At 75.5% G+C, this 57671-nt stretch carries 26 protein-coding genes (2 of these 26 only partly in view); 13 read left to right on the top strand and 13 right to left on the bottom strand.

Annotated features, from left to right (window positions below):
- On the top strand, positions 1 to 4374 hold the final stretch of the coding sequence (locus tag ACGF13_RS08975) for a toxin glutamine deamidase domain-containing protein (protein ID WP_392870718.1). Its footprint begins 15279 nt before the window's first position; only the last 4374 of its 19653 coding nucleotides appear in the window; its start codon lies beyond the left edge, outside the window; the stop codon is at positions 4372 to 4374.
- A gap of 61 nt (positions 4375 to 4435) precedes the next feature.
- Here the strand turns inward: ACGF13_RS08975 and ACGF13_RS08980 are convergent, their stop codons facing one another.
- The gene (locus tag ACGF13_RS08980; protein WP_392870721.1) at positions 4436 to 6394 is read right to left on the bottom strand and encodes a hypothetical protein; all 1959 of its coding nucleotides are present in this window, start codon (positions 6392 to 6394) and stop codon (positions 4436 to 4438) included.
- 236 nt (positions 6395 to 6630) lie between these two features.
- Between ACGF13_RS08980 and ACGF13_RS08985 the strand changes: the two genes are divergently transcribed.
- The 5 genes from ACGF13_RS08985 to ACGF13_RS09005 all read left to right on the top strand — a co-directional run bounded on the left by ACGF13_RS08985 (position 6631) and on the right by ACGF13_RS09005 (position 14602).
- Positions 6631 to 8439, top strand: coding sequence for a hypothetical protein (locus ACGF13_RS08985; RefSeq protein ID WP_392870724.1), 1809 nt, complete (start codon positions 6631 to 6633; stop codon positions 8437 to 8439).
- Positions 8440 to 8564: 125 nt separating this feature from the next.
- Complete coding sequence (locus ACGF13_RS08990) at positions 8565 to 11921, top strand: right-handed parallel beta-helix repeat-containing protein (protein ID WP_392870727.1); 3357 nt, start codon at positions 8565 to 8567, stop codon at positions 11919 to 11921.
- Complete coding sequence (locus ACGF13_RS08995; protein ID WP_392870730.1) at positions 11918 to 13168, top strand: S8 family serine peptidase; 1251 nt, start codon at positions 11918 to 11920, stop codon at positions 13166 to 13168. The genes ACGF13_RS08990 and ACGF13_RS08995 overlap by 4 nt, the downstream gene beginning before the upstream one ends.
- Before the next feature lie 200 nt (positions 13169 to 13368).
- The gene (locus ACGF13_RS09000; RefSeq protein ID WP_392870733.1) at positions 13369 to 13815 is read left to right on the top strand and encodes a hypothetical protein; all 447 of its coding nucleotides are present in this window, start codon (positions 13369 to 13371) and stop codon (positions 13813 to 13815) included.
- Positions 13816 to 14011: 196 nt separating this feature from the next.
- A complete protein-coding gene (locus ACGF13_RS09005) occupies positions 14012 to 14602 on the top strand; it encodes a sigma-70 family RNA polymerase sigma factor (RefSeq protein WP_392870736.1) in 591 nt (196 codons plus the stop codon).
- Here the strand turns inward: ACGF13_RS09005 and ACGF13_RS09010 are convergent.
- Positions 14539 to 17589 carry a BTAD domain-containing putative transcriptional regulator gene (locus ACGF13_RS09010; protein ID WP_392870739.1) on the bottom strand — a complete coding sequence of 1017 codons (3051 nt, stop codon included), beginning with the start codon at positions 17587 to 17589 and terminating at the stop codon, positions 14539 to 14541. The two genes, ACGF13_RS09005 and ACGF13_RS09010, sit on opposite strands and share 64 nt — an antisense overlap.
- A 354-nt stretch (positions 17590 to 17943) precedes the next feature.
- Here ACGF13_RS09010 and ACGF13_RS09015 point away from each other — a divergent pair, with 354 nt between their 5' ends.
- Together ACGF13_RS09015 and ACGF13_RS09020 are read left to right on the top strand one after the other, a co-directional pair.
- Positions 17944 to 20337 carry a BTAD domain-containing putative transcriptional regulator gene (locus ACGF13_RS09015; protein WP_392870742.1) on the top strand — a complete coding sequence of 798 codons (2394 nt, stop codon included), beginning with the start codon at positions 17944 to 17946 and terminating at the stop codon, positions 20335 to 20337.
- A 310-nt stretch (positions 20338 to 20647) separates the two neighbouring features.
- Complete coding sequence (locus ACGF13_RS09020) at positions 20648 to 22549, top strand: hypothetical protein (RefSeq protein WP_392870745.1); 1902 nt, start codon at positions 20648 to 20650, stop codon at positions 22547 to 22549.
- A gap of 76 nt (positions 22550 to 22625) precedes the next feature.
- Here ACGF13_RS09020 and ACGF13_RS09025 read toward each other — a convergent pair whose 3' ends face one another.
- The 4 genes from ACGF13_RS09025 to ACGF13_RS09040 form a co-directional block, all read right to left on the bottom strand.
- Positions 22626 to 23024 carry a hypothetical protein gene (locus ACGF13_RS09025; protein WP_392870748.1) on the bottom strand — a complete coding sequence of 133 codons (399 nt, stop codon included), beginning with the start codon at positions 23022 to 23024 and terminating at the stop codon, positions 22626 to 22628.
- 160 nt (positions 23025 to 23184) lie between these two features.
- On the bottom strand, positions 23185 to 23583 hold the full coding sequence (locus ACGF13_RS09030) for a VOC family protein (protein WP_392870751.1): 399 nt from the start codon (positions 23581 to 23583) through the stop codon (positions 23185 to 23187).
- A 136-nt stretch (positions 23584 to 23719) separates the two neighbouring features.
- Entirely contained in the window at positions 23720 to 23935 is a 216-nt protein-coding gene (locus tag ACGF13_RS09035) for a hypothetical protein (RefSeq protein ID WP_392870754.1), read from the bottom strand.
- On the bottom strand, positions 23932 to 24285 hold the full coding sequence (locus ACGF13_RS09040) for a hypothetical protein (protein ID WP_392870757.1): 354 nt from the start codon (positions 24283 to 24285) through the stop codon (positions 23932 to 23934). Before ACGF13_RS09040 ends, ACGF13_RS09035 begins: the two co-directional genes overlap by 4 nt.
- A gap of 102 nt (positions 24286 to 24387) precedes the next feature.
- On the opposite strand from ACGF13_RS09040, the gene ACGF13_RS09045 reads away from it, so the two are divergent.
- Positions 24388 to 25215, top strand: coding sequence for a Scr1 family TA system antitoxin-like transcriptional regulator (locus ACGF13_RS09045; RefSeq protein ID WP_392870760.1), 828 nt, complete (start codon positions 24388 to 24390; stop codon positions 25213 to 25215).
- Positions 25212 to 25418 (top strand): DUF397 domain-containing protein, encoded by a 207-nt coding sequence (locus ACGF13_RS09050; protein ID WP_392870763.1) that lies wholly within the window; start codon positions 25212 to 25214, stop codon positions 25416 to 25418. The genes ACGF13_RS09045 and ACGF13_RS09050 overlap by 4 nt, the downstream gene beginning before the upstream one ends.
- Positions 25419 to 25466: 48 nt before the next feature.
- On the opposite strand, the gene ACGF13_RS09055 is transcribed toward ACGF13_RS09050, so the two are convergent.
- Positions 25467 to 26630 carry a hypothetical protein gene (locus ACGF13_RS09055; RefSeq protein ID WP_392870766.1) on the bottom strand — a complete coding sequence of 388 codons (1164 nt, stop codon included), beginning with the start codon at positions 26628 to 26630 and terminating at the stop codon, positions 25467 to 25469.
- On the bottom strand, positions 26627 to 26899 hold the full coding sequence (locus ACGF13_RS09060; RefSeq protein ID WP_392870769.1) for a hypothetical protein: 273 nt from the start codon (positions 26897 to 26899) through the stop codon (positions 26627 to 26629). Before ACGF13_RS09060 ends, ACGF13_RS09055 begins: the two co-directional genes overlap by 4 nt.
- Before the next feature lie 199 nt (positions 26900 to 27098).
- Here ACGF13_RS09060 and ACGF13_RS09065 point away from each other — a divergent pair, with 199 nt between their 5' ends.
- On the top strand, positions 27099 to 27692 hold the full coding sequence (locus ACGF13_RS09065; protein ID WP_392870771.1) for a hypothetical protein: 594 nt from the start codon (positions 27099 to 27101) through the stop codon (positions 27690 to 27692).
- Between the two features lie 16 nt (positions 27693 to 27708).
- On the opposite strand, the gene ACGF13_RS09070 is transcribed toward ACGF13_RS09065, so the two are convergent.
- Together ACGF13_RS09070 and ACGF13_RS09075 are read right to left on the bottom strand one after the other, a co-directional pair.
- Positions 27709 to 30471, bottom strand: coding sequence for a BTAD domain-containing putative transcriptional regulator (locus tag ACGF13_RS09070; RefSeq protein ID WP_392870774.1), 2763 nt, complete (start codon positions 30469 to 30471; stop codon positions 27709 to 27711).
- A gap of 137 nt (positions 30472 to 30608) precedes the next feature.
- Complete coding sequence (locus ACGF13_RS09075) at positions 30609 to 31850, bottom strand: glycosyl hydrolase family 8 (protein ID WP_392870777.1); 1242 nt, start codon at positions 31848 to 31850, stop codon at positions 30609 to 30611.
- 235 nt (positions 31851 to 32085) lie between these two features.
- On the opposite strand from ACGF13_RS09075, the gene ACGF13_RS09080 reads away from it, so the two are divergent.
- A complete protein-coding gene (locus ACGF13_RS09080; RefSeq protein WP_392870780.1) occupies positions 32086 to 33117 on the top strand; it encodes a chitinase in 1032 nt (343 codons plus the stop codon).
- A gap of 105 nt (positions 33118 to 33222) precedes the next feature.
- Entirely contained in the window at positions 33223 to 34656 is a 1434-nt protein-coding gene (locus ACGF13_RS09085) for an APC family permease (protein ID WP_392870783.1), read from the top strand.
- A 79-nt stretch (positions 34657 to 34735) separates the two neighbouring features.
- Here ACGF13_RS09085 and ACGF13_RS09090 read toward each other — a convergent pair whose 3' ends face one another.
- The 3 genes in view from ACGF13_RS09090 to ACGF13_RS09100 are tightly spaced (at most 53 nt apart) and all read right to left on the bottom strand, a layout consistent with a single transcriptional unit that may run on beyond the window.
- Positions 34736 to 34951, bottom strand: coding sequence for an MbtH family protein (locus ACGF13_RS09090; protein ID WP_392870786.1), 216 nt, complete (start codon positions 34949 to 34951; stop codon positions 34736 to 34738).
- A gap of 53 nt (positions 34952 to 35004) precedes the next feature.
- Entirely contained in the window at positions 35005 to 51291 is a 16287-nt protein-coding gene (locus ACGF13_RS09095) for an amino acid adenylation domain-containing protein (protein ID WP_392870789.1), read from the bottom strand.
- Between the two features lie 5 nt (positions 51292 to 51296).
- Positions 51297 to 57671, bottom strand: partial view of a non-ribosomal peptide synthase/polyketide synthase gene (locus ACGF13_RS09100; RefSeq protein ID WP_392870792.1) — the 3' end only. 12300 nt of this gene lie beyond the right edge of the window; 6375 of the gene's 18675 nt are visible here — the last part of the coding sequence; its start codon lies beyond the right edge, outside the window; it ends in the stop codon at positions 51297 to 51299.

Below are 57671 nucleotides of genomic sequence, written 5' to 3' on the forward strand. Positions count from 1 at the left end.
GCGCACACCGACACCGTCGACAAGTTCGAGTTCGAACTGGGCAGCCAGACCCGGGTGTCGACCGGCACCAGCAAGGACCGGCGGGTCCGCGACGTCTTCTCGGCCCCCTTCCGCTTCAAGCTCCCGCACGTCGACCTCGGACTCAACCTCTCCCGCCGCAACGACTTCGCGCACGGCTCGACCGTGGACACCACCGGTGCCACCGTCAGCAAGGGCAAGACCGTCGAACCGGCCGGCCTGTTCAGCGGCACCGCCGAGTTCACCGTCCACATCGAGGCGAAGCGGCTCGGCCAGAAGGTCACCGCCCCCGACCTCACCGTCCCCGTCCACACCACCGTCGCCGTGCCTTTGCGTGACGCCCCGCTGCACGGCAGCACCGAGACGGCGCCGCTGAAGAAGCCGCTCGACCCGCCCGCCCGCGTCGAGAAGACCCACCGCCTCGGCTCCTCCGACGTCGTCACCGACGTCTACCCGCTGCGCCCGCGCGACGGCGGCGGCACCGAGGATCGCCGCTCCGTCGGTGACAGCGCGGTCGAGCGGATCAGCGGGCGGGGTGCCAAGGCGCTCGGTTCGGACTGGGGCGGGATGCGGGAGAAGCTCCTCGCCGAGCTCGATGTCACCAAGTTGCAGCCGCAGTTGAAGTCGATGATGTCCGGGCACGAGATCGTGGTGAAGCACGGTCGCAGCACGGTGCGGATCACGGCGGGTGTCTCCCGGCTGGAGCACACGGGGGAGACCTCGCAGACCGAGTTCAACACCGGCACCCAGGTGCAGAAGTCCATGGCCAGCTCGGACGGTGTCACCAGCTACGGCGCGGGCCGGGGCAACAGCGTCACCGTCTCCGTCCAGGGGACGAGCAATCCGCTTCCGGTGGGCCCGGCGGTGACCGCCGGTGGTTCCGTGACTCACTCCTGGGGCCATGACCAGCTGGATGTCCAGGCGCAGCGCACCACGGCGGGTGCGGCGACCAAGGCCAAGCTGCCCGGCAGTGTCTACACGGGTGAGGCGACGCTCTTCTTCCGGATGGAGCGGCGTCCGCTGGTCTCCCTCGGGGATCCGAACCGGCTGGTCGAGCCGGGCGGGAACCACGTGCCCGGGACGGCCTTCGAGCACGTCAAGTCGGCCGCCGGGCAGGCCTGGCGGGAGGTGCGCAAGCTCGGCACGACCGTCCACAGCGTCGACACGGCGAAGATCGGCTTCGAGACGGCGATCGAGGCGGGCGAGGGCCGACCCTCCACCGGGCCGAGTCCCAAGCCCTTCGAGGCGCCCGAGCACCGCACCGCACCGGCTCCCCATTCCGCGCCTACCGAGCCGCCGGTGGAGAAGGTGGTCAAGGCGCCGCCGGCCCGGGTGTGGAGCGAGGGTCTGCGTGACATCGACGTGATGCGCTGGCTCGGCGATTCGTCCGGTGTGCAGGACATCCTGCGGCTGCGTGGCCGTGAGTTCTTCGGGTCGCGTACGTGGGACCGGATGGAGAGTCTGGCCCGTAACACCACCGATCACGCGCAGTTGTCCAGCCACTTCGGTACGGCGACCCGGGGTGAGGAGATCACCACGCCTTCGCCGGGGCGGCGGTTGCTGGTGTCGGACGGCGGGGTGAAGGTGAACCTGAAGGTCCTGCAGCTGGAGTACGACCGTACGGACGGCAAGGTCGAACTCAGCCCCTCCAATGCCACCTCGACCAGCGCCACCAAGACCAGGCTCGACTGGTCGATGTGGGGTGGGCAGGTCCAGGGCGGGGTAAAGACCGAACTGGGTCCCGTCGAGGGGACGTTCCAGGGGATCGTCGGCGGATCGCACCGCAGTCGTGAGGGTCTGTCGGTCGGCAATGCGGGGCAGGTGGTCTCGCACGCGAAGTTCAACACGCCGATGGCGCGTTACGACGGGTTCGCGGAGGTCGAGGTCGTCTTCTTCAAGGGTGACAAGGAGGTGGTGGAGAAGGGTGTCATCCCGATCACCATCGACATCCCCGAGCGGGAGACCGCTGACGCGAAGGTGATGAGCGACCACGTCCTGACGTTCAGCGAGGACAGCCCGAACGGTCTCTCCACGCCGAAGCACCCGGCCCCGAAGCCCGCCGCCGCCACTCCGGACACGGACACGAGCACGAAGCCGGAGGCGGCTCCTGAGCCCAAGCCGGAGAAGACCCCCGCCTCGAAGCCGGAGCCCGCGCCGGAGCCGAAGCCCGTGCCCGAGCCGAAGCCGGACGCCACCGGCAAGCCGGCCGAGGAGGTGTCCGACTCCCTCCACGCCGAGCCGAAGCCGGACGCCACCGGCAAGCCGGCCGAGGAGGTGTCCGACTCCCTCCACGCCGAGCCGAACTCCGAGCCGAACTCCGAGCCGAACTCCGAGCCGAACTCCGAGCCGAACTCCGAGCCGAGTCCCGCACCCGATCCGGCCCCCGCCGGCCCGAAGCTGTCCGACTTCATGCCCGAGTCCTCCTGGTGGCGGCTGTTCACCGATGCCAACGTCCACGGGGAGGCGCTGACCGAATCGGGCGGTGACGCCGCGAGCCACCTGGACCGGACCAAGTACCCGGGCTTCCGCCAGGGCATGACGGAGCTCTTCCGCGAGGTGCTGGACGGCCGGTCCGGTACCCGTGACTGGTCGCGGATCGACAAGCGCTCCTACGAGCAGCTGCACGACCTCGCGACCCGTCACCTGGTCGAGGGCTCCGGCAAGAACGTCGCCACCATCTGGTCCGGCACCAAGGACGGAACGTTCACCACCATGCGCGGCACCGGCCGCACCACCCTGGCCTCCGACCTCGCCGACGAGCGCTTCGGCGGCCACAAGCTGGTGGCCGACTTCACGAGCGGCGTCCCCGCGTACGAGGAGAAGGTGCCGCTGGTGCTGTTCACCCGGGGGAAGGCCCGCGAAGGCATGATCTCGATCAACTACCCGCACGGCACCGCGCCCGACCACGTCCAGTCCGTACTGGACCACTACTACGCCGAGGTCGCGGCGGCCGGCGACGACCACGGCAAGCTGGTCGCGATCGGCCGGGTGACCCGTGCGCTGCAGATGGTCCAGCCGTTCTCCGACGCCAACAGCCGGGTGAACGTCAGCGTCCTGATGCAGAAGTTCCTGATCGAGCAGGGCTTCAAGCCCGCCGTGCTGACCAACTCCTTCGAGCTGTTCCTCGGCGGCTACACCGCCCACGAGATCGCCGACCACCTGGTCGAGGGCATGGCGAGGTTCGACCGGCTCGTCGCCGGAGCGGACGGGGACCTCTTCAACACCCCCGCCGGCCCGGGCGACCAGGTGATCGCCCAGTTCGCGGACGCCCTCGGCCTGACGTCGGGCGACCTGCCCGGGGACGCCGCCGTGCTGCACCACAAGGTGCTCGACGTGGTCCGGCTGGACCGCTCCATCCACGGCTCCGGCGCCCCCACCCTGGACGCGCCCGGCGTGCGGCAGCTCCACGCGGTCCGGCAGCTGGCCGACCTCGCGAACGGGATGTTCCCCGGACTGCCGACGGTCACGGCGGTCACGAACTACGCCGACCACCTGTACGGCGGCGTCGACCTCGTGACGACCGAGCACCTGAAGTCGGTGGCCGACGCCGTCGGGGACGTCCTCAAGGAGGGGCTGCCGCTCACCGAGGAGAACCTCGCGTCCAAGCTCCGCCCGGTCGAGTCGTCCCTCCTCAGCGACGCGCAGCTGCGGGACTTCTACGGGATCGACTCCGACAAGTCGGCTCCCGCGCGCACCCCGGCCGACGGCGACGGGAACACGGTGCCCTGGGACTCGGTGCGCTACGAGGCTCCCGGGGACGGGCGTGACCCGCAGCGGTTCGACGTTCGTGAGTTGTCCGATGGCGGGCCGCTGACGTCGGACGACTTGCTGCAGAAGCTGGCGCCGAAGTTGTCGGAGCTTGACCCGAGGTCGCTGCGGGTGGTGCTTCGGGCGGAGCACGGCTCGCTCGGGGACGATCCGGTCTGGGTCGCCCAGCAGACGGCGGACATGCTGATGGCGCCGGTCGACCTGCTGCTGGCCGATCGGGACGGGACGGTACGGCTGGAGAGCTTCGACGACTACGGGCGGCACACCGGCACCAAGCAGCTGGAGACGGACCGCCAGAACACCGGGACGCAGCCAGCGGCGAAGCCCTCGGCGACGGACGAGCCCGCCGACGCCCGGCCGGAGCCGCAGCCCGCGCCGGAACCTGAGCCTGAGCCGCAGCCGCAGCCGCAGCCGGAACCTGAGCGTGAGCCGGAGCCGGGACCTGAGCCCGCGCCGCAGCCGCAGCCCGCGCCGGAACCTGAGCCGCAGCCGCAGCCGCAGCCCGAGCCCGAGCCGCAACCCCCGCTCGTCGACGCCCGACCCGGGGGCGGGCTGGCCGACCTGATCTTCCAGGAGCTGACGAAATGAGAACGGCCCCCGGCCGGTGGGGATCCACCGCCCGGGGGCCGTCGGCCGTGCCGTGCCGGGGTCAGCCGGTGTGCCGGCCGCGGCGGCGCTCGCGGGCCATGCCGACCGCGAGGCCGCCCGCGAGCAGCGCGCCGCCGGCGACGGTCAGCGCGGTGGAGAGGTCGCCGGAGCCGGTCGCGGCCAGGCTGCTGCCGGGCGGCTGGGCGGCGGCCACGACGGCGGCCGCCGAGGTGCTGCTGCCGCCGGCGGACGGCGTGGCGGTGCCGCCGGGGGTGGTCGCCGGGGCGGTGGTCGGGCCGGGGGTGGTGCCGGAGGTCGGCCTGGCCGTCGGGCTGCCGCTCGGGGCCGCCGCCGGGGTGGTGGCCGGGGCCGAGGTCGGCGCCGGCTTGGGGGCGGGGGCCGCGCCGCCGCGCTCCGCGAGCTGCTGGGCGTACAGGCTCTCGGGCTGCACCGGGGTGCCGGTGGAGACCAGGACGCCGCTCTGCCGGCCCTCCACCGGGGTGCCGCGGGTGCCGAACGCCCAGTTGTGCGCCGTGGGCGGGTTCTCCACGCCGTAGTAGCCGACGTTGGCGTTCCACATGACCTGGTTGGCGCCGGCCCAGCCCTGCCCGGAGCCCGCGTTGCCGCGGTTGGTCAGGGCGAGGTCGTCGTTGGGGCCCCGCGAGTGGAGCATGGTGATGTTGTCGTACAGGGTGCCGGTGGCCCAGCGCTGGTGCGGGCCGGCGTCCAGGCGGAAGCCGCCGACGTTGTCCGAGGTGCAGTGCGAGAACACGTTCGGCCCGGCCACCCGGGGGCCGGTCAGCCAGGCGTGCAGATTGCTGCCGCTCACCTTGCAGTTGACCACCAGGCTCTGCTGCCCGTCGATGCTGTAGGCGCCGGGCTGGGCGAAGGGCGCGCGCTGGGGGATCGCCTTCTCCATGCCCGTCGCGGAGGTGTCGGTGACGGTGACCCGGGAGGCGGTGGAACCGATCGAGCCGATGCCCGCGCCGAAGCGGTCGGCGGCGATGTCCCGGGCCCAGGCGTCCTGGACGGCCGCGAAGTGGACGAACCGGGAGGCGGAGTAGCCGTGTTCGTCGTACCCCGGGGTCTGGACGAAGGCCGAACCGTCGGCGCTGAAGCCCTCGACGCCGACCTGGCCGATCCGGCCGGGGAAGTCGTATGCCCACACCTTGGCGTGGGTGTACTCCTTCTCCAGGGCGTTGGTCAGCGGGATGTCCAGGGTGATCCGGTTGCCGTCGACCGCGGTGACGGTGCGCTGGAACTGCAGGCCGTCGTTGGGGGTCCAGGGCTTCGAGGCGGTGCCGTTGTCTCGGTCGGGGATGCGGTCCATGCCGATCGCCTTGATCCAGGCGTCCTCCTGCGGCCGCTGGACCACGATGCTCTGCCCGACCTTCAGCCCGGCGGCCGAGTCGAGGGTCAGCGTGGTCGCGCCCACCGGGACGTAGGCGTCGGTGACGGCGTGCTCGGCGCCGCTCTTCTGCGGCGCGCCCTCGCCGGACAGCTCCACCAGCGGGCGCGGCTGGCCGGAGGCCACCAGCCTGGTGCCGCCCGTGCCGCTGCCCGCGCCGCGCAGCACCACCCCGGAGGCCTTGATCCGCAGCGGCTTGCCCACCCGGTACGTCCCGGCGGTCAGCAGGACGGCCCCGCGCAGCCCGTCCTGGCCCTGCGGCAGGGCGGCGACCTTGTCGAGGGCCTGCTGGATGCGGTCGCTGTCGTCGCCGTTCGGGGCCGGGTCCAGGGTGACGGCGACCTTGGCGGTCGGCAGCGGCTGGGTGCCGTTGCGGTAGCCGGCGTAGCTGAAGTCGGGGATCCGGTTGCCCTGGGCGTCCTGGCCGTAGACCAGGCGCCCGCCGGCGAGCTTCAGCCAGTCCGTCGCGTCGGGGGCGGCCTTGCCGGGGTTGGGCCGCGGGTCGGCGGCGAGGGCCGCCGGTGCCGCCCAGGCGGCGCCGAGTCCGGCCAGCGCGGACACGGCGACGGCGGCTCGCAGGGCGGTGCGCCGACGGGCGCGGTGTTGGGGCATGGGCTCTCCTCGGTCGGGACCTGAAAAAGGTCGACAGTGTGAACGCCCCGGCCCGGCCCGGCGGTTCACCTCCGAGGAGCCCGGGAGCACGGTGGCGGGTGCCCGCCGTCCGAAGGAATCGGCCGGGGCGGTGAACCCTGGGCGCGTGGTGTCCGTGCTGTGTGCGGGTGGATTCGGTGGAGTCCCGTCGGACACCCGGTGGAAGCGGAAACCTCAACGGAACCCAGGGAGCTGTGGTGGGCACGGGCCAGAACGTGAACGGCGGCGGATCGGCCGGGTACCAGCTGCCGGCGGTCGCCTGGCTGATGGAGGACGGCGATGAGGCGGCCACTGCGGCGCCCGTTGCGGCCGCGGCGCCTGCTGCCGTGCCCGGGCCGGCGGGGCGCAGCCGCTTCCCGTCCGCGCCGTCCGCGGTCGGGGCCGCCGAGGGCGCCGAGCCCGAGCCCGCCGGTGCTGCCCCCGCCGCTCCCGCTGCGCCCACGACGCCCGCCGCCTCCGCCGCGGTCGGCGGGGCCGCCGGGTTCGGCGCGGCGGGATTCGGTCCGGCGCCCACCGCCGCATCCGCCGCCCCGGCGGGCGGCCCCGCCGCCACGGCGCGGCCGCGTTTCGCGCAGTCCACCGCCGCACCGCAGCCCGCTGCCGCACCCCGGCCCCCCGCCGCACCCCGGCCCCCCGCCGCACCCCAGTCCCCCGCTGCGCCCCGGCCCGCCGCCGGGGCGGCGTCCCGGCCCGGCACCCCCAAGCCCGAGGACGCGCCCAAGCCCGAGCCGTCGCCCGCCCCGTCGTCCGCGCCCGGTGCCCCCGAGGCCACGGCGGAGACCGAGCAGCCGGCGGGCCGCACCGGGGCCGTCGGCGCCGCCCGGCTGAACGCCCTGCGGCGGGCCTTCGTCCAGGCCCCCGCCCGTGCGGCGCGCACCCTGGCCTCGGCCGTCCCCGTCGGCGCCGCCGCCGCGCCCGGTCCCGAGGCCGTCGACACGGCCGGGCCGGCCGAGCCCGCCGCCGAGGAGCGCGGCGGCCGCCTGCGCGGTCTGCCCCGTCCGGCGGTCGCGGCCGCCGCCGTGGGCGTGGTGCTGATGAGCCTGCCGCTGGTGCTCGGCCGGGGAGACGGCGGGGCCGATCCGGTCGAGTCGCTCGGCGCCCCCGGGACGAGCCGACCCGACGCGGGGGTGCCGGAGCCGGACGCCGCCGTCCCGTCGGCCGAGAGCCCCGCCGGGACGCCGTCGGCCGGTGCCGCCCCCACCGAGGTTCCCGCCGGTGCGCCGGCCGACCCGGCCGCCGCCGGTCTTCCGGCCGCGGGCGCGCCCGCCCCCGGCACGCCCGACCAGCCGCTCGCGGCGCCCGCCCAGGCCGGTGCGGCGCCCGCCGCCCAGCCCGCCGGCCAGGCGCCCGTCGCCCGTTCCGGTGCGGGGGCGGCCGCCGCCCTGCCCGCCGCCGGCGGCGCGCCGCAGGCCCCGGCGCAGCCCGGTGCCCCTGCCCCGGCGCCCGCCCCGGCCCAGCCGGGGGCTCCCCAGCCGAAGCCGCCCGCGGTGGTGGCCCCGCCGGCCCCGCCGTCCTACTCCGCGGTCGCCGGCCCCGGCTGCTCCTCGGCCGGTACGGGCTACGCGGAGAAGGGCCGGTCCTCCGGCTCCAAGGACTGGGTCACCCGTTCCGACGGCGGCGGTGGCTGCGGCGGCCAGTTCACCTCGGTGCCGATGTCCGGGGACCGCAACAAGGACGACGAGAACTCGGTGGTGTGGACGTTCAGCACCGGCCAGGTCTCCGCCGGCAGCTGTCGGCTGTCCGTCTACATCCCGAACAACGGCGACCTGAAGGCGGTCGGCGGCGTCCCCGCCTACTACACCGTGCAGCAGGGCGACGGCGGCGCCACCCTCGGCTCGTTCTCGGTCAACCAGCCGCAGAACCTCGGCCGGTGGGTGAGCGCAGGCACCTTCCCGGTGAGCGGCGGCCGGATCGCGGTCGTGCTCCACACCCGGGGCATCGACTGGGGCAGCACGGCCGGTGCCCACCTGGCCGCCTCGACCGTCAAGGCCGACTGCACCGGATGACCCGCCCCCCCCCGGCGGACGGGCCCCGAACGCACCGCTCAGAGCGGACGCCCGGGGCGGACCGCCGCCGAGCGGACCGGGCACCGAGTGACAGACCAGCAGAACGAAAGGGAAGAACCCGAGCCATGTCGCGCCACGTGTTGACGGTGTGTCAGGACCAGCGGGTGGGCGGCAGCTACCGCACCATCGGCGAGGCCCTGGAGGCGGCCCGCGCCGGGGCGGTGATCTCCGTGCGCCCCGGGCGGTACGAGGAGAACCTGGTGATCACCAAGATGGTCACCATCGCCGCCGAGGAGGCCCGTGGCACGGTGAAGATCACCCCGCGGCGCGGCTGCGTGGTCCAGGTGGTCGCGGAGGCCGTCCAGCTCACCGGCCTGGTCCTGCACGGACAGGACGAGGAGCTGCCCGCCGTGGACGTCCCCCGCGGCCAGGCCGCCCTGCAGGACTGCGAGGTGGTCGGCAACTCCTGGACGGCCGTGCTGACCCGCCAGCAGGGGGCGCTGGCGATGCGCGGCTGCCGCGTCGTCAACTCCGCCGGCGCCGGCATCGTGGAGACCTCCACCGGCGCCAGCGTCATCGAGGACTGCGTCATCGAGCACCTCGGCACCTCCGCCCTGGTGATCGGCGAGAGCGCCAACCCGGTCGTGCGCAACTGCGTGATGCGCGACGCCCGGGGCAACGGCGTGTGCGCCAACGGCGAGGCCAGGGGCACCGTCGAGGGCTGCGAGATCTCCACCACCGACAAGCCCGCGATCGCCCTGGAGGAGCACAGCACCACCCGGGTGCTGCGCACCGCCGTCCGGGACGCCCCCGTCGGTGCCTACATCAGCTCCGCCTCCCGGGTCACGCTGGAGGACTGCACCTTCACCGCCACCGCCGGCCACGGCATCGTGCTGGGCGGCGGCACCGACCCGCTGCTGCGCCGCTGCCGCACCGTCCGTACCCGCGGCCACGGCATCCACGTCACCGCGCGCTCGCGCGGCACCTTCGAGGAGTGCGAGGTCAGCGGCGCCGAGACGGTCGGCGTGCGGGTCGAGGACTCCGCCGGCCCGGTGATGACCAGGCTGGCCGTGCGCGACTGCGGCGACACCGGGGTCGAGCTGACGGGGGAGGCCACCCCCGAGCTCGACCGGCTGGAGGTCCGCGACGTCGGCGGCGCCGGGGTGCGGATCGGCGAGGGCGCCAACCCGCTGCTGCGCCGGGCCGTCGTCACCGACGCCCGGGGCAACGGCGTGGAGGTGGTCCGGGACGGCCGGGGGAGACTGGAGAACTCCGAGGTGCTGGCCGCGGGCCGGGCCGGCGTCCTGATCGCGGACGGCGCCAACACCTTCGTCGGCGGCACCACCGTACGGGACGCCCAGGGCTCCGGCATCCACGTCGCCGAGGCCGGGGTGGCCGTACTGCGGGACTGCGAGGTGGTCGACTCCGCCGCGGACGGCGTGGCCATCGACGACGGCGGCGACCTGACCTGCACCCGGGTGCGGGCGCGCGGCAACCGCCGGCACGGGGCCCGGATCGGCGCCGGCGCCCGCGCCGTCCTGACCCAGCTGGAGGCGCTGGACAACACCGGCGACGGGATCCGCGTGGACTCCGCCGACGCGGTGCGGGTCACCGGCTGCACCGTCACCGGCAACCGCGGCTCCGGCCTGCGCCAGACCGTCCCCAGCACCCGGCTCTCGGTGGAGAACCTGCACAGCGCGGAGAACCACAGCCCCGACGCCCACGGCTCGGCGAGCGCCGACGCCGGCGCCCCGTCCACGGGCGCCGCCGCGGCCCGGCCGGGTGAGCCCGGCGAGCCCGCCGAGCACCCCGCACCGGTCGAGCCCGCGGTGCAGGGGCCGCTGGAGGTGCTGGGGTCGCTGGTCGGCCTCACCGCCGTCAAGGAGCAGGTCGCCACCCTGGTCAACCTCAACAAGCTGGCCCGGCGCCGCGAACTGGCCGGCATGCCCGCCCTTCCGATGAGCCGCCACCTGATCTTCGCCGGGCCGCCCGGCACCGGCAAGACCACCGTCGCCCGGCTCTACGGCAGCATCCTGGCCGAACTCGGGGTGCTGCGCAGCGGCCACCTGACCGAGGTGGCCCGGGCCGACCTGGTCGCCTCCATCATCGGCGGCACCGCGATCAAGACCACCGAGGTGTTCACCGAGGCGCTCGGCGGCGTCCTCTTCGTCGACGAGGCCTACACCCTCTCCGCCGGATCCGGCGGCAGCGGCCCGGACTTCGGCCGTGAGGCGATCGACACCCTGGTCAAGCTGATGGAGGACCACCGCGACGACATCGTCGTCATCGTGGCCGGCTACTCCGCCGAGATGACCGACTTCCTGGCCTCCAACCCCGGCCTGGCCTCCCGGTTCAGCCGGACCGTCGAGTTCGCCAACTACGAGGTCGACGAACTGGTCACCATCGTCGAGCGGGCCGCCGTCGGCCACGGCTACGAGCTGGCCGACGGCACCCGGGAGGCGCTCACCGAGCTGTTCGACCGGATGCCCAAGGGCGCCGACTTCGGCAACGGCCGCGCCGCCCGCAAGGTCTTCGAGGAGATGGTGGACCGTCAGGCCACCCGGCTGGCCCGGCTGCCCGAGATCACCGACGCCGACCTCGCGGTGCTGGTCGCCGAGGACACCGGGCAGGAGGCCGCCGGGCCCCGGGCGGCCGCGGACAGCGCCGTCATCCTGGACGAGCTGCGTGCCATGGTCGGCCTGCCCGCCGCCAAGGAGCAGGTCGAGGACCTCGTCAACCTGATCACCCAGGTGCGCCGCCGCGAGGAGGCCGGGCTGCCGACCGCCGCCATCAGCCACCACCTGGTCTTCGCCGGCCCGCCCGGCACCGGCAAGACCACCGTCGCCCGGCTGTACGGGCGGCTGCTGGCCGAACTGGGCGTGCTGCCCGGCGGCCAGCTGGTCGAGACCGCCCGCGCCGACCTGGTCGGCCGGTACGTCGGCCACACCGCGCAGCTCACCAAGGAGGCCTTCGAGCGGGCCCGCGGCGGCGTGCTCTTCGTCGACGAGGCGTACACCCTCACCCCCCGGGGCGGCGCCGGCAACGACTTCGGCCAGGAGGCCGTGGACACCCTGATGAAGCTGATGGAGGACCACCGCGACGAGGTGGTGGTGATCGTGGCCGGCTACGAGGAGGAGATGCGCGGCTTCCTCGCCTCCAACCCGGGCCTGGCCTCGCGCTTCTCCCGGCAGGTCGAGTTCGAGCACTACACGGACGAGGAACTGGTCACCATCGTCGGGCTGCACGCCGAGAAGGCCGGCTACGTCCTCGCCCCGGAGACCGTCGACGCCCTCGGCACGGCCTTCGCCGGGATGCCCCGCGACCGCACCTTCGGCAACGGCCGCACCGCCCGGCAGACCCTGGAGGGCATGATCACCCGGCAGGCCGGCCGACTCAGCCGGCTCGACGTCTCCGACCTGGCCGAGCTCAGCCTGCTCCTGCCGCAGGACCTCGCCCCGGCGCGGTCGGGCAGCGCGGTATGACCGGGCGTCGCTGGGCGGGGGCCGCGCTGGCCGGCGCGCTGCTGGCCTGCGCCGCCCCGCCCGCCGGGGCGGCCACCCCGGCGCCGGGCGCCCCGGCGCCCGGTGCCCCGCCGGCCGCTGCCCCGGTGCCCGGCGCCCCGGCGGCGCCCGCTGCGGAGCCGCCGCCGCTGCTCGCCCAGACCCGCCAGGACGTCCAGAAGAACGGCTGCCTGAAGCCCTCCGAGCGCCCCGCCGACACGGCCGGCTGGGCCCAGGCCGCGCTGCGCCCGGAGGACGCCTGGCCGCTCAGCCGGGGCGCCGGCGTCACGGTCGCGGTGGTCGGCTCCGGGGTGGACGCGGCGCTGCCCGCCCTGGCCGGGCGGCTGCAGCTCGGGCCCCGGCTCTACGGCACCGGCGACGCGGGCCGCGACTGCGTCGGCTACGGCACCTTCGCTGCCGCCCTGGTGGCGGGCCGCCGCACCGCCGACACGGGCCCCTCCGGCCTCGCCCCCGAGGCCCGCGTCCTGGCGGTCGCGGTCACCGACGACGCCGGCGCCACCACCCCCGACCTGCTGGGCGGCGGGATCCGCGCCGCCGTCGACAAGGGCGCCCGGGTGATCGCCGTCGAGGTGCCCGTCCCGGGGCCCGGCGACGCCCTCGGCGAGGCGGTCAAGTACGCGGCGGCGCACGGCGCCCTGGTCGTCGCCCCCGCGGCCCCGGACGGCCGCAGCACCAGCTCGCCGGTGTTCCCCGCCTCCTACCCGGGGGTGCTCGCGGTGGCCTCCACCGGCCCGAACGGCCCGTCCGGCGGCGGCCTGGAGGGGCGCGTCGACCTGGCCGCCCCCGGCGAGGGCGTGACCGCCACCGGGCCCGGCGGCGGCCTGTTCACCGCCTCCGGCCCCGGCTGCGCCACCGCCCACGTGGCCGGGGCGGCGGCCCTGGTGCTGGCACTGCGGCCCGAGCTGACCCCGGAGCAGCTGACCCGGCGCCTGGAGGCGACCGCCTACCACCCCGGCACCCGGCTGCCGGACGCCGCGGTGGGGTACGGGGTGGTCGACCCGGTCGCCGCCGTCACCGCCTCCTGGCCCGCCGGCGCCCGGGCGGCCGACCCCGGCTCCCCGGTGCGGGTCGATCCGGGGCCGGACCGCTCCAGGGCCTGGCGGGCCCTCGCGGTGGCGGGCGGCAGCACCGGCGTGGTCCTGCTGGTGGCCTTCGGCGGCCTGACCGCGCGGCTCGGCCGCCGCCGGGCGGGCCGCGCCGCCGGCTGACGGCCCGCCGCGGGCGTACGCCGCCCGGCCCGCAGGACGTCCCGTAAGGGAATGTGTCGCCGGGTTGAACATCTGCGAGCACGTTTTCCGTTCAACCACACGACAGGTGAGCGGCCCGGGTCCAGGACCCGGGCGGACGGGTGAGGTGGACTCCGATGGCAACCACGCTGGTGGACCGCGATGGTGAGAGACTCCGGGCCATGACGGACGGTCGGGACGGGTACGGACGAGGCGGGCACGGGCAGGACGGACAGGACGGGCAGGGGCGGGACGACGAGGCGACGGCCCGTCGGCTGATCGCCTCCTGGCTGGCCGACGAGGCCGAGCCGGCGCCCGTCCCGTCCACCGGCGCCCAGCGCCCCGTCGCGGCCCTCCCGGCCGCGTGGGTCGTCCCCGAGGCCGCCGCCCGGGAGGTCGTCGCCACCGCCCGACGGCTGGCCCTGCGCGGACTGGCCGGGGCCCGGCCGACGCCCGGCGCCGACCACCTGGTGCTGGCCCGCGTCCTGGTGGTCGACGAGCACCCCTCGGCCCCGACCTGGTCCGAGCGGGAGCGCGCCGAACTGGCCGAGTGGGTCGCGATCCTGGTGCTGCGGTTCGGCGAGGAGGGCGTCGAGCGGCTCACCGCGGCACTCGCGGCCCGGGCCTGAACCACCCGCGCTCTCCGACGCCAACGGGACCCAACGGGTACCAACGACCGCCAACGCGGGAGCCGCCGCGGCCGTTGGGCGGACGTTGGCGGCGGCTGGGACGGTTCTCCCGTCAGGGCGGGGCACCGGGGCCCACCACGAAGAAGTCCCCGCGGCTGCCCGCCGATGCCGTCGTACCGGAGCGAAGGACAGCGCCGTGGCCGAGGATGCCGCCGCTTCACCCGAAGGCGCCCAGCAGCGCGCCGAACACCCCGTCCAGGGCCGCCCGACCCTGGACCAGGACACCCTGGCGGAGCTGTACCGCGTGCACGGGCCGGGCCTGCTGCGCGCCATGCTCCGGGTCACCAGCGGTGACCGGGGCAAGGCCGAGGACATCCTGCAGGAGACCTTCCTGCGGGCCTGGCAGAACCCGGCCGCGATCGAACGCGGCGTCGAGGAGAGCCGCCCGTGGCTGTTCACGGTGGCCCGGCGGATCGCCATCGACCACTTCAGGACCGCCTCCGCGCGGGCCCGCGAGGTCGGGACCGGCTCCGTCGAGGAGTACGCCGGGACCCACGACCCGTACGAGGACGTGATCGCGGCCCGCGACCTGGCGACGGCCATGGCGGAGCTGCAGCCGCACCACCGCGACGTGCTGGTGGAACTGCACCTGAACGGCCGTTCGACGGCCGAGGTCGCGTCGGCGTTCGGCGTGCCGGTGGGGACGGTGAAGTCCCGCAACTTCTACGCGGTGCGGGCGCTGCGGCCGATCCTGGCGGCCCGGGGGATCCTCCCGGTCGCGGTCTGAGCCGGGAACTCCCCCTCGGGCGCGCTCCGGGGCGGGAGTTCCCCGTCGGGCCCGTCCCGCGGCGGCAGCTCCGCCTCGATCACGCGGACCCGCGCCCCGAGCTCGGCGACGCTCCCGGTGTCGCCGAGCTCCCCGTACAGCGCCACGGCCGTGCGCAGCCGCGCCGCCGCCTCGGCCGGCCGTCCGGTGGACAGCAGGAAGTCGGCGCAGCGCTGTTCGACGGCCGCCTCCAGGTGGCGGGCCGCACTGGCCCGGCAGCGGGCCGCCGCCTCCTTCCAGGCCTGCTCCGACTCCTCGACCAGGCCGAGCAGCCGCAGCGCCTGCGCCTCCTCGACGAGGGCGAGCAGGTGGAAGGTGGCGTGCGGGTGCGGGGCCAGCAGCCGACGGGCCTCGCGGGCGTGGCGCAGCGCCGTCCGCCCGTCGCCGCCGAGGTTCGCCAGGGTCGCCGCGTTGCTCAGCACCGTGGCGCCGGCCTGGTCCAGGCCCAGCTCGCCCATCCGGCGCACGGTCGCCTCGGAGAGCCACCGGGCGTCGGCCAGGTCGCCGTGGTCGGCGAGCGCCACCACCAGCACGCCCATGGTGTAGATCTGCGCGGCCCCGTCGTGGTCGCGGGTGCGGTCGTGCGCCCGGCGGGCGAGGACCAGCGCCTCCGCCGGGCGCCGCTTGCCGCTGAGCGCCCGCGCGGTGGCGGCCTCCAGCAGGGCCGTCGCCACCGGGTCCCCGGTCAGGGTGGCCGCGGACAGCCCGTGCCGCAGGCAGTCGAGCCGGTCGGTGAGCCGGCCCGACCCGAAGTAGAGGCAGTTGGCGAGGAAGGCCAGCTGCCAGGCCCGTTCGTCCTCGCCGGCCCCGGTGGCGGCGGCCACCAGTGCGCGGACGGCGGGCTCCTCGGCGCGGAACCACTCCAGGGCCGAGCGCACGTCCGGCAGGTCGGGCAGCACCGGCGGCGGGAACCCGACCGGCCGCTCGAACTCGGTCAGGTGCGGCTGGAGCAGACAGGCACCGGCCATGGCGGCGGCCAGGTAGTAGTCGAGCAGCCGGACCAGCGCCCGGTGACGGTTCGCCGGCGGATCGGCGTCCAGCAGCTCCCGGCCGTAGAGCCGGATCAGGTCGTGGCGGCCGTAGCGGCCCGGGGCCGTCTCGGTGAGCAGGTGATGGGCGGTCAGGGTGCCGAGCGCCCGGCGGGCCTCGCCCGGCGGCGCGGCGAGAAGCGCGGCCGCGGTCGGTACGTCGATCTCCGGCCCGGGCGCCACGGCCAGCAGGGCGACCAGCCGCACCGCGGCCGGCGGCAGCAGGCGCAGCGTCAGGTTGAGCGCCGAGCGCACGCTCACACCGCCGTGGGCGTCCAGGGCCGGCAGCCGGGTGCGCTCGTCCTCGACCTCGGCGACCAGGTGGCCGACGGTCCAGGCCGGTTGGGCGGCCAGCCGGGCCGCGGCGATCCGCAGCGCGAGCGGCAGGTGGTCGCACAGCTCGGCCAGCCGGCGGGCGGCGGCCGGCTCCTCGGCGAGCCGCCGCTCGCCGAGGACCTGGGCGAGCAGGTCGAGGGCGTCGGTCTCGGGCAGCGCCTCCAGCCGCAGCAGGGCCGCCCCCTCGGAGACGACCAGGTCCTCCAGGGTGTTGCGGCTGGTCACCACCGTCGCGCTGCGCGGCCCGGCGGGCAGCAGTTCGGTGACGTCGGCGGCGCTGCGCACGTTGTCGAGCAGCACCAGCAGCTCGCGGTCGGCGGTGAGCGCCCGGTAGAGCGCGCCGCGCCGGGCGCGGTCCTCGGGGATCTCGGCCTCGGCCAGCCCGAGCGCCCGCAGGAAGCGGCCCAGCACCTCGGCCGGGTCGCTGGGGCAGGCCGGGTCGAAGCCCCGCAGGTCGTGGTGGAGGTGGCCGTCGCGGAAGCCTGTGGCGGTGGTGTGGGCCCAGCGCACCACGGTGGCGGTCTTGCCGGCGCCGGCCGCGCCCACCACCACGGCCAGCGCGTGGTCGGGGCGTTCGGTGCCGCAGGCCTGGTCGAGCCAGTCCAACTCGGCGGCCCGGCCGACGAATCCGGGCGTGCGGCGGGGCAGCGGGCTCACGGCGGGGCGGGCGGCGGTGGGGGTGTCCGTGTCGGCGTCGGTGTCGGTGTCGGCGCTGACGGCCGGGGCGGGCGGGGCCGGTGGCCGGTCCTGGCGGCGGGTGGGCTCCAGGCGGTCCGGGGCGTGGCCGTGCTCGGGGGTGCGGCCCTGCTCGGGGACGCGGCCGGGCTCCGTGGCGCGGCCGGGGCCCGCCGTGGCGCGTTCGTCGGCGAGCACCGTGGCCAGGGCGGCCTGCAGCGCCGGGCCGGGACGCAGGCCGAGTTCGGCGGCGAGCCCGCTGCGCGCCCGGTGGTAGAGCCGCAGGGCCTCGGCCGGGCGCCCGGCCTGGTGCAGGCAGCGGACCAGCAGGGCGGCGGTCGGCTCCTGGAGCCATTCGGTGTGTAGCAGCTGTTCGAGCACCGGGAGGGCGGCGCTGCCCTGACCGATGCGCAGCAGCCGTTCGGCCCAGTCGTGCACGGCCTGCTCGTGGGCGCGGTCCAGCCGGTCCGCCAGGTCGCGCCGCAGTTCGGTGTCGGGCAGGTCGGCGAGCGCGTCGCCCTCCCAGAGGCGGAGGGCCTCGCCGAACAGGGCGGCCGCCGTCGCGCCGTCCGGCTCCTCGCCGGCCCGGGCGGTGAGCGCGCGGAAGCGGTGGACGTCGACCGCCTCCGGGTCGCCGTTGAGGAGGTAGCCGGAGGCCTGGGTCTCCAGGGTGAGGGAGGTGCCGTTCACGTGCTTGCGCAGCGCGGCGACGTGACCCTGGACCACGGCCTTGGCCTGGGCGGGCGGGGTCTCGTCCCAGAGCAGGTCGTAGAAGCGTTCGACGCGCACGACGCGGCCGAACTCCAGGGCCAGCAGGGCCAGTACGCCCCGGCGCTTGGCCCCCGACACGGGGATCGTCCGGCCGTCGGCGGCCCTGAGTTCGGTGGGCCCGAGCAGCCGGATGCGCATGTGCTCCCCATGGGTTCGACGACCGGCGGTTTCGCCGAGCGGCTATTTAATCATTCCTTACATACGGTAATTCTACGCGCGTCACTAGAGGTGTCCGGAGGCCTTCCGGGTCGCGGGGATGCCGTGTCCATGATGAGCAGTGGGTGAACTCCGCACGAAGCTTGGGTATTGCCCACCGGTGGTTCCGGTAGTCAATACCGAAGCGCGGCATGCTAGTTGGGTTTCCTTACCATTCCCTCCGGGGGCTTGGACGAAGATCGAACACCTTCATATCCTCGGCCAGTCCCACCCAGTCCGTCTGGTTCCGGCCAGCCCGTCCCGCCCCACCCAGTCCTCAGGCGGTCAGGAGAGAGTGTGCGCGTCCGGCTGCTCGGCCGAGTCGAAGTCCGCTGCGAACAAGGGCGCCCGGTCGTCGTGGCCGGCGCCCGCCGCCGGGCCGTACTCGCCCTGCTCGCGAGCGAGTTGAACCACCCCGTGGCCGTCGACCGGCTGCTCGACACGGTGTGGGACGGCGCACCGCCGCCGACCGCCCGGGCCGCGCTCCAGGGCCACGTCTCCGCCGTCCGGCGCGGACTCGGCGAAGGCCTCAGCCTGCTGACCCGGCCCCAGGGCTACGTCCTGGTCGGCGAGCCCGAATCGGTCGACGCCACCCACTTCGCACGCCTGACGGCCGCCGCCGAGGAGGCCGCCGACGCCGAGCGCGCCATCGGACTGCTGCGCGAGGCCCTCGACCTGTGGGACGGACCGGCGCTGACGGACTGCGGCTCGCGCACCCTCACCGAGACCACCGGCCGACGGCTCGACACCGCGCGGATCCGCGCCGCCGAAGCCCTCGCCGGGCGACTGCTGACCGCGGGCCGCGGCGCCGAAGCCCTCACCGACCTTCAGGCCGCCGTCACCGCCGACCCGCTGCGGGAGGAGGCCGCCGCCCTGCTGGTCCGCTGCCTCCACCAGGCCGGCCGCACCGCCGACGCCCGGCTCGCCCACCAGCGGGCCCTGGCCCGGCTCGCCGCCCACGGCCGTACCCCGGGCCGGCCGCTGCGCGAGGCGGGCGAAGCCCTGGACGCGGTGGCCGGCGGCGCCGACGACACTGGCGGCACCGGCGGCGCCGGCACGGTCTTGGCCGGCGCACCGCGGCACGGCGGTCCGCGGCGCGGCGCCCTGCCGCGCGGTGGCGCCCTGCCGCGGCTGGGCGTCGGCCTGGTCGGCCGCGCCGCGGAACTGCGGCAGCTGGACGAGGCGACGCTGCGCGCCGAGGGCCGGCCGGTGCTGGTCACCGGGGTCGCCGGAGCCGGAAAGAGCAGCCTGGTCCTGCACTGGGCGCACGCCCACGCCGACCGCTTCCCCGACGGCCGGATCCACCTGAACCTGCGGGGCTTCGGCGAGGAGGAGCCGCTCACCCCCGCCGAGGCGCTCGCCACCCTGCTCGGCGCGCTGGGCGTCCCGGCCGAGGAGGTGCCCGAGGACACCTCCAGGGCCGCCGAGCTCTTCCACACCCTGACGGAGGGGCGCAGGCTGCTGCTCGTCCTCGACGGCGCGCGCTCCGCCGAACAGGTCGAGCCGCTGCTGCCCGCGGCGCCCGAGCCGGTGGTCGTCGTCACCAGCCGCTCCCGGCTGACCGACCTGGTGGTGCGCGAGGCCGCCATCCCGCTGCCCCTCGCCGGCCTGCCGGAGGACGAGGCCGTCGACCTCCTCGCCCGGGTCGCCGGACCGCAGCGCGTCGCGGCCGAGCCGTGCGCCGCCCGGCGACTGGCCGCCCTGTGCGACCGGCTGCCGCTGGCCCTCCGGGTCGCCGGCGCCCGGCTGGCCTCCCGGCCCGCCTGGTCGCTGAACGACCTGGCCGAGGAGATGTCGGACCGGCACACCGGCCTCGCCGCACTCGCCACCGGCGGTGCGCTCGGCATGGCGACGGCCCTCGGCCGCAGCGTCCGCGTCCTGCCCGAGGACGCCCGGCGCCTGTTCGCCCTGTCCGGACTGCACCCCGGTGAGACCCTCGACAGCGGCGACGCCGCGGCGCTGACCGGCGCCTCGCCCGCCCGGGCCCGCGAACTGCTCGCCGAGCTGGACGCGGCGCACCTCGTCCTGGAGGCCCTGCCGGGGCTCTTCCAGGTCGATCGCCTCGCCCGCCTCTACGCCGTCGAACTGGCCGCCGAACTGCCCTGCCCGGAACGGATGGCCGCCACCCGGCGGCTGCTCGACCACGTGGTGCGGGCGGCGGGCGCGGCCCTGGACTGCGTGACGGTCGCCGTCCCGGTGCAGGGCGTCTCCGCCCGCGCGCTGGAGACCGCCGGGCAGGCACTGGAGCTGGCCCGCCGACTCGTCGACGAACTGGTCCGTCAGGTGCCCGAGCCGACCGTCCCCGAGCAGGGGGCGCACTCCGGGTCGGCGGGGCGGCTCGGGCTCTCCGGGCTCTCCGGGCTCTCGGGGCAGTCCGGGCAGTCCGTGGACGTCGAGCGGGCCGCGGACTCCGGGCGGGCCCGGCTGGTGGACCGGCTGAGCCGGACCCTCGAAGGCTTCCGGAACGAGGCCTCGGGCGAGGCCGCCGACCATGCCGCGGCAGAGCCCGCGGCAGGGGAACCGCCGGCCGCCGAGCCCGTGACGGCGGACCCCCTGGACCGGCTGCTGGAGGAACTGGTGCACGGCGCCCCCGCGGAGCCGCGCCCGGGCGTCCCCCGGCAGGGAACGGCCGCCGACGCCCGGACCGGGCGGCCGGGCATACCCAGGCAGGGGATCGCGGCGGACGCGTGAGCCGCGCCGCCCTTGTCCCTGGTCTCCGTAGGGGGCCCAGAGCTGCAGGGCGCCCGGCAGTTGACGGGACGCCGGACCGGTCGACGCCGCGGTGAACCGGGCGGGGGTGCCATTCCGTGTCCCTCGCCGAGGACCCCCTGCACGAGGCGGTGACCCTTGGGGCCCACGGGCCGTGTACCCGCCGCCGTACGCGGGGGCGCCTCGAACCGGCCCCGCACCCGCGGCCCCGGGCGGGACCGGGGCAACGGCGGCGGGGCCGGCCCCGTCCACTCTCGGCCCCGTCCGCTTCCCAGCCCAGGAGATCCCTGCCATGTCCAAACACCGGCTCAGCCGCCGTCGGCGGATCGCCGCCGCCGCCACCGCGCTCGCGGCCGGCGGTGTCCTGATCGTCGCCCAGAACGACGCCCCGGCCGCCGCCACCGACCCGGTCGGCCTCAACGCCGTCTACGAGTACCTGGGCTGGGGCGACTCGGGCGACGCCCAGGACCCCGTCGAGGTGATGAAGGCCACCGGCATCCGGCAGTTCACCCTGGCCTTCCTGCTCGCGGGCGAGGGCGGCTGCGAGCCCGCCTGGGACGGCAAACGCGCGCTGACCGGCAGCGACGAGGAGACGAAGATCCGCGCCATCCGCGCCGCCGGCGGCGACGTGGTCGCCTCCTTCGGCGGCTGGGACGGCGCCAAGCTCGGCGAGAAGTGCGCCGACGCGGCCCAACTCGCCGCGGCCTACCAGAAGGTGATCGACGCCTACCAGCTGAAGGCGATCGACGTCGACATCGAGAGCACCGAGCTGACCGGCGCCGAATCCCGGCAGCGGGTCGTCGACGCGCTCAAGACCGTCAAGACCAAGAACCCGGGCCTGAAGGTCTACGTCACCTTCAGTGCCGAGGAGAACGGCCCCGACGCCGACGGCACCGACCTCATCGCCAAGGCCGCCAAGGCCGGTCTGGAGGTGGACGGCTGGGTGGTCATGCCCTTCGACTTCGACCGCCACAACGGCACCATGGTCGACGCCACCAAGGCCGCCCTCACCGGGCTCCAGCAGACCCTCGTCAAGGCCTACGGCTACGACCAGGACACCGCCTGGCGGCACGCGGGGCTGTCCTCCATCAACGGGCACAGCGACTCCCCGGACGAGGTCGTCTCCCCGGCGGACTTCCAGGCCATGCGGGACTTCGCGGCCGCCCACCACCTCGCCCGCTTCACCTTCTGGGCCGTCAACCGGGACCGCGCCTGCGGCGGGGCGTTCTCCAAGGACGCCGCGTCCATGTGCGGCGGGATCCAGCAGAGCCCGTACGAGTTCACCAGGATCGTGGCCGGGTACCACCTCGACTCCAAGCCCTCGGACGGCGCCGCGCAGTGCCCGAGCCCGGTGCCCACGGCCACCGTCGTGGCCACGGCCACGGCCACCGCCTCGCCGTCGGCCAGCGCGCGGCGCGACGCCGAGACGCGCACGCCCGCCTCCCCGGAGGCGAGCGCCTCGGAGAGCCGGCGCCAGACGGCGGTGGAGGCCAAGCACGCGACGGGCACGGCACCGGCGGACGGCTCCGACGGCTCGGACGACTCCGGCGACGACAGCCCGGCGCCGAAGGTCACCACCGCCCAGCCCGCCGACCCCACCGAGCACCCGTCACCCACCAAGTCGAAGACCAAGACCCCCAAGCCCACGACCCCGGCCGCCACCGGCACCCAGACCCCCACGGCGGACTGCTCCCCGACGGCCGCCCCGGTGGTCACGGCGACCACGACCACTCCGGCCGCGACCGGGACCTCGACCGCGACCGCGACCGCCACCTCGGCGCCGGCCGGCCAGCCGACCACGTCGCGCCCCACCCAACAGCCGACCCAGGCCCCGACGTCGGCCCCGCCCCAGACCCGCACCCCGGCACCGGTGGCGACCCCCACCACCCAGGCCCCGGCACCGGCGACCACCCCCACCACGGCGGACACGGCCCCCGCGTCGCCCGCCGACACCGCAGCACCGGCGGCGAGCCCCACCGCAGCACCGACCACCCCCGCGGCCGCAGCCGTGGCCGCCGCACCCGCGGCCACCCCCACCCCCAGCACGGACGCCCACGGCCAGCCCCTCGCCTCCACCGGCGGCGGCAGCGCCACCAGCGTGATCGTCGCCGGAGCCGGCGCGCTGCTGCTGATCGGCGGCGGCTTCGGCATGGTCGGCGGCCGTCGCCGCCGCACCACGGAGGAGTCGCAGTAACGCACGGCGGCCCCGTCCTGCGCATCGCAGGACGGGGCCGCCGATACCGGGGACGGGCGTGGGCTCCTCGGCGCGGCTACTCGTGCCCGGTCACCTGCCGCGGGGCTTCCCGTTTCCAGAGGCGGAAGAAGGCCGCGCGCTGCTCGTCGAGACTCACGACCTCCTCGGGCCGTGCCGGATCGAAGACGTCGACGGTCGCGAGGGCCTCGCCCCTGGCGTTTGGGTCATGGACGTACGCCTCCCGCCCGCCCGTGAACTGGCGCAGCTGCCCGGAAGCGTGGACGCCGGGACGGGCCCCCTGGCAGCACAGCAGCCGGCCGTCCTGTTCCAGCCGGCGGCGAATCCGGGTGAGGCAGTCGAGGTAGTCGGTCCCGCTGATCTCGGTCGGCGAGCCGTCGTCGAGAAGCGCGACGATGGTGGCGTCCGGCGGACCGAGGCGAATGACGATGGGCCGAAGGACGCCGTCCCGGTCCACGGTCCGGAGGCTCACCTCCTCGGTCCACCTCGGCGGGGAATCACCACTGTCCTTCTCGAACCGGTCGCTCATGCCGACCATGATCGCTGGAGCACCGGCAGCATCGGAAGGCCCCGTCCTGCGCATCGCAGGACGGGGCCGAAACCGTCAGGGGTGCTGCTCAGTCGAGGCAGAACTCGTTGCCCTCGATGTCCTGCATCCCCTGGCACGACTCGTTCTGGCCGTCGGCCAGCAGCAGGGTGCCGCGCACCGCGCCGAGGGAGACCAGCCGGGCGCACTCGGATTCGAGCGCGGCGAGCCGCTCCTCGCCCACGAGCCCGGTGCCCACCCGAACGTCGAGGTGGACCCGGTTCTTGACGACCTTGCCCTCGGGGACGCGCTGAAAGAGCAGTCGCGGTCCGACACCTGACGGATCGGTACAGGCGAACCAGTTCACCGGCTCCTCGGACTCCTCCGGCGGGGGCGGCGCGACGTACCCCAACACCTCGGCCCAGAAGTGGGCGAGGCGCACGGGGTCCGCGCAGTCGATGGTGACCTGGAAGTTCTTGACCGATGTCATCCGGTCACCGTAGCAAGGGGCACTGATGCTCGACTCGGGATATATGGCGGCAGGTTGGCGCGCAGAAGGGGACGAATGGAGCGGCCCCGTCCCGCGCGTCGCGGGACGGGGCCGAATGCAGGTTCCCTCGGGTCCGTCAGAAGGCGTCATCGGGCGCGTAGCGGAGGAACGCCTCGGCGGCGGCCTGGGTGTAGAAGCGCATGATCCGCTCCGACGAACGCGGCACATGAACGTGCTGGTGCCGGTCGCGGTCCCAGAGGGCCCAGCACTCCAACAGACGGAAGTGCGGGCTCTTGGCGTCGATCAGGTGGATCTCGTAGCGCTCCTGTCGGGGCGTCGGTTCGGTGCTCATCGGCGGGTCACCTGGACGAAGCCGCCGGCCCTCTCGACCTGCCTGGCGAACTCGCGGTACTCGCCGTCGATGGGGGAGACGGTCGCCTGGGACGCGATCAGGATCGCACCGGCGCTCTTGTCCTTGATCGTCTGCAGCGCGGCTTGGAGGAGGGGCCGCTGCTCCGGGCACTTCTCCAACTCGTCGTCCACGATGGTCACGGAGACCCGCCACCCGAAGGCGAGCGCGTAGTCCTCGCAGCTCCGCATCTCCAACTCGGGGAACGCGACACTCGTCTTGGCGAGGTAGATCACCACCGTGAAGCGCTCGGTGTCCTTGGGGGCGACCTCGACTTGGTTCCGGCGCGACATCAACGCCCGCTCCTCTCCGTAGTGAAACGGCTACCGTGAGCGCCAACTGTCCTCTAGGCTTGGGATCCCTTCAACCTGTCAGACGTGCTTGGAGAGGTGCCTGTGAACAAGGTTGAGCTGAGCCCTGACTCTGGCCCTTCGGCGAAGTTCGGCATCTTTCTTCGAGGCTTGCGCGAGGAGCGAGGCTGGACCCAGGACGACGTGGCACTTGCGATTGGTTATTCGCCAACGCATGTGTCAGCCGTGGAAACTGGTCGGCGCCCCCCAACCGCTCGCCTTGCACGCGAACTTGACAAGGCATTTGGGTTGGACCGGGTCTTTGCGCGGAAGGCGCTCGATTACAAGGACTCGGCGATTCTCGAAGGCTTCCCCGACTATGTCGCGCAGGAGTCAAAGGCCACCGAGGTGCGGTTGTTCACGCTCGGCATCGTGCCGGGCTTGCTCCAGACCATGGCCTATGCACGAGCCATCGCGACGGCTGCCGTTGAACGGGACAACATCACTCAGCAGCAGGCCGACGAGAGGGTGGCGTACTTGGCTCGGCGACAGGCAAACCTCCGCCGCGAACCCTCACCGGTGATTCATGCGGTGTTGGACGAGAGCTGTATCCGGCGTCCGGTAGGCGGCGCTGAAGTGATGGCCGCTCAACTGGACCACCTGGTGGAGTTCGCCAGGATGCCGCACACGGTGCTCCAGGTGGCTCCGTACGCCATAGGCGAAGCAAGGCCGTTCGACCTTCCGGTGAACATCCTCACTCTCGCCAACCGATCCCTGATGTCCTACGCGGAGTCTGCACAGCAGGGGCACTTGGAGCGGGACAGCGACGCGGTTCGGCCTACGCTCACGGCCTACTATCAGCTACAGGCCCTCGCACTCTCGCAGGCGGAGTCTGTGGCCCGGATCAGCCAGCTAAGAGAGGAACTGCCGTGATCGCCGAACCGAGTTGGTTCAAATCCTCGTACAGCAGCAACGGCGGCGATTGCGTCGAGGTTGCGGGCAACTTGGTCGATTCTGTCCGCGTTGTCCCTGTCCGTGACTCCAAGGATTCCGGGGGGCCGGCTCTGGTCTTCCCGGCTGAGGCCTGGGCGGCCTTCGTCGCCGCCGTTCGTAGCGGTGAGTTCGGCGCGGTGTGACTGCACGGGCCGCCCCGGCCGTTTCGCGGCCTGGGCGGCCTCTTCAGGTCACGGCCGGCAGGTGACGCGTACGGGGGCGGCGGCGATGTGGGCGTGGGTGGGTTGGCCGGAGCCGGCCCAGTCCTGGCCGCGGTTGTGGAGGTGGATGACCAGGGAGCCGCCGGTGGGGCGGAACGTTCCTGCCTCGACCCAGCTGCCGCGGTGGCCGATCTGGTCGACGGTGAAGGAGCCCAGGTCGGCCCCCGCCGTCCCGGCCACCGTGTAGTAGGCGGGGGCGCCGCCGACCTGCTGGATGGAGCCGGAGGCGGGGACGTACACCGAGACGCCGCAGCTCGTGGCCGCCGCGCCGACGTCGAAGGTCCACAGGGCGTAGGTGCTGTTGTCGTCCTTGTTCCTGTCACCGGACATCGGCACCGCCTCGTAGCGACCGTCGCAGGAGTCGCCCGTGAGGCCGCCGCTGTTGACGGTCACCCAGCCGTCCGTTCCCTGGCGGAACGCCCCGACCTCCTGGAAGTGGCCGCCGGGGCCTGAGCAGCCGAAGCCGGCGACGGCCTGGAAGGCGGGCTGCGGGGCCGGTGCGGCGGGTGCCGGCTGGGCGGGTGCGGCGGGTGGCGCGGCCGGGGCCGGTGGCGGGGCGGCCTGCGGGGCGGCGCTGGTGGTGGGTCGGGCGGCCGGGGGCGGCGGTGCCGTGGTGGGGTCGGCCGTCGGGGAGGGGGGTGTCGACTCGGTGGCCGTGGGGCTGGGGGTTTCCGTGGGCGTGGCGCCGGCCGTGGTGGGCGGGTCGGTGGGGGCGGGGCGGTGCCGGCCGTGGCTGCCCAGTGAGGAGCTGGCGTCGGGGGCGGTCGCGGCGGCCGGGTCGCCGGGGGTGGCGTCGGGTTTGAGGAAGGGGGCGAGCAGCAGCAGGACCGCCCCGCAGCCCATCGCCGCCACCATGGTGACGCGCCGGGCGTCCCAGGGCCTGCGGGCGCCCGGTCCGAGTGGGCGGCGGGCCGGGAATCGGAGCGCCGGCCGGGTGGCGATCCGGCGGGCGGCCGCGGTGCGGGCGGCCGTGCCGAGCCCGGCGGCGCGCTGCCTGGCCTGGCGCAGGGCGGTGCGCAGCCGTTCGGCGGCGCCCGGGCCCGAGGGGGCGACCGGTTCGGCGTTCACCCACGGCAGTTGCAGGCCGGTGGCGGGCGGTGGGGTGTCGGGCGAGCCGCTGTGCTGTTCGGTCACCGCGGGCCCTGCCCGTCCGCGAGGAGGGCCGTGTCGGCCGGGGCGCCCGCTCCGGGCAGCAGTGCCCGGACCCCGCTGCGTGAGGTGCCCGACGGCCGCAGCGCCGGGTCGTACGCCACCGCGGGTTCCGTCCGTTCCACCGGGTGCGCCTGGACGGGGCTGGGCGACGGCGGTGGGGCGAGTACCGCGAGGGCTCCGGCCACGGCGAGGCCGAGGGCCGCCGCGGTGCAGACCAGGGTGGTCCGCCGCCGTTTCACCGTACTGGTCACGTTCGTCACTCCCGTTCGGGCCGGATGCGGGCGGCCGCAGCGGTGTGCGGGCCGGGATTCGCCACGCTGAACGGAAGCCGTGGCCCGCCGGGTTCAGACCGGACGCGGGCGGGTCGAACCCGGGAGGGGGTGCCGTCCGTGGTACCGGCTGAGGCCGGTCGGCAGCCGGCTCGAAGGACGGACGAGGAAGAGGACAGCGATGGCCTGGTACCAGGGGTCGAGCCGGATCACGGTGACGGCGGTGGAGGGGCGGTTCCCGCAGCGGGCGGTGGTGACCGTCCGGGGTGCCGCTGCGGTGGAGATCCCCGGTGAGGTCGGTGCCGTCCACTTCGTCGAGGCGGACCGCTGGGAACTCGACCTGGAGCACCGGGACCAGGGCGGCTGGTGCCCCAACGTCCGTGCCGTCCAGGGTCGGTGGCAGGAGATCCGGGGCGTGCTGACGCAGGTCGTGCACAGTCGCAACCGCGACCAGGCCGGTGACCGCCAGGACCGCAACTTGGTACTGCGGATCGAGCGGGTCGAGCCGGACGGCGACGACCCCTCGGCGGTGCCGGGCGCCCCCGCCGTACGCCGGACCAGCGCCGCGCACAACGCTCCGGTGGTCTCGACGGCCCCGGGCGTGCGGACGACCACCTCGGGCTACGGGGCCGACTTCCTGCGGCCCGCCGCCCCGGGCGGCCGGGTCACCTCCACGGGCGGCACGACCCAGCCGGCCACCGCGCCCCGGACGACCGCCTCGACCACGTCGACCCCCTCGACGACGTCGACCGCCTCGACCACGCCCTGGGGCTGACCGGCCCCGACCCCGGTCACGGCCGCAGGCGCGCCAGCCTGGCCTGCACCAGCTCCACCTGACGGGTCATCCGCCCCTGCTCGGAGGCGAGTTCCAGGGCCCGCTCCCAGTGCCGGCGCGCCTCGGCGACCAGCCCCCGGTCGTCCATCACCTGCCCCATGAAGTCGGCGAAGTCGAACTCCGCGTGGGCCTGGTTGCCCTGCGCCCGGCCGAGTTCCAGCGCCCGGTGGATCTGCTCGACGGCCTCGTCGGTGCGGCCCAGGGCGCGCAGCACCTGGGCGTAGGTCTTGGTCGAGATCACCAGGTACGGGTCGGACTCGCGCCCGGCCAGCAGCTCCAGGGACTCCTCGATCGGCTCCAGCCCCTCGGCGGCCCGGCCCGCCCGGTACAGGGTGTGCGCCAGGTTGTTGAGCGCCTGGGAGAGCAGTCGGGGATCGCCCAACTCGCGTGCGTGGGCCACCGTCTCGGTGAAGCCCGGCAGGGCGGTGCCGGGCTCGCCGTGGTCGTCCGCGAAGCTCGTCCGCATGCTGAGGTAGCGGTGCCGCAGCACCGGCAGGCTCTGCGGGTCGGCGACGGCGACGGCGCGCGCGGACTGCTCCAGGGCCTCCGGTCTGCGGCCCAGCCAGCCCAGCGAGAGGCTGTGGTTGGAGTACAGGTGCGGCCAGTTCGCGGCGGTGCCGGCGCTCTCGGCCGCGGTCAGTGCCTGCCGGGCCGCCTCCTCCCAGGCGCGGAACAGGCCCGCGTCGAGGTAGAGGTAGCCGGCGTTCTCGACCATCCGGCAGGCGTGTTCGTGGGCGTCCCACCGGCAGGCCAGGGCGATCAGGGCGCGGACGGCCGGCTCCTCGGCCCGGAACCAGGCCAGGGCGTCCGCCGAGGTCGCGAACCGCGGGGCGCCGCCGGTCGGCGGGTGGGCCGGGAGGTGGTGGCGGGCGTCCGGCCGGGCGAGGACGAGTCCGGCGGCGGTGGCGGCCAGGTAGTGGTCGACCAGCCGGGCGAGGGCGGCCTCCCGGGTGGCGGCGGGCAGTTCCTCGGCGGCCTGCCGGGCGTGCAGCCGCACCAGGTCGTGGCGTTCGAAGCGTCCGGGCGCGCTCTCCTCGACCAGGTGGGCCTGGTGCAGCAGGTCCAGCGCGGCGGCGGCCGTCCGCCGGTCGGTGCCGGCCAGGGTGGCCGCCGCTGCGGTGTCGACCTGCTGGCCGGGGTGGACGCCGAGCAGCCGGAACAGCGCGACGGCCGGCTCGGGCAGCGTGCGGACCGTCAGTTCCAGGGCGGCCGCGACGCTCAGCGCGCCCTGGGTGGCCAGCGCCGCCAGCCGGGAGCGTTCGTCGGACAGTTCGCCCGCCAGGGTGGCGACCCGCCAGTGCGGCCGGGTCGCCAGCCGGGAGCCGGCGATCCGCAGCGCCAGCGGCAGCCCCTCGCACAGGCCGACCACCTGCTCCGCCGCCTCCGGTTCGGCCTCCAGTCTCGGCCGGCCGGCGACCCCGGCCAGGACCCCGAAGGCCTCCTCGGCCCGGAGCGACTCCAGGGACAGCGCCCGCGCGCCCTCGACGGCGAGCAGCCCGGTGAGCCGGTGGCGGCTGGTCACCACGATGACGCAGCCGGGCTCGGCCGGCAGCAGCGGGAGCACCTGCTCGGCGTCCCGGGCGTTCTCCAGCACGAGCAGCACCCGCCGGCCGGCCAGCAGCGTCCGGCAGGCGGCCAGCAGCTCCTCCCGGTCGGCCGGGAGGGCGCCGTCCTCGGCGCCGAGGCCCCGCAGCAGTTCGGTGAGCGCCTCCTCGGGGCTCAGCGGCGCGGTCTCGTCGAAGCCGCGGAGGTTGACGCCGATCCGGCCGTCCGGGAAGGCGGCGGCGTTGCGGTGCGCCCAGCGCAGGACCAGCGCCGTCTTGCCGACGCCCGCCGGGCCGGTCACCAGCAGCAGCCGCCGGCCGCCGTCCGCCGGTGTGGTCGGGCCGCCGTCCGCGCCGCTCTGGCGGCCCAGCCAGGCCAGTTCGGTGTCCCGTCCGACGAAGCGGCCGGGTTCGCGCGGCAGTCGGGCCGGTGCGGCGACGGGCCGCGGCCGCGGTGCGGGGCGGAGGTGGGCGAGGGCCTCCTGGAGTGCGGTGCCGGGGTCGATCCCGGCCTCCTCGGCCAGCCGCCGCGCGGTCGCCTCGTAGAGGGCGAGGGACTCCGCGGTCCGGCCCTCCCGGTGCAGGCAGAGCATGGTGAGGCGGACCAGCGACTCGCGCAGCGGGTGCCCGGCCAGTGCTTCGGTGAGTTCGCCGGTCAGGTCGGCGGCCCCGCCGGTGCGCAGCAGCCGTTCGGCGAGCTGTTCCAGGGCCTCGATCCTGAGCGTCTCCAGCCGGGCGGCCGCGCCCTCGCGCAGCGTGGTGGAGCCGCAGTCGGCCAGTGTCGGGCCGCGCCGCAGCGCGACCGCCTCGCGCAGCAGCGGTACGGCCGCCTCGTCGGCGGTTTCGGTGCGGGCGCGGTCGAGCAGCCGGTCCAGCCGGTGGGCGTCGATCAGGTCGGGGTCGGCGCGCAGCACGTATCCGGGGGCGCGGGTCTCCAGGTGCAGACCGTCGCCGAGCAGGGCGCGCAGTCTGGCGACGTGGCCCTGCAGTGCGGCGCGGGCGGTGGGGGGCGGGGTGTGGTCCCAGGCGAGGTCGAGCAGCCGCTCGACCGGGACGACGCGGTTGGCGTCCAGGGCGAGTGTGGCCAGCACGGCGCGGCGCCGGGCGCCTCCGACGTGGACGGCCGCGCCCTCGGGGGTCCGCAGCTCCAACGGTCCCAGCAGCAGAATCCGCACGTCGCACCTGTGGTCTTGTCGGTCCTCGGCCCCCCTCGGGCCTGCACCTTATCGGGCCGTTCACGGCGGCGGCGGAGGGAGGGCGGCGGCCGGCGCCCCCGCGGGGAGGGGCCGGCCGTCGCCGGGGGCCAACGGGCTTACGGCAGCCAGTAGTTGCCGGAGACCACGATCATCGACTGGAGCTGGACGCTGCTCCCGTAGTAGAGGGAGGAGTCGATCGGCGTCGAGACCAGCTTGCCCCACAGGGCGTCGAGCCAGGCCTGGGAGTTGGGGTCGGTCATGGCGGTGACGGCGAACGGCGCGGTGAACGCCATGTCCTTGCCGGTGTCGAAGGCCGAGCCGTTGAGGTGGTAGCCGGTGACGACGCTGCCCGCGTTGCCGCCGGTCTTGGTCCTGATCCAGGAGTTCAGCTTGCGCGCCGAGGCGAGCGAGGCGGGGTCGCCGCTGGTCACGGCGTCGGCGCCGATCCGCCACGGGTCGCGGCAGGCGTTCCAGCCGTAGTCGCCGTCGTTGGGGCTCTCCAGGACCTGCCCGGCGGCGGGCTTGGGGGTGGTGTTGGTGTTGACCACGAAGTCGGCCAGCAGGCCGGTGCCGGAGGCGTACGTGGACTGCTGGGAGGTGATCAGGTTCTGGTGGGCGGTGCGGATGGTGTCCCAGGCGCTGTCGCCCGTCGCGGTCCTGAAGGCGCGGAAGTGGTCGATCATCCAGTCGGAGGAGCGGGTGACGTAGTACAGCGAGTCGCCGGAGCCGGACCAGTCGCCGAGCCGGGTCAGGTGGGTGGTCGGGTTGATCTCGCTGGCCTTGATCGCGTTGATGTGCCTGACCGCGAGGTCCTTGTAGTCGTACGTCCCGGTGGAGCCCCACTGCCGGTCGGCGAGCAGCAGCCCGTAGGCGACGTCGAGGTCCCCGTCGGTCGCCGAGTCGGAGCCGTTGACGCTCTTGCAGGAGGCGTCCTGTTCGGCGGCCAGCAGGTTGGCGTTGTTGACCGACGGGTGGGCGAGCATGTACTTCACCAGGCCGTCGAAGGCGGTCTTCGCGTTGGCGTCGGCGCCGGCCATCAGGGCGGTGATCACCATGCCGTAGCCCTGCCCCTCGGCCACGTACGGGTGGTCGGCGTCGGGGGAGATGACCTGGTACCAGCCGTTGCCGCAGTTCTGCTTCAGGAAGGCGGACTTCCAGGCGTTGTACTTGTCGATCACCTGCTGGTCGATGGTCGCCTGGGCGCCGCTCGGGCGCAGCGTGCCCGCCGCGTACGGGAAGGTGTGGCTGCCGAAGGGGACGTTCGGCGCGGCGGCGGCCGTGGCGCTCGTGGCGGGCAGCAGGGCCAGGACGGTGGGGGCCAGCACGGCGGTGGCGAGGGCACTCTTGAGTCGACGCATGTCTGCTCGATTCTCTGGTCGTGCGGGGAGTGCGGTTCAGGATCGCGATCCGACGAGGGCGCGTCAAGAGTCATAGTTAGGCAGGTTTCCGAAAGTCGACGGTCCGTCGGGACGCGGCGTCACTGGCGTGCCACTGGTGCACCATTGGGAAACTTTCCTAACCAAACTCATTGACCCTGGCGCCCGGTGCCCCGATTCTGTGAGGCATCCGACGGATCGACGAAAGTGAGTTGGCGTGCGCACGACCATTGGAGTCCGTCTCACCGCCCCGCTGCTGGTCGCCGCCCTCGGCCCGGCCGCCCTCCTGCTGGCCCCCGCGAGCTCCGCGACGGCGGCCCCCTCGGCCTCCGCCGCGACGGAGGCCTCCGCCGCGGCGGCCGTGCCCGGGATGGCCGCCGCGCCGTACGAGTACCTCGGCTGGGGCAACCCGCAGAAGCCGACCGACGTGATGAAGGCGACCGGCGTCAAGTGGTTCACCCTGGCCTTCATCCTCTCCGACGGCGGGTGCAACCCGAAGTGGGACGGCAGCCGGGCGCTCACCGGGGGCTCCGACGAGGCCGCCATCAAGTCGATCCGAGCGGCCGGCGGTGACGTCGTGATCTCCGTCGGAGGGTGGAGCGGGAACAAGCTCGGCGAGAAGTGCTCCAGCGCGAGCGCGCTGGCCGGCGCCTACCAGAAGGTGATCGACGCCTACCAGCTGAAGGCGCTCGACATCGACATCGAGAACACCGAGTTCGGCAACGCGACGGTCCGTCAGCGGGTGGTCGACGCGCTGAAGATCGTCAAGACCAGGAACCCCGGCATCGTCACCTACGTCACCCTGGGCACCACGCCGACCGGCCCGGACGCCAACGGCAAGGACCTGATCAAGCGGGGGGCGGCCGCGGGCCTGGCGAACGACGGCTGGGTGGTGATGCCCTTCGACTTCGGCGGGCACAGCGGCACCATGGGCCAGGCCACGGTCAGCGCGCTCGACGGGCTCAAGGCGGCGGTCAAGAGCGCCTACGGCTACACCGACGACGTGGCGTACCGGCACATCGGCGTCTCCTCGATGAACGGGAAGACCGACGAGGCGGGGGAGACCGTCACCACCGGCGACTTCCGCACCATCCTCGGCTACGCCCAGCAGCACCACCTCGCCCGCTTCTCCTTCTGGTCCGTCAACCGCGACCGCGCCTGCGGCTCCGGCACGGACGCCGACGCGTGCAGCGGCGTCGCGCAGTCCCCGTACGACTTCACCAAGATCGTCGTCCAGTACCAGGGCTGAGCCCTCCGGCGGGGGCGGCCCGCCGGGAGGAGCCGCCGGATCGTCCTTTGCGCCACCACCTCCCAGGTCCGCCCCCACACCCCGGAGCCACCCGTGTCCTCAGGCTTGACCCGAAGAATCGGCCTGTTCCAGGCCACCGCGATCAACATGAGCCAGATGTGCGGCATCGGGCCCTTCGTGACGATCCCGCTGATGGTCGCCGCCTTCGGCGGTCCGCAGGCCGTCATAGGCTGGGTCGCCGGCGCGCTGCTCGCCCTGGTCGACGGCCTGGTCTGGGCCGAGCTCGGCGCCTCGCTGCCCGGCTCCGGCGGCACCTACGTCTACCTGCGGGAGGCCTTCCAGTACCGCACCGGGCGGCTGATGCCGTTCCTGTTCGTCTGGACGGCGATGCTCTTCATCCCGCTGATCATGTCCACCGGGGTGCAGGGCCTGGTGCAGTACCTCGCCTACCTGTGGCCGGACATGACGACCCTTCAGGGCGACGTCGTCGGTGTCGCGGTGCTCGCCCTGGTCGTGCTGCTGCTGTGGCGCCGGGTCGAGGACATCAGCAGGATCACGGTCGCCATGTGGGGCGTGATGATCGTCTCGGTCGGCGCGGTGATCCTCGCCTCCTTCACCGACTTCCACCCCTCGCTGGCCTTCACCTGGCCCGCCCACGCCGTCGAGCTGACCCACGGGCAGTTCTGGATCGGCTTCGCCGCCGGACTGACCATCGGCATCTACGACTACCTCGGCTACAACACGGCCTCCTACCTGGGCGCCGAGATCAGGAACCCCGGCCGGGTCATGCCGCGCGCCATCGTCTTCTCGATCCTCGCCATCATGGCCATCTACCTGCTGATGCAGATCGGTGTCCTCGGCGTGATCGACTGGCATTCGATGCTGGACCCGGACGACGTCGCCTCCACGTCGGTCGCCTCCGCCGTCCTGGAGCGGACCTGGGGCAAGGGCACCGCCGACACCGTGACGGTGCTGATCCTGGTCACCGCCTTCGCCTCCGTCTTCGCGGGCCTGCTCGGCGGCTCCCGGGTGCCGTACGACGCGGCCCGCGACGGGATGTTCTTCCGCTCCTTCGCCAGGCTGCACCCCCGGCACGGCTTCCCGGTCCTCGGCCTGGTCGCCATGGGCACCGTCACCGCCGCCGGCTTCCTGTTCGCGCGGCACGTCGGCAGCTCCGCCGCGCACCCGCCGCTCAGCGTCCTGATCGCCCTGCTGACCAGCGTCATGGTGATCGTCCAGGCGCTCGCCCAGATCGCCGCCGTCACGGTGCTCCGCAAGCGGCAGCCGGACCTCGCCCGCCCGTACAAGATGGTGCTCTACCCGCTGCCGAGCATCCTGGCCGCCGTCGGCTGGCTGGTCATCTACGGCTACGCGGACAAGGCCAACGACGGTGTCCACCCCATCGAGTGGTCGCTGGCCTGGGTCGGCCTCGGCGGCCTCGCCTACCTGGTCTGGTCGAAGGTCGAGGGCGCCTGGCCGTTCGGCCCCAGGGAGATCCGCGAGGAGTACCTGGAGGCCCAGCGCGTCGAGGCGCGCTAGCCGTGTCCAGGGGCCCGGCGAACAGGGGTTCCGGTGTCCAGGGGCCCGGTGTCCCGGGCCCCTGGAGCGGTGCGGCCGGTCAGCCGGCCTCGGCCATCGCGCGGACCAGGCTCGCGGGCCGCATGTCCGTCCAGTTGGCCTCGACGTGGTCCAGGCACGCCTGGCGGGTGTCGGGGCCGTGGGCGACGGTCCAGCCGGCCGGTACCTCGGCGAAGGCGGGCCACAGGGAGTGCTGGTTCTCGTCGTTGACCAGCACCAGGTAGGTGCCGTCCGCGTCCTCGAAGGGGTTCGCCATGGGGTGTCTTCCTTTTCTCTGGGTGTTCCGGTGTACGTACGGGCGGCGGGTGGTCAGCCGTTCACCGCGGCCGTGCCGCCGGGCGCGTCGCCGGCCGCGTCGAGGGCGGTCGCCACGGCCCGGCCGATGACGGCCAGGGGGGCGGGCAGGGTCATGCCGTGGTGGTCGGCGGCGACGGCCGTGTCGACCACCCGCCCGGTGCAGTGGTCCCGCCACACCTCGGCGGTGGGCGCGGTGTCCGACCGACCATGATCGGCGGTGAAGAACAGCAGGTCGCCGTGGAACGTCGCCGGGGTGAACTTGTCCAGCAGAATCGTGCTGCGGACGAAGGTCTCCACGACGGCGGCGGCCTCGCGCTCGTCCAGGGCCCGCTCGTCCGACGAACGCTCGTCCCGCACCTGCTCGCCCGCCGGGCCGTCGAGCGTCCGCAGCAGCGTGCCGAGCAGCTCCCGGCGCAGCTCGGCGGTGTCCGGCCGGGCCACCGGGGTGCCGGGGTAGCAGTCCAGCACGGCCAGCAGGTCGACCCGCTCGCCCGCCGCCTGCAGCCGCGTGGCCATCGCATGGGCGACCGCGCCGCCGAAGGACCAGCCGAGCAGGTGGTACGGGCCGCTCGGCTGCACCGCGCGGATCCGGGCGACGTACTCGGCGGCCATCTCCTCGACGCTCCCCGGCAGGCCGTCCGTCTCCCGCAGTCCGCGCGCCTGGAGGGCGTACAGCGGCCGCTCGGCCGGCAGGTGCCCGGCCAGTCCGCGGAAGGACCAGCCGAGGCCGAAGCCCGGGTGGACGCAGAACAGCGGCGGCAGCGTGCCGCCCGTGCGCAGCGGCAGCAGCACGTCGAAGGGGTCGGCGGACGGTGCCTGCGGCTCCTGCGCGCCCAGTCGGGCGGCCAGCGCGGCGGGCGTCGGCGCCTCGAACAGGTCGCGGACGCCGGCCCGGTGGCCGAGCGCGCGCAGCCGGCCCGCCAGGCGGGTGGCGAGCAGGGAGTCGCCGCCGAGGCCGAAGAAGTCCTCCTCGACCCCGACCTCCGGCCGGCCCAGCGCCTGCGCGAACAGCTCGCACAGCTGCCGCTCGACGCCCTCGGCGGGCTCGCGTCCGGCCGGGCGCGGGCCCTCCTCCGGGGCGGGCAGTGCCCGCCGGTCCACCTTGCCGTTCGGGGTCAGCGGCAGCGCGTCCAGCAGCACCAGCGCGCTCGGCACCAGGTAGCCGGGCAGGTCCTCGGCGAGCTGCTTGCGCAGCACCCCGGGGTCGGGCCGCTCCTGCTCGGCCGGCACCAGGTAGGCCACCAGGCGCCGGTCGCCGGGCCGGTCCTCGCGGACCACGGCGCAGGCCCCGGCCACCGCCGGATGGGCGGTCAACGCGGCCTCCACCTCGCCGAGTTCGATCCGGAAGCCGCGCAGCTTCACCTGCTGGTCGGCGCGGCCGGCGAACTGCAGCTCGCCCTGCCCGGTCCACCGGGCGAGGTCGCCGGTGCGGTACATCCGGGCGCCGGGCGGGCCGTACGGGTCGGCGACGAAGCGCTCGGCGGTCAGCTCGGCGCGCCCCAGGTAGCCCCGGGCCAGGCCGGTGCCGGCCACGTACAGCTCGCCGACCGTGCCGGGCGGCACCGGGCGCAGCGCGCCGTCGAGCACCCGGATCCGGGTGTTGTCCAGCGGGCGGCCGATCGGCAGCGCCGCGCCGGGGTCGGTGACGGGGGCCAGGGCGGCGCGGGTGGCGAAGGTGGTCGTCTCGGTCGGGCCGTAGCCGATCACCACCCGGGTGCCCGGGCAGGCCCGCTGGACGGCGGCCACCGCCGCCGGTGACACCACGTCACCGCCGGCCAGGACCTCGCGCACTCCGCGCAGGGCCTGCGGCCGCTCCTCGGCGATCAGCGCGAACAGCCCGGCCGTCGCCCACAGCGCCGTCACCCGGTGGGCGGCCAGCACCTCGGCCAGCTCGGCGGGAGTGCGTGCTTCCGGCGGCGCCACCACGACGGTGCCGCCGGACAGCAGCGGCACCCACAGTTCGTAGGTGGAGGCGTCGAACGCGGGGGAGGAGTGCAGCAGTACCCTCCGGTGCGCCCCGCCCTGCCAGCGCCGGTCGGCGGCCAGCTCGGCGACGTTGCGGTGGGTGACCGCCACGCCCTTGGGCCGGCCGGTGGAGCCGGAGGTGTACATCAGGTAGGCCAGTGCGTCCGGCGGCACCGGGGCGGCCGGGCGGGCGGCCGGGCCGTCCGGCACCTCGTCGGCGAGCAGCGTCGGCAGACCGAGCAGGTCGGCCTCGGCGCGCAGCGCCCGGTCGGTGAGGACGACCCCGGTGCCGGTGTCGTCGAGGATCAGCCGCCGGTGCGCCAGCGGGTAGCGGGCGTCCAGCGGGACGTAGCAGCCGCCCGCCTTGAGTACGGCGAGGACGGCCACCACCAGGTCGGCGGAGCGGTCCATCAGCACGGCGACGGCGCTCTCCGGGCCGACGCCGAGCAGCCGCAGCCGCTCGGCGAGCCGGTCCGCCCGCTCGTCCAGCTCCCGGTAGCCGAGTTCGACCTCGCCGCAGACCACGGCCGGGGCGAAGGGCGTGCGGGCGGCCTGCGCCGCGAACAGCTCGGGCAGGCTGCCGGTCGGGGTCTCGGCGGCGGTGTCGTTCCAGGCGGTGAGCACGGTACGGGTGGTCGCCTCGTCCAGCAGGGCCAGCCGGCCGACCGGGAGCAGCGGGTCGGCGGCGAGGGCGGTCAGCACCGCGCGCAGGCCGGTGAGGATCCGTTCGGCGGTGGTCCGGTCGACCAGCGACGGCCGGTGGTCCACCCGCAGCCCGAGCCGCTCGCCGGGCAGGACGGCCAGGGTGACGGGGTAGTGGGTGCCGTCCAGGCCGTCCGCGCCGGTGATCCGCAGGCCCCCGCCGGGGGCCTCGGCGAGCGCGGACGGGTCCACCGGGTAGTTCTCGAACACGTAGGTGGTGTCGAAGAGTTCGCCGACCCCGGCGAGGCGCTGCAGCTCCGCCAGGCCCAGGTGCTGGTGGGCGAGCAGCGCCGACTGCTCCCGCTGGAGCCGCGCCAACAGGGCGGCCAGCGGTTCCGCCGGGTCGAGCCGCAGGCGCACCGGCAGGGTGTTGATCAGCAGGCCCACCAGCCGTTCCACGCCGGGCAGTTCGGCCGGGCGGCCGGAGACCACGGCGCCGAAGACGATGTCCTCGCGGCCGGTCAGCTGGGCGAGCACCAGGGCCCAGGCGCTCTGGAGCACGGTGTTGACGGTCACGCCCAGGCGGCGGGCGGCGGCCTCCACGGCGGCGGTGAGCTGCGGCGACAGCCGCTCGTGCAGCTGCTCGGGCAGCTCCGCCCCGGTCGGGCGCCCGGCCCCGGCCAGCAGGGTGGGCTCCTCGACCCCGGTCAGCGAGACCTGCCAGGCCTCCCGGGCGGCCGCCCGGTCCTGCCCGGCCAGCCAGTCGAGGTAGTCGCGCAGCGGTGTCGGGCGGGGCAGCCCGGACCCGCCGGTGCCGGTCCGGTACAGCTCGGCCAGCTCGCCGATCAGGACCCCGATCGACCAGCCGTCCCAGAGGATGTGGTGGTTGGTCAGTACCAGTGCGTGCCGTTCGGCGGCCAGGCGCACCAGGGCCAGGCGCAGCAGCGGCGGCGCGGCGAGGTCGAAGCGGCGGGCCCGCTCCTCGGCCCGCAGCCCGTCCAGCGCGCTCCGCTGCTCGGACTCCGGCAGGCCGCTCAGGTCGAGTTCCCGCCAGGGGAGTTCGACCTCGCGCGGGATCACCTGGAGCAGCCGGCCCTGGGTGGACTGCCGGAAGCCCGCCCGCAGGTGCGGGTGCCGCTCCAGCAGGCCGGTGGCGGCCCGGTGCAGCGCCGCGGCGTCCAGCGGCCCGACCAGCCGGAGCGCCAGCTGGGCGGTGTAGACGTCCGGGCCGCGCTCCTCGTAGCGGGCGTGGAAGTACAGGCCCTCCTGGAGCGGCGCGGGCGGCAGCACCTCGGCGAGCGGTTCGACGGCGAGCGCGTCCAGTTCGGCCTGGGTCAGCCCGGCCAGGGGCACGTCGGACGGGGTGAGCGCGTTCGCGCCCGGCTGCTCGGCGTAGGCGACGAGGTCGCGCAGCGCCTGGAACCAGAGCGTGCCGAGCTCGCGGACCTCGGCCTCGTCCAGGACGCCGGTGGCCCAGGTCCAGGCCGCGACCAGGGTCGGGCCCTCGGGCCGGTCCTCGGTGCGGGCGTTGACGGTCAGCGCCTGGGCCAGCGGGGCGTGCCGGTCCAGGCCGCCGTGCTCGGTGCCGACCGGCAGGGCCGACCACGGCGCCGCCGGTCCGTCCGGGGCGTCGCCGAAGCGGCCGAGGTAGTTGAACCCGAGCTGGGGGGTGGGGAGTTCGGCCAGGACGGCGGCGGTCGACGGGTCGAGGTGACGCAGCAGGCCGTGGCCGAGACCGTGGTCCGGCGCGGAGCGCAGCTGCTCCTTGACGGCCTTCAGTGCCTCGCCGAGGCCGCCGGCCCCCGGGTCCAGCCGGACCGGGTGCGCGGTGGTGAACCAGCCGACCGTACGGGAGAGGTCGACGCCTCCGGTGAACTCCTGGCGGCCGTGGCCCTCCAGTTCCACCAGCAGGCCGCCGCCGTGGCCGCCCCGGCGCCGGACGGCGAGGGCGAGGGCGGTCAGCAGGACGTCGTTGACCTCGGCGTGGAAGCGGGCCGGGACGCGGGACAGCAGCGGGGCGGTGACCTCGGCGGGCAGCGCGAGGTCGAGGCGGCCCGCGGTGTCCGCGGTGTCCCGCTCCGGGTCGAGCGGGCGGCTTCCGAGCAGGGCGTCCGGTTCGGCCGAAACGGCCTGCCAGTAGGGGAGTTCGGCGGTGCGTTCGGCGGCCTCCCGCCGGAGGAGGTGGGCCCAGTGGCGGAAGGAGGTGCCGGTGGGCTGGAGGGTCTCGCCGTGCCAGGCGGCGGCGAGGTCGGGCAGCAGGATGCGCCAGGAGACGCCGTCCACGACCAGGTGGTGGATCATCACCAGCAGTCGGCCGGGGGTGTCGGGGCCGGCGTCGAACCAGACCAGCTGCACCATCTCGCCGGCCGCCGGGTCGAGCCGGCCCTGGGCGGCGAGCACCTCGCGCCGGAGCAGCCCCGGCTGGTCGGCGGCGTCCGGGCCGGTGGCGTCGACCCGGGTGATCCGGGGTTCGGCGCTGCCGCGCGGCGGGACGTGCAGGGTCCAGTCGCCGCCTTCGGTGGTGACCAGCCGGGCGCGCAGCGCGTCGTGGTGGTCCAGCAGGGTGCGCAGCGCGCCGGTCAGGCGGTCGAGGTCGGCGCCCGCCGGCAGCTGCACCAGCATGGCCTGCTGGAAGCCGTCGATCCGGCCGCCGTGTTCGCGCAGCCAGTGCATGATCGGGGTGGCGGGGAGGTCGCCGGTGCCGTCGTCCCCGGTGGTGGCGGAGTCCACCTCCCGGGCGGCGAGGGCGAGTTCGGCGACGGTCTGACGGGTGAAGACGTCCCGGGCGGAGAAGACCAGACCGGCGGCGCGGGCCCGGGCGACCAGCTGGATGGAGGTGATGGAGTCGCCGCCCAGCTCGAAGAAGCCGTCGTCGACGCCGACCCGCTCCAGGCCGAGCAGCTCCGCGAACAGCGCGGCCAGCAGCTCCTCCCGCTCGCTGCCGGGGGCGCGCCCGGAGGCGGCCGCGGCGAAGTCGGGCGCGGGCAGCGCCCGGCGGTCCACCTTGCCGTTCGGGGTCAGCGGCAGCGCCGCCAGCACCACCACCGCGGCGGGGACGAGGTGCTGCGGCAGCCGCTCGGCCAGAGCGGCGCGCAGCGCGGCCGGGTCGAGGGCCGCGCCCTCGGCCGGGACGGCGTACCCGGTCAGCCGGCCCTCGCGGACCGCCGCCGCCGACTGCCGGACGGCCGGCTGGTCGGCCAACGCGGCCTCCACCTCGCCGAGTTCGATCCGGAAGCCGCGCAGCTTGACCTGGTCGTCGGTGCGGCCCAGGTAGTCGAGCGCGCCGTCCGCCGTCCAGCGCACCAGGTCGCCGGTGCGGTACATCCGGCTGCCGGGGGCGCCGAACGGGTCGGCGAGGAAGCGCTCGGCCGTCAGGCCGGGCCGGCCCAGGTAGCCGCGGGCCAGACCGTCACCGGCCAGGTACAGCTCCCCGGGCACGCCCGCCGGCACCGGCCGCAGCCGCGCGTCCAGCACGTACACCCGGGTGCCCCGGATCGGGCGGCCGATCGGCGGGGCGCCGGCGCCGGTGAGCGGCTCGCTCATGGTGGCGCAGACGGTCGCCTCGGTCGGGCCGTACGCGTTGACCAGACGCCGGCCGCGGGACCAGCGCTCGGCCAGGCCCGCCGGGCAGGCCTCGCCGGCGGTGACCAGGGTGGTCACCGAGGGCAGGTCCGCCGGGTCCAGCGCGGCGAGGGCGGCCGGGGGCAGCGTGACATGGGTGATCCGCTGCTCGGCGGCCAGCTCCACCAGCGGGGCGCCCGGGGCGAGCCGCTCCTGCGGGGCGATCACGGCGGTGGCCCCGGACAGCAGCGCCATCGCCAGCTCGGAGACGGCCGCGTCGAAGCTGGTCGAGGCGAACTGCAGCACCCGGCTGCCGGCCGTCACCGCGAAGCGCTCGATCTGCGCGGCGGCCAGGCCCGCCAGACCGTGGTGGGGCACCACGACGCCCTTGGGGCGCCCGGTGGAGCCCGAGGTGTAGATCACGTAGGCGGGGTGCGCGGGGAGCAGCGGCGTGCGGCGCTCGGCGTCCGTCAGCCCGTGGGCCGGCACGTCCGCGAGGTCGAGCGCGTCCAGGTCGAGGACCGGGACGCCGTGCGCCGGCAGCGCGGTGGCGCCGTCGGTCAGCAGCAGGGCCGCGGCCGAGTCCGTCAGCAGGTAGGAGATCCGCTCCGCGGGGTACGCCGGGTCCACCGGGAGGTAGGCCGCGCCCGCCTTGAGCACGGCGAGCAGCGCCACCGGGAACCGCTCGGAGCGGGGCAGCGCGATGGCGACGCGCTGCTCGGGGCCGAGGCCGAGCCCGACCAGGTGGCGGGCGAGCCGGTTGGCGGCGGCGTCCAGCTCCCGGTACGTCAGCTCCCGGCCCTCGCAGGCGACGGCGACGGCGGACGGGGTGCGGGCGGCCTGCGCCGCGAAGAGCTCGGGCAGGGTGGCCGGGGCGAGCGGCGCGCCGCCGGTGCCCCAGCCGTCCAGCAGCCGGGCGCGCTCGGGCCCGTCCAGCAGCTCGATCGCGCCGATCGGGGTGTCCGGCGCCGCGGTGACGGCCGTGAGCAGCCGGCGGAAGCGCTCGGCGAGCAGCTCGACGCTCGCGCGGTCGAACAGGTCGGTCGCGTACTCGAAGCTGCCCTCCAGGCCGGCCGGGCTGCCGTCCTCGGCGGTGAGTTCGCCCAGGCTGACCGAGAGGTCGAAGCGGGCCGCCACCGCGCCGGTGGCCACCGCCTCGGCCCGCAGCCCGGGCAGCTCCAGCCGGGGCCCGGCGTTGTTCTGCCAGGCGATCATGGTCTGGACGAGCGGGTGCCGGCCCATCGAACGGGCCGGGTTGACCGCCTCGACCACCTGCTCGAACGGGACGTCCTGGTGGGCGTAGGCGCCCAGCACGGACTCCCGCACCCGGCCGATCAGCTCGGCGAAGCTCGGGTCGCCGCTCAGGTCGGTGCGCAGCACCAGGGTGTTGACGAAGAAGCCGACCAGCTCGTCCAGCGCCTCGTCGGTGCGCCCGGCGACCGGGGTGCCGAGCGGCACGTCCTCGCCCGCGCCGAGGCGGGAGAGCAGGGCGGCCAGCGCCGCCTGCACCACCATGAAGACGGTCGCGCCGTGCTCGGCGGCCAGTTCGGTGAGCGACCGGTGCAGCGCGGCGTCGGTGGCGAAGCCGATCCGCTCGCCGCGGTGGCTCGCCACGGCGGGACGCGGCCGGTCGGTGGGCAGCTCCAGCTCGTGCGGGGCGCCGGCCAGCGCCTGCCGCCAGTAGTCGAGCTGGCGGCTCTGCAGGCTCTCCCCGTCCCGCTCCGAGCCCAGCAGCTCGCGCTGCCACAGCGTGTAGTCGGCGTACTGGACGGGCAGTGGCGCCCAGGCCGGGGCCGTGCCGGCGAGCCGGGCGGCGTAGGCGGCGGAGAGGTCCCGGGCCAGCGGGCCCATCGACCAGCCGTCGCCGGCGATGTGGTGCACCGTCAGCAGCAGCACGTGCTCCCGCGGGCCGGTGGCGAGCAGGGTGGCGCGCAGCGGCAGCTCGCGGGCGAGGTCGAAGCCGCGCCCGGCCGCGTCGGCGAGCAGGCCCGGCAGCAGCTCCGCCGTGGTCTCCACCACCTCCAGCCCGACCGGGGCGTCCGTGACCAGCTGCTCCGGCGTGCCGTCGGCGCCCTGCGGGAAGACGGTGCGCAGCGCCTCGTGGCGGGCGAGCACGTCGTCGAGCGCCCGGCCCAGCGCCGCGCGGTCCAGCGGGCCGGTGAGCCGGACGGCCAGCGGGATGTTGTAGGCGGCGCTGACGCCTTCGAGCGCGCCGAGGAACCAGAGCCGCTGCTGGGCGAAGGACAGCGGCAGCCGCTCGGGCCGCGCGGCGCGGCGGACGGCCGGGCGGACGGCCTGGCCGGCCTGCGGCGGCTGCTGCGCGAGGCGCTCGGCCAGCGCGGCGACGGTCGGCGCCTCGAACAGGGTGCGGACGGCGAGTTCGGCGCCGAGCACCGAGCGGATCCGGCTGACCAGCCGGGTGGCGAGCAGCGAGTGCCCGCCGAGGGCGAAGAAGTCGCCGTCCACCCCGACCTCGGGCAGGCCCAGCACCTCGGCGAACAGGGTGCACAGCTCCCGCTCGCACTCGGTGCGCGGCGCACGGCCGGCCGGGCCGGCGGGCAGCTCGGGCGCGGGCAGGGCGCGGCGGTCCAGCTTGCCGTTGCCGGTCAGCGGCAGCGCGGCCAGCTCGACCAGGGCGGCGGGCACCATGTAGCCGGGCAGGGTGGCGGCCAGGTGCTTCCGGACGGACTGCTCGCGGGCGGACTGCTCCGGGGCGGACTGCTCGTGGACGGACCGCTCCCGGACGGACTGCTCCTGGGCGGACTGCTCGTGGACGGACGCCGGGTCGGCGCCCTCGGCCGGCACCAGGTAGCCGACCAGGCGCTTGTCCCCGGGGCGGTCCTCGCGGACCAGCACGGCGGCCTGGCGGACGGCCGGGTGGCGCAGCAGCGCCGCCTCGATCTCGCCGAGCTCGATCCGGAAGCCGCGGACCTTCACCTGCTCGTCGGCCCGGCCGAGGTACTCCAGGCCGCCGTCGGCGGTGCGCCGGACCACGTCGCCGGAGCGGTACATCCGGGTGCCGGGCGCGCCGAACGGGTCGGCGAGGAAGCGCTCGGCGGTCAGCCCGGGGCGGCCGCGGTAGCCGCGGGCCAGGCCGGGCCCGGCCACGTACAGCTCGCCCGGCACACCGGCCGGGACCGGCCGAAGGGCGCCGTCCAGCACGTACAGGTCGAGGTCGGGCAGGGCGCGGCCGATCGCGCTGACCGCGTCGGCGGCGGTGGCGCGGGCCGGGTCGAGCGGGTGGTGGGCGGCGTGCACGGTGGTCTCGGTGATGCCGTACATGTTGACCAGGCTCGGGCCGTCCGCCGGGTGCTCGCGGTACCAGTCCGCCAGGCGGCCCGGGTCGAGGGCCTCGCCGCCGAAGACGACGGTGCGCAGGCCGGCGATCGCGCCGGTGCGGTGCTCGCGCTCGGCGTCGAGCAGCTGGTAGAAGGCGGACGGGGTCTGGTTGAGCACCGTCACCCGCTCGCGCCGCAGCAGCTCCAGCACCTCGGCGGGGGAGCGGCTGACCAGGTGGGGCACGACGACCAGCCGGCCGCCGTGCAGCAGCGGGCCCCAGAGTTCCCAGACCGAGAAGTCGAAGGCGTAGGAGTGGAACAGCGTCCAGACGTCCTGCGGGCCGAAGCCGAACAGCGGCTCGGTGGTGGTGAGCAGCCGGACCACGTTGCGGTGCGGGACGGTGACGCCCTTGGGGCGGCCGGTGGAGCCGGAGGTGTAGATGACGTACGCCGGGTGCGCGGCCAGCAGCGGGGAGCGCAGCTCGGCGTCGGTCAGGTCGGCGTCGCCCGCGCGGCCCGGGCTGTCAGGGCTGTCCGGGCCGTCCGGGCCGTCCGCGTCGAGCAGGACGACGGGCACGGCGGACGCGGGCAGCCGTTCGGCGGTGGCCGCGTCGGTGAGCAGCAGGGCCGGGGCCGCGTCGGCGAGGATGTAGGCGGTCCGCTCGGCCGGGGAGTCCGGGTCCACCGGGACGTAGCCGGCGCCGGACTTGAGGACGGCGAGCAGCGCGACCACCAGGTCGGCGGAGCGCGGCAGGGCCAGTGCCACGGTCCGCTCGGGCCCGGCGCCGAGCGCGACCAGGCGGCGGGCGAGCCGGTTGGCGGCGGCGTTCAGCTCCCGGTAGGTCAGCTCGCGGCCCTCGCAGGTGACGGCGACGGCGGACGGGGTGCGGGCGGCCCGGGCCTCGAAGAGCCGCGGCAGGGTGGCCGGGTCCGGCGCGGCCTGCGGGCGGGTCGCCGGCAGGACGGCGGCGCGCTCGGTGGGGGTGAGCAACTCCAGACGACCGGTGGGCAGTTCGGCGTCGGTGACGAAGGCCGACAGCACCCGCTCGATCCGGGCCGACAGCTGTTCGGCGCCGGCCCGGTCGAAGAGGTCGGGCCGGTAGGCGAGCCGGAGGTCCAGGCGCGGGCCGGGGATCACCACCAGGGTGAGCGGGTAGTGGGTGGCGTCCTGGATGCCGGCCGAGGAGATCCGCAGCCCGTCGGCGGGGGCGGCCAGCGCCTGCGCGTCCACCGGGTAGTTCTCGAAGGCCAGGGCGGTGTCGAAGAGTTCACCGAGACCGGTCCAGCCGCTGATCTCGGCCAGGCCGACGTGCTGGTGCGCCAGCAGGACGGACTGCTCCTGCTGGAGCCGGTCGATCAGCCGCCCCAGCGGCTCGGCCGGGGTGGTGCGCAGCCGGACCGGCAGGGTGTTGATCAGCAGACCGACCATCCGCTCCACGCCGGGCAGTTCGGCCGGGCGGCCGGAGACCACCGCGCCGAAGACCACGTCCTCGCGGCCGGTGTGGTGGGCCAGCACCAGGCCCCAGGCGGCCTGCAGCACCGTGTTGACGGTGACGCCCCGGCGGCGGGCGGCGGCGGTCAGGCGCTCGGTGAGCTCGGCGGGCAGCAGGGTCCGCAGCCGCTCGGGCAGCACGGCCGGGCCGTGGTCGCCGCCCGCCACCAGGGTCGCCTCCTCGACCCCGGCGAGCGCGGTGCGCCAGGCGGCGCGGGCGGTGTCCGCGTCCTGGGCGGCGGCCCAGGCGAGGTAGTCGCGCAGCGGCGCGACCCGGGGCAGATCGGCGTCGCCGTCCGCCCGGTAGAGGGTGAACAGCTCCTCGACGAGGACGCCCACCGACCAGCCGTCCCACAGGATGTGATGGTTCGTCAGTACCAGGGCGTGCTGCTCCTCGGCCAGCCGGACCAGGACGACGCGCAGCAGCGGCGCCGTGGCGAGGTCGAAGCGGCGGCCGCGTTCCTCGGTGCGCAGCTCCTGGAGCGCGGCCTCCCGGGCCGGCTCGTCGAGGCGGGTGAGGTCCACCTCCCGCCAGGGCAGCTCGACCTCGCGCGGGATCACCTGTACCGCCCGGCCGTCCGGCAGGGTCCGTACGGCGGCGCGCAGTTGCGGGTGGCGCTCCAGCAGGGCGGCGGTCGCCGCGCGCAGCCGGGCGGCGTCCAGCGGGCCGTCCAGGCCGAGGGCCAGCTGGGTGGTGTAGACGTCCGGGCCCTCGGTGTCGTAGCGGGCGTGGAAGTAGAGGCCCTCCTGGAGCGGGGCCAGCGGCAGGACGTCGGCGAGCGGCTCGACGGCCGCCCGCCCGGTGGCGGGGTGCCCGGCGGCCAGGTGGTCGAGGTCGGCCTGGGTGACGCCGGCCAGCGGGACGTCCGAGGGCGTCAGCCCGCCCGCCCCCGGCTGTCGGGCGTGCTCCGCGAGCGCCGCCAGCGCGTCGAACCAGGCCCGGCCCAGCGCGCGGGCCTCGGTCTCGGTGAGCGCGCCCTCGGCCCAGGTCCAGGCGGCGGTCAGCCGCGGGCCGCTCTCGCAGTCCTGCGTCCAGGCGTTGACGGTGACGGCGTGGGCGGCGGCGCCCGGCTCGACGCCCTCGGCGGCGAGCTCGGGGGCCGGGGACCAGTCGGCGCCGGCGGGGTGGCCGGCGGAGATCCGGCCGAGGTAGTTGAACCCCAGCTGCGGCGTGGGCAGTTCGGCCAGGACCGGGGCGGTGGCGGGGTTGAGGTGGCGCAGCAGCCCGTAGCCGAGGCCGTGGTCCGGCAGGGCGCGCAGCTGTTCCTTGACGGCCTTCAGCGCGGCGCCCGGCTCGGTGGTGCCCGGCTCCAGCCGGACCGGGAAGGCGGTGGTGAACCAGCCGACTGTGCGGGAGAGGTCGACGTCCTCGGCGAACTCCTCGCGGCCGTGGCCCTCCAGCTCGATCAGCACCCCGCCGGTGCGCTCGCGCACCCGGTTGACGGCCAGCGCGAGGCCGGTCAGCAGTACGTCGTTGACCTCGGCGTGGAACAGTGCCGGCAGGGTGGTCAGCAGCGGCGTGGTGAGCTCGGCGGGCAGGGTCAGCTCCACCCGGCCGGCGGTGGCGGCACCCGGCGCCGGCTGGGCGAACAGCGGCTCCTCCGCGGCCGGTACGCCCTGCCAGTAGGGGAGTTCGGAGGTGCGGCGGTCGGCCTCGGCGGTCAGCAGCCGGGCCCAGCCGCGCAGCGAGGTGGCGACGGGCTGCAGCTCGCCGCCCTGCCAGGCGGTGGCCAGGTCGGGCAGCAGTACCCGCCAGGAGACGCCGTCCACCACCAGGTGGTTGGCCGTCACCAGCAGGCGGCCGGGGGTGTCGGGGCCGGCGTCGAACCAGACCACCTGCAGCATCACCCCGGCGCGCGGGGCCAGCCGGGCCCGGGCGGCCCGGGCCTGGGCCGTGACGGCGGCCCGCAGCTCCTCGGGCCCGGCGCCGGTCACCTCGACCCGGGTGACGCAGCCCGCGGCCCGCACCTCGCCGCTCGGCGGCACGTGCAGCGCCCAGGTGCCGTCGGCGGCGGTGACCAGTCGGGCGCGCAGGGCGTCGTGGTGGTCGAGCACGGTCTGGACGGCGGCGGTCAGCCGCTCCGGGCCGAGGTCGGCGGGCACCTGGAGCAGCACCGCCTGGTGGAAGCCGTCCACCTCGCCGCCGCGCTCGCGCAGGGCGTGCAGGATCGGCAGCGCGGGCGCCTCGCCCAGCGCGGCCTCGCCGTCGGCGGCCACCGCCTCCTCGGCGCCGCGCGCCACCTGGGCCAGCTCGGCGACCGTCTGCCGGGTGAAGACGTCCCGGGCGCTGAACACCAGCCCGGCCTTGCGGGCGCGGGCGACCAGCTGGATGGAGGTGATGGAGTCGCCGCCCAGCTCGAAGAAGCCGTCGTCGATGCCGACCTCGGCGCGGCCGAGCACCTGGCCGAACAGGCCGGCGAGCAGTTCCTCGCGGGCGGTGCGGGCGCCGCGGCCGGGGGCGGCGGGGCCGAAGTCGGGGGCGGGCAGGGCGCGGCGGTCGACCTTGTCGTTGGGGGTCAGTGGGAGGGTCTCCAGCAGCACGACCGCGCTCGGCACCATGTACTCGGGCAGCGCCTCGCCGAGGTGCGCGCGCAGTTCGGCCGCGTCCACGGCGGCTCCCGGCGCGGGCACCGCGTAGCCGACCAGGCGCTTGTCCCCGGGGCGGTCCTCGCGGACCACCACCACGGCCCGGGCCACCGCCGGGTGGGCGGCCAGGACGGCCTCGACGCCGCCCAGTTCGATCCGGAAGCCGCGGATCTTCACCTGCTCGTCGGCCCGGCCGACGAAGGCCAGCACGCCTCCCCCGGCCTCCGGCTGGGGGGACCCCAACGGCTCCCGGCGCACCAGGTCTCCGGTGCGGTACATCCGGGAGCCGGGCGGGCCGTACGGGTCGGCGACGAAGCGCTCGGCGCTCAGCGCGGGCCGGTTCAGGTAGCCCCGGGCGGTGCCGATGCCCGCGAGGTACAGCTCCCCGGTGACGCCGGCCGGGACCGGCCGCAGCGCCGCGTCCAGCACGTACGCCTGGGTGTTGTCGAGCGGGCGGCCGATCGGCATGGCGCCGGGCTCGGTGCCGTCCACCAGGTGGGTGGTGCCGAGCATGGTGACCTCGGTCGGGCCGTAGCCGATCACCACCGAGGTCTCCGGGCTCACCGCGCGGACCCGGGCGACGGCGGTCGGGGAGACCACGTCGCCACCGGTGAGGATCTCGCGCACGCCCCGGAAGCACTCCGGTCGCTCCTCGGCGACCAGCCCGAACAGGCCGGCGGTGACGAACACCCCGGTGACGCCGTACTCGCCGAGCAGGCGCTCCAGGTCCTGCGCGGACAGCAGGCCGTCCGGGGCGACGACCAGCCGGCCGCCGGCCAGCAGCGGCACCCACAGCTCGGCGGTGGAGGCGTCGAAGGAGTACGGGGCGTGCAGCAGCACGCGCTCGTAGGCGCCGCCGAGGAAGCGGCGGTCGGTGGCGAGGGCGACCACGCCCTCGTGGGTGGCGGCCACGCCCTTGGGGCGGCCGGTGGAGCCGGAGGTGTACATCACGTAGGCGAGCCGGTCCCCGGCGGCCGGGACGTCCGGGGCGCTCGCGTCGCCCTCGGCGGGCACCTCCTCGACCACCACGACGGGCAGCGCGCCGCTCTCGTCCAGGCCGCGGGCCTCCTCGGCGAGGGCGCGGTCGGTCAGCAGCACCCGGGCGGCGGTCTCGGCGAGGATGTGCCGGCGGTGGGCGAGCGGGTAGCGGGAGTCCAGCGGCACGTAGAAGCCGCCGGCCTTGACCACGGCGAGGATCGCCACCACCAGGTCGGGGGAGCGGCGCAGCAGCAGCGCGACGCCGGTCTCCGGGCGCACGCCCCGCTCGACCAGGTGGCGGGCCAGGCGGTTGGCCCGGGCGTCCAGCTCGCGGTAGCTGAGCTCGCCGCCGTCGAAGAGCAGGGCGACGGCGTCGGGCGTCTCGGCCACCCGGGCCTGGAACAGCTCGGCCAGGGTGCGGCCGGGCAGTTCGGCGGAGGTCTCGTTGCAGGCGACGACCAGGCGGTGCTCCTCCTCGGCGTCCAGCAGCCGCAGCCGGCCCACCGGCAGCTCCGGGTCCGCGGCGAAGTCGCCGAGCAGGTCCGCGAGTCGGGCGAGCAGCCGGCGGGCGGCCGGCTCGTCGAAGAGGTCCGGCCGGTGGTCCAGCCGCAGGCTGAGCCGGGCGCCGGGGACGACCGCGAGGTTGAGCGCGTAGTGGGTGGCCTCCCGGCTGTCCGCGGCGGTCACCCGCACCGCCGAGGAGGCCGTGGACAGCGACTGGGCGTCCAGCGGGTAGTTCTCGAACACCACGTTGGTGTCGAAGAGTTCGCCCAGCCCGCCCCAGCGCTGCACCTCGGACAGGCCGACGTGCTGGTGCGCCAGCAGCGCCGACTGCTCGGCCTGCAGCCGGGTGATCAGCGCGGCGACCGGCTCGGCCGCGGCGGTGGACACCCGCACCGGCAGGGTGTTGATGAACAGGCCGACCATCCGCTCCACGCCGGGCAGCTCCGGCGGGCGGCCGGAGACGGTCGCGCCGAACACCACGTCCGCGCGGCCGGTCAGCCGGGAGACCAGCAGGCCCCAGGCGGCCTGCACCACGGTGTTGACGGTCACGCCCAGGCGGCGGGCCAGCGCGCCCAGTTCGGCGGTGGTCGCCTCGGCGAGGTCGCGCTCCACACGCCCGGGCAGCACGGCGGCGCGCTCGTCCCGGTCCTGGGCGGGCGCCACCAGGCTCGGCTCCTCCAGCCCGGCGAGCGCCGAGCGCCAGGCTGTCTCGGCGGCGCCGCGGTCCTGGGCGGCCGCCCAGGCCAGGTAGCTCTTGTACGGGGCGACCCGCGGCAGCCCGGTGGCGTCCCCGCCGCTCTGGTAGAGCGCGAACAGCTCGCCCATCAGCAGGGCGTTGGACCAGCCGTCCCACAGGATGTGGTGGTGGTTGAGGATCAGCACGTGCCGTTCGGCGGCCAGCTTCAGCAGCAGGAAGCGCAGCGCGGGCGGCTTGGCCAGGTCGAAGCGGCGCTCGCGGTCCTCGGCGCGCAGCCGCTCGGCCTCGGCGGCCTGCTCGCCGGCGGGCAGGTGGGTGAGGTCGACCTCCTGCCAGGGCAGCTTGATCCGGCGCGGGATCACCTGCACCGCCTTGCCCGAATCCGCCTGGCGGAAGGCCGCCTTGAGGTTCGGGTGGCGCTCCAGCAGGGCGAGCCCGGCGGCCTGCAGCGCGGCCGCGTCCAGCGGGCCGTCCAGTTGCAGGGTGAGCTGGGAGGAGTAGACGTCGACGCCCTCCTCCTCGAACCGGCTGTGGAAGAACAGCCCTTCCTGGAGCCGCGAAAGCGGGAGGATGTCCTGGATACGTGCGTTAACCATGGTGCTTACAGGTCCCAATCCGCGAACTCGTCTTCGAACAGGTCGATCTCGTCCTGGCTCAGTTCGACCAGGGAGACGTCGGAGGTGCTCAGACCTCCGACGCCGTCGTTGCCGGCGTGCCGCACCAGGGCGGTCAGCGCCTCGAACCACGACTCGCCGATCCGGCGCACCTCCGGTTCGGAGAGCACCCCGGTGGCCCAGGACCAGGCGGCGACGAAGTGGGGGCCGTCGGCGCGGTCCTCGGTCCGCGCGTTGACGGTGGCGGTGTGTGCCAGCGGGGCCGCGTCGTCGGCGCCACCGAACATCGCGCCGAGCTCGGGCGCGGGGCCCCAGTCCTCGCCGCCGCCGGTGGCGGTGGCGAAGCGGCCGAGGTAGTTGAACCCGAGCTGCGGGGCCGGGAGTTCGGCCAGTACGGGGGCGGTCTCCGGGTTGAGATGGCGCAGCAGCCCGTAGCCGAGGCCGTGGTCCCGGATGGTGCGCAGCTGGTCCTTCACGGCCTTCAGCGCGCGGCCGAGGGCGGGCCCGGCCTCGGTGACCTCGGCCCAGTCCAGGGCGCCCGGGTCCAGCCGGACGGGGTGGGCGACGGTGAACCAGCCGGCCGTCCGGGAGAGGTCCACGCCGTCGGTGAACTCCTCGCGGCCGTGCGCCTCCAGCTCGACCAGCACCCCGCCGGACTCCGCGCGCTGCCGCTGGACGGCCAGGGCGAGGGCGGTCAGCAGCACGTCGTTGACCTCGGCGTGGAACAGCGCGGGGACGGTGGTCAGCAGCGGCTCGGTCAGCTCGGGCGGCAGGGCCAGCTCCAGGTGGCCGACGGTGGCCCGGGTGTCCCGCCGCGGGTCGAGCGGGCGGCCGCCGAGCAGGGCGTCCGGGCCGGCCAGGGTGTCACGCCAGTACGGCAGTTCGGCGGCGCGCTCCCCGGCCTCCTGCCGGAGGAGGTGGGCCCAGTGGCGGAAGGAGGTGCCGGTGGGCTGGAGGGTCTCGCCGTGCCAGGCGGCGGCGAGGTCGGGCAGCAGGATGCGCCAGGAGACGCCGTCCACGACCAGGTGGTGGATCATCACCAGTAGTCGGCCGGGGGTGTCGGGGCCGGCGTCGAACCAGACCAGCTGCACCATCTCGCCGGCCGCCGGGTCGAGCCGGGCCTGGGCGGCCCTGGCCTGCTCCTCGAAGCGGGCGCGCAGTGCGGTGGCGTCCAGGCCGGTGGCGTCGACCCGGGCGATCCGGGGTTCGGCGCTGCCGCGCGGCGGGACGTGCAGGTTCCAGCCGCCGTCCTCGGCGACCACCAGCCGGGCGCGCAGCGCGTCGTGGTGGTCCAGCAGGGCGCGCAGCGCGCCGGTCAGGCGCTCCGGGCCCAGGTCGGCGGGCACCTGGAGCAGCATCGCCTGGTGGAAGCCGTCGACCGGGCCGCCGCGTTCGCGCAGCCAGTGCATGATCGGGGTGGCGGGGAGGTCGCCGGTGCCGTCGTCCTCGGTGACGGCCTGTCCGGCCTCCTCGGCGATCAGCGCGAGTTCGGCGACGGTCTGCCGCGTGAACACGTCCCGGGCGGTGAACACCAGACCGGCGGCGCGCGCCCGGGCGACCAGCTGGAGCGAGGTGATGGAGTCGCCGCCCAGCTCGAAGAAGCCGTCGTCGACGCCGACCCGCTCCAGGCCGAGCAGCTCCGCGAACAGCGCGGCCAGCAGCTCCTCGCGTCCGCCGACGGCGGCGCGCTCGGTGACCGCCGCCGAGTAGTCGGGCGCGGGCAGCGCCCGGCGGTCCAGCTTGCCGCTCGCGGTGAGCGGCAGCGCCGCCAGCACCACCAGGGCGCTCGGGACCATGTAGTCGGGCAGCGTGGCGCCGAGCCGCGCACGGACGTCCGCCTGGTCCAGCTCCCCGGTCCGGGTGACGGCGTAGCCGACGATCCTCTTGTCCCCGGGGCGGTCCTCGCGGACCACGACGGCGGCGTGCACGACGTCCGGGTGCGCGGCCAACGCGGCCTCGATCTCCCCGAGTTCGATCCGGAAGCCGCGGATCTTCACCTGGTCGTCGGCCCGGCCGAGGAAGACCAGCTCGCCCTCGGCCGTCCAGCGGACCACGTCGCCGGTGCGGTACATCCGGGCGCCGGCCGGGCCGTACGGGTCGGCGGTGAAGCGCTCGGCGGTCAGGCCAGGCCGGTTCAGGTAGCCGCGGGCCAGCTGGACGCCGGCCAGGTAGAGCTCCCCGGGCACCCCGGGGGCCACCGGCCGCAGCGCGCCGTCCAGCACGTACACCCGGGTGTTGGCCACCGGGCGGCCGATCGGCACCGCCGCCCCGTCCGCGCCCGGCTCGCAGCGCCAGGCGGTGACCTCCACGGACGCCTCGGTCGGCCCGTACAGGTTGTGCAGCGGCACGCCCGGCAGGACGCCGAAGAAGCGGTCCCGCAGCTCGGCCGGCAGGGCCTCGCCGGAGCAGAACACCCCGCGCAGGCCGGTGCAGGCGGCGGCGGTGGGCTCCTGGACGAAGGCCTGGAGCATCGAGGGCACGAAGTGGGTGACGGTGATCCGCTCGCGGCGGATCAGCTCGGCCAGGTAGGCCGGGTCCTTGTGCCCGCCGGGCTTGGCGAGCACCAGGGTGCCGCCGTTCAGCAGCGGCCAGAAGAACTCCCAGACGGAGACGTCGAAGCCGAACGGGGTCTTCTGCAGCACCCGGTCCGCCGGGCGCAGCACGTGGTCGGCCTGCATCCAGGCGAGCCGGTTGACCACCCCGCGGTGCGGGACGGCGACGCCCTTGGGGCGGCCGGTGGAGCCCGAGGTGTAGATGACGTACGCCGGGTGGTCGGGGCGGGCCCGGGGGGCCTGGTCGGTGGCCGGGTACTCGTCGAGCGCGGCCCGGTCGAGGGCCACGATCGGCACCTCGACACCGCCCGGCAGCACGCCGGCGGTCGCGGTGGTGGTGAGGGAGAGGACGGGGGCGCCGTCGGCCAGGACGTAGCCGATCCGGTCGGCGGGGTACTCCGGGTCGATCGGCAGGTAGGCCGCGCCGGACTTCAGCACGGCCAGCAGTGAGACGACCATGTCGATCGAGCGCTCCAGCACCAGGGCCACCGTCCGCTCCGGACCGGCGCCCTGCTCGACCAGCAGGTGGGCGAGGCGGTTGGCCCGGGCGTTGAGCTCGGCGTAGCTCAGCTCGACGCCCTCCACGACCAGCGCGGTCGCCTCCGGGGTGCGCGCGGCCTGGGCCTCGAACAGCGCCGGGAGGGTGGTGTCGGGCAGTTCGCCGGCGGTGTCGTTCCAGCCGGCGAGGATGCGCTCGCGCTCCTCCTCGGCGAGGACCTCCACCGCGCCGATCCGCTGCGCCGGGTCGGCCGCGACGGCGGCGAGCACCCGGACCAGGCGCTCGGCCAGCAGTTCGGCGCTCGCGTGGTCGAACAGGTCGGTGGCGTACTCCAGTTCGCCGCGCAGACCGGCCGGGGTGCGGTCCTCGCCCGGGCGCCCGGTGAACTCCCCGGTGAGCTCCTCGGTGAACTCGTCGGTGAACTCCTCGGTGAGGAAGAGCGAGAGGTCGAACTTGGCCGAACCGCCCTGGGGGGCCAGGGTGGTGGCGGTCAGGCCCGGCAGGGCGAGCTCCGCCTCGGCGTTGTTGCGCAGTGCCAGCATCACCTGGAACAGCGGGTGGCGGGCCAGCGAGCGGGTCGGGTTGAGCGCGTCCACCAGCTGCTCGAAGGGGACGTCCTGGTGGGCGAAGGCCGCGAGATCGGACTCCCGGACCCGGCCGAGGAGTTCGGCGAAGCTCGGGTCCCCGGAGAGATCGGTGCGCAGCACCAGGGTGTTGACGAAGAAGCCGACCAGCTCGTCCAGCGCCTGGTCCGTGCGCCCGGCGACGGGGGTGCCGAGCGGGATGTCCTCGCCCGCGCCGAGGCGGGAGAGCAGGGTGGCGAGAGCGGCCTGCAGGGCCATGAAGAGGGTGACCCCGTGGGCGCGGGACAGTTCGGCCAGGCCGCGGTGGACCTCGGCCGGCACGGTGAAGGCGACGGTGGCGCCGCGGTGGCTCGCCTCCAGCGGGCGCGGCCGGTCCGCGGGCAGCGCCAGCTCCTCCGGCAGTTCGGCCAGTGCCTCGCGCCAGTAGGTGATCTGACGTTCTGTCAGGTCACCTTCGAGCAGCTCGTGCTGCCAGAGCGCGTAGTCGGCGTACTGCACCGGCAGTGGCGCCCAGGCGGGTTCCGTGCCCTCGGCGCGGGCCGCGTAGGCGGTGGAGAGGTCCCGGGCGAGCGGTGCCATCGACCAGCCGTCGCCCGCGATGTGGTGCAGGGTGAGCAGCACCGCGTGGTCGCCCTCGCCGAGGGCGAACAGGGCGGCGCGCAGCGGCGGTTCGGCGGCCAGGTCGAAGGGGCGGGCGGCCTCGGCGGCGAGCGCGGCGGGCAGCTCCTCCTCCCGCACCCAGTGGACGGTCAGCGGGACGGCGGCCTCGGCGAGCACCCGCTGGTACGGGAGCCCGTCCGGGCCCTCGGCGAACACCGTGCGCAGCGCCTCGTGCCGGTCGGCCAGGTCGCCGACGGCGGCCGCCAGGGCGGCGACGTCCAGCGGCCCAGAGAGCCGGACGGCCATCGGCAGGTGGTAGGCGGCTCCGCCGTTCCCCAGCCGGTCCAGCAGCCAGAGCCGGCGCTGGGCGTACGAGGCGGGGAGGTCGGCCGGGCGCTCGCCCGCGAGGAGGGCGGGGCGGGCGGTGCCGGCGTGGTCGAGGCGGGTGGCGAGGGCGGCGACGGTGGGCGCCTCGAAGAGGTCGCGGATGGCGAGTTCGGCGCCCAGCACGGCCCGGACCCGGCTGACCAGGCGGGTGGCCAGCAGGGAGTGCCCGCCGAGGGCGAAGAAGTCGTCCTCCGCGGACACCTCGGACACCCCGAGCACCTCGGCGAACAGCGCGCAGAGCACCTCCTCGCGCGGGGTGCGCGGCGCCCGGCCGGCGGTGGCGCCGGCCGACCAGTCGGGAGCGGGCAGGGCGCGCCGGTCGAGCTTGCCGTTGCCGGTGGTCGGCAGGGCGTCCAGCACCACGATCGCGGCCGGCACCAGGTACTCCGGCAGTCCGGCGGCGAGGTCCCGGCGCAGCGCCGCCGGCTCGGGCCGCGGGCCCTCGGCCGGCACCACGTAGCCGACCAGGCGCTTGTCGCCCGGGCGGTCCTCGCGGACCACCACCGCGGCCCGGCGCACCTGCGGCAGGCGGCCCAACGCGGCCTCCACCTCGCCGAGTTCGATCCGGAAGCCGCGGATCTTCACCTGGTCGTCGGCCCGGCCGAGGAAGACCAGCTCGCCCCCGGCCGTCCAGCGGACCACGTCGCCGGTGCGGTACATCCGGGCGCCGGCCGGGCCGTACGGGTCGGCGGTGAAGCGCTCGGCGGTCAGCGAGCGCCGCTCCAGGTAGCCGCGGGCCAGCCCGGCCCCGGCGATGTACAGCTCGCCGGGCACACCGGCCGGGACGGGCCGCAGCCGGTCGTCCAGCACGTACAGCCGGGCGCCGGCGATCGGGCGGCCCAGCGGCACCGGGCCGGGCGGGAGCTCCCGGCCGGGGGCGATCCGCTTCTCGGTGCAGTGGACGGTCGCCTCGGTGGGCCCGTAGTGCTGCACCACCTCGGCCCGCGGGTGGAGCCGACGCCAGGCGGCCAGCGCCTCGGCGGTGAGCGCCTCGCCGCCGAGCAGCAGCTGCCCGGTCGGCGAGTACCCGGCCGGGAGGTCCTCCAGCATCGGCAGGTGGCTGGGGGTGCACTTCATGAAGGTGGTGGGGTGCGCGGTGACGGCGCGCAGGGTGGCCTCGTCCTCCTCCAGCGCCGCGAGGTGCACGGTGCCGCCGGTGGTGAGCGGGGTGTAGAGGCCGACCACCGTCAGGTCGAAGGAGACCGGCGAGTGCACCAGGGCGGTGCCCCGCGCGGCGGCGTAGGACGGGCCGCTCCAGCGCAGGTAGTTGACCAGTGAGCGGTGCTCGACCACGACGCCCTTGGGGCGGCCGGTGGAGCCCGAGGTGTGGATGACGTACACCGGGTGGCCGGGGCGCAGCGGCTCGGTGCGCTCCGCGTCGGCCGGGTCGGTGTCGGGCAGCGCGGCGAGCCGGTCGACGGTGGACGCGGAGTCCAGCAGCAGCCGCGGCACGGTGGCCCCGGCCGGGACGACGCAGGCGGTGGCCCGGTCGGTGAGCAGCAGCACCGGTGCGGCGTCGGTGAGCAGGTAGGCGATCCGCTCGGCCGGGTAGGACGGGTCCACCGGCTGGTAGGCGCCGCCGGCCTTGGCCACCGCGAGCAGCGCCACCACCAGGTCGGGGGTGCGCGGCAGGGCGAGGGCGACGATCCGCTCCGGGCCGACGCCGTGCGCGATCAGCAGCCGGGCCAGGCGGTTGGCGCGGGCGTTCAGCTCGGCGTAGCTCAGCTCCCGGCCGGCGGC

The sequence above is a fragment of the Kitasatospora sp. NPDC048286 genome (genome assembly GCF_043201735.1).
GTDB lineage: Bacteria > Actinomycetota > Actinomycetes > Streptomycetales > Streptomycetaceae > Kitasatospora.

Excerpts from the sequence above, each read along its gene's own strand:
- ACGF13_RS08980 (WP_392870721.1), bottom strand. The coding sequence starts at position 6,394 with ATGCCCCAACACCGCGCCCGTCGGCGCACCGCCCTGCGAGCCGCCGTC.
- ACGF13_RS08990 (WP_392870727.1), top strand. The coding sequence starts at position 8,565 with ATGTCGCGCCACGTGTTGACGGTGTGTCAGGACCAGCGGGTGGGCGGC.
- ACGF13_RS08995 (WP_392870730.1), top strand. The coding sequence starts at position 11,918 with ATGACCGGGCGTCGCTGGGCGGGGGCCGCGCTGGCCGGCGCGCTGCTG.
- ACGF13_RS09000 (WP_392870733.1), top strand. The coding sequence starts at position 13,369 with ATGACGGACGGTCGGGACGGGTACGGACGAGGCGGGCACGGGCAGGAC.
- ACGF13_RS09010 (WP_392870739.1), bottom strand. The coding sequence starts at position 17,589 with ATGCGCATCCGGCTGCTCGGGCCCACCGAACTCAGGGCCGCCGACGGC.
- ACGF13_RS09020 (WP_392870745.1), top strand. The coding sequence starts at position 20,648 with ATGTCCAAACACCGGCTCAGCCGCCGTCGGCGGATCGCCGCCGCCGCC.
- ACGF13_RS09030 (WP_392870751.1), bottom strand. The coding sequence starts at position 23,583 with ATGACATCGGTCAAGAACTTCCAGGTCACCATCGACTGCGCGGACCCC.
- ACGF13_RS09035 (WP_392870754.1), bottom strand. The coding sequence starts at position 23,935 with ATGAGCACCGAACCGACGCCCCGACAGGAGCGCTACGAGATCCACCTG.
- ACGF13_RS09040 (WP_392870757.1), bottom strand. The coding sequence starts at position 24,285 with ATGTCGCGCCGGAACCAAGTCGAGGTCGCCCCCAAGGACACCGAGCGC.
- ACGF13_RS09065 (WP_392870771.1), top strand. The coding sequence starts at position 27,099 with ATGGCCTGGTACCAGGGGTCGAGCCGGATCACGGTGACGGCGGTGGAG.
- ACGF13_RS09075 (WP_392870777.1), bottom strand. The coding sequence starts at position 31,850 with ATGCGTCGACTCAAGAGTGCCCTCGCCACCGCCGTGCTGGCCCCCACC.
- ACGF13_RS09090 (WP_392870786.1), bottom strand. The coding sequence starts at position 34,951 with ATGGCGAACCCCTTCGAGGACGCGGACGGCACCTACCTGGTGCTGGTC.
- ACGF13_RS09095 (WP_392870789.1), bottom strand. The coding sequence starts at position 51,291 with ATGGTTAACGCACGTATCCAGGACATCCTCCCGCTTTCGCGGCTCCAG.